At 42.2% G+C, this 57,671-nt stretch carries 42 protein-coding genes, 1 tRNA gene, 1 other RNA gene, 4 pseudogenes and 2 riboswitches; of the genes and pseudogenes, 23 read left to right on the plus strand and 25 right to left on the minus strand.

From position 1 onward, the window contains the following. The first annotated feature begins 425 nt into the window (after positions 1–425). From ureG to ureC, 6 genes are all read left to right on the plus strand, one after another. Positions 426–1,022 (plus strand): urease accessory protein UreG, encoded by a 597-nt coding sequence (gene ureG, locus VB836_RS23700; protein WP_323223145.1) that lies wholly within the window; start codon positions 426–428, stop codon positions 1,020–1,022. Between the two features lie 198 nt (positions 1,023–1,220). Then, on the plus strand, positions 1,221–1,862 hold the full coding sequence (locus VB836_RS23705; protein ID WP_323223147.1) for a hypothetical protein: 642 nt from the start codon (positions 1,221–1,223) through the stop codon (positions 1,860–1,862). 153 nt (positions 1,863–2,015) lie between these two features. After that, a complete protein-coding gene (locus tag VB836_RS23710; protein ID WP_323223149.1) occupies positions 2,016–2,858 on the plus strand; it encodes an urease accessory protein UreD in 843 nt (280 codons plus the stop codon). 24 nt (positions 2,859–2,882) lie between these two features. Further along, a complete protein-coding gene (gene ureA, locus VB836_RS23715; RefSeq protein ID WP_046279137.1) occupies positions 2,883–3,185 on the plus strand; it encodes an urease subunit gamma in 303 nt (100 codons plus the stop codon). A 39-nt stretch (positions 3,186–3,224) separates the two neighbouring features. Continuing rightward, on the plus strand, positions 3,225–3,530 hold the full coding sequence (locus VB836_RS23720; protein WP_323223152.1) for an urease subunit beta: 306 nt from the start codon (positions 3,225–3,227) through the stop codon (positions 3,528–3,530). Between the two features lie 66 nt (positions 3,531–3,596). After that, positions 3,597–5,315: an urease subunit alpha gene (gene ureC, locus VB836_RS23725; protein WP_323223154.1), complete on the plus strand. Its 1,719-nt coding sequence runs from the start codon at positions 3,597–3,599 to the stop codon at positions 5,313–5,315. On the opposite strand, the gene VB836_RS23730 is transcribed toward ureC, so the two are convergent. Further along, positions 5,312–6,895, minus strand: a complete 1,584-nt coding sequence (locus tag VB836_RS23730) for an ABC transporter substrate-binding protein (RefSeq protein ID WP_323223157.1) — start codon at positions 6,893–6,895, stop codon at positions 5,312–5,314. The two genes, ureC and VB836_RS23730, sit on opposite strands and share 4 nt — an antisense overlap. 297 nt (positions 6,896–7,192) lie before the next feature. Between VB836_RS23730 and VB836_RS23735 the strand changes: the two genes are divergently transcribed. Then, positions 7,193–8,869, plus strand: coding sequence for a ShlB/FhaC/HecB family hemolysin secretion/activation protein (locus VB836_RS23735; RefSeq protein ID WP_323223159.1), 1,677 nt, complete (start codon positions 7,193–7,195; stop codon positions 8,867–8,869). Between the two features lie 73 nt (positions 8,870–8,942). Further along, positions 8,943–9,014: transfer RNA gene (locus VB836_RS23740), tRNA-Thr, on the plus strand. Between the two features lie 95 nt (positions 9,015–9,109). Here VB836_RS23740 and dpsA read toward each other — a convergent pair. After that, a complete protein-coding gene (gene dpsA, locus VB836_RS23745; RefSeq protein ID WP_046278317.1) occupies positions 9,110–9,655 on the minus strand; it encodes a DNA starvation/stress protection protein DpsA in 546 nt (181 codons plus the stop codon). A gap of 264 nt (positions 9,656–9,919) precedes the next feature. On the opposite strand from dpsA, the gene VB836_RS23750 reads away from it, so the two are divergent. From VB836_RS23750 to VB836_RS23770, 5 genes are all read left to right on the plus strand, one after another. Next, a complete protein-coding gene (locus tag VB836_RS23750) occupies positions 9,920–10,174 on the plus strand; it encodes an Asr1405/Asl0597 family protein (protein ID WP_046278318.1) in 255 nt (84 codons plus the stop codon). Between the two features lie 108 nt (positions 10,175–10,282). After that, the gene (locus tag VB836_RS23755; protein ID WP_046278323.1) at positions 10,283–10,849 is read left to right on the plus strand and encodes a (2Fe-2S) ferredoxin domain-containing protein; all 567 of its coding nucleotides are present in this window, start codon (positions 10,283–10,285) and stop codon (positions 10,847–10,849) included. A gap of 669 nt (positions 10,850–11,518) precedes the next feature. After that, a complete protein-coding gene (tkt, locus tag VB836_RS23760; protein WP_323223164.1) occupies positions 11,519–13,540 on the plus strand; it encodes a transketolase in 2,022 nt (673 codons plus the stop codon). Between the two features lie 283 nt (positions 13,541–13,823). Continuing rightward, positions 13,824–17,054 (plus strand): type ISP restriction/modification enzyme, encoded by a 3,231-nt coding sequence (locus VB836_RS23765; RefSeq protein WP_323223166.1) that lies wholly within the window; start codon positions 13,824–13,826, stop codon positions 17,052–17,054. A 335-nt stretch (positions 17,055–17,389) separates the two neighbouring features. Then, positions 17,390–17,525: riboswitch (cyclic di-AMP (ydaO/yuaA leader) on the plus strand. A 62-nt stretch (positions 17,526–17,587) separates the two neighbouring features. Then, positions 17,588–18,115: a universal stress protein gene (locus VB836_RS23770; protein ID WP_323223168.1), complete on the plus strand. Its 528-nt coding sequence runs from the start codon at positions 17,588–17,590 to the stop codon at positions 18,113–18,115. Positions 18,116–18,291: 176 nt separating this feature from the next. Here the strand turns inward: VB836_RS23770 and VB836_RS23775 are convergent, their stop codons facing one another. Beyond that, complete coding sequence (locus VB836_RS23775) at positions 18,292–19,605, minus strand: ABC transporter substrate-binding protein (RefSeq protein WP_323223170.1); 1,314 nt, start codon at positions 19,603–19,605, stop codon at positions 18,292–18,294. 142 nt (positions 19,606–19,747) lie between these two features. Here VB836_RS23775 and VB836_RS23780 point away from each other — a divergent pair, with 142 nt between their 5' ends. Next, a complete protein-coding gene (locus tag VB836_RS23780; protein ID WP_323223172.1) occupies positions 19,748–20,479 on the plus strand; it encodes a TIGR04283 family arsenosugar biosynthesis glycosyltransferase in 732 nt (243 codons plus the stop codon). A gap of 101 nt (positions 20,480–20,580) precedes the next feature. Continuing rightward, positions 20,581–22,080, plus strand: a complete 1,500-nt coding sequence (drt5, locus tag VB836_RS23785) for an antiviral reverse transcriptase Drt5 (protein WP_323223174.1) — start codon at positions 20,581–20,583, stop codon at positions 22,078–22,080. A gap of 66 nt (positions 22,081–22,146) precedes the next feature. Here the strand turns inward: drt5 and pyrE are convergent, their stop codons facing one another. Beyond that, positions 22,147–22,770 (minus strand): orotate phosphoribosyltransferase, encoded by a 624-nt coding sequence (gene pyrE, locus VB836_RS23790; protein WP_323223176.1) that lies wholly within the window; start codon positions 22,768–22,770, stop codon positions 22,147–22,149. A 146-nt stretch (positions 22,771–22,916) separates the two neighbouring features. Here pyrE and VB836_RS23795 point away from each other — a divergent pair, with 146 nt between their 5' ends. Together VB836_RS23795 and VB836_RS23800 are read left to right on the plus strand one after the other, a co-directional pair. After that, on the plus strand, positions 22,917–23,357 hold the full coding sequence (locus tag VB836_RS23795; RefSeq protein WP_323223179.1) for a hypothetical protein: 441 nt from the start codon (positions 22,917–22,919) through the stop codon (positions 23,355–23,357). 35 nt (positions 23,358–23,392) lie between these two features. Continuing rightward, positions 23,393–23,581, plus strand: a complete 189-nt coding sequence (locus VB836_RS23800; RefSeq protein ID WP_323223181.1) for a DDE transposase family protein — start codon at positions 23,393–23,395, stop codon at positions 23,579–23,581. Between the two features lie 170 nt (positions 23,582–23,751). Here the strand turns inward: VB836_RS23800 and VB836_RS23805 are convergent. The 7 genes and pseudogenes from VB836_RS23805 to VB836_RS23835 form a co-directional block, all read right to left on the minus strand. Beyond that, positions 23,752–24,934: pseudogene (locus tag VB836_RS23805) on the minus strand (RNA-guided endonuclease InsQ/TnpB family protein). 135 nt (positions 24,935–25,069) lie between these two features. After that, positions 25,070–26,353: a carboxyl-terminal processing protease CtpC gene (gene ctpC / locus VB836_RS23810; RefSeq protein ID WP_323223183.1), complete on the minus strand. Its 1,284-nt coding sequence runs from the start codon at positions 26,351–26,353 to the stop codon at positions 25,070–25,072. 256 nt (positions 26,354–26,609) lie between these two features. Continuing rightward, complete coding sequence (gene ispG, locus VB836_RS23815; RefSeq protein WP_323223185.1) at positions 26,610–27,833, minus strand: (E)-4-hydroxy-3-methylbut-2-enyl-diphosphate synthase; 1,224 nt, start codon at positions 27,831–27,833, stop codon at positions 26,610–26,612. A 189-nt stretch (positions 27,834–28,022) separates the two neighbouring features. After that, positions 28,023–28,589: pseudogene (locus tag VB836_RS23820) on the minus strand (SDR family oxidoreductase); the annotation flags it as partial. Between the two features lie 50 nt (positions 28,590–28,639). After that, positions 28,640–29,827, minus strand: coding sequence for a ribonuclease III (rnc, locus tag VB836_RS23825; RefSeq protein WP_323223187.1), 1,188 nt, complete (start codon positions 29,825–29,827; stop codon positions 28,640–28,642). 562 nt (positions 29,828–30,389) lie between these two features. Beyond that, a complete protein-coding gene (locus tag VB836_RS23830) occupies positions 30,390–33,128 on the minus strand; it encodes a valine--tRNA ligase (protein WP_323223189.1) in 2,739 nt (912 codons plus the stop codon). A gap of 321 nt (positions 33,129–33,449) precedes the next feature. Then, positions 33,450–33,809 (minus strand): hypothetical protein, encoded by a 360-nt coding sequence (locus VB836_RS23835; RefSeq protein ID WP_323223191.1) that lies wholly within the window; start codon positions 33,807–33,809, stop codon positions 33,450–33,452. A 227-nt stretch (positions 33,810–34,036) separates the two neighbouring features. Here VB836_RS23835 and ssrS point away from each other — a divergent pair. Both ssrS and VB836_RS23845 read left to right on the plus strand, forming a co-directional pair. After that, positions 34,037–34,228, plus strand: a non-coding RNA gene (gene ssrS, locus VB836_RS23840) — 6S RNA. A gap of 145 nt (positions 34,229–34,373) precedes the next feature. After that, positions 34,374–35,339: a GDSL-type esterase/lipase family protein gene (locus VB836_RS23845; protein WP_323223193.1), complete on the plus strand. Its 966-nt coding sequence runs from the start codon at positions 34,374–34,376 to the stop codon at positions 35,337–35,339. Between the two features lie 95 nt (positions 35,340–35,434). Here the strand turns inward: VB836_RS23845 and VB836_RS23850 are convergent, their stop codons facing one another. Further along, positions 35,435–35,638: a hypothetical protein gene (locus tag VB836_RS23850; protein WP_323223244.1), complete on the minus strand. Its 204-nt coding sequence runs from the start codon at positions 35,636–35,638 to the stop codon at positions 35,435–35,437. Positions 35,639–36,070: 432 nt separating this feature from the next. Between VB836_RS23850 and VB836_RS23855 the strand changes: the two genes are divergently transcribed. Both VB836_RS23855 and dcm read left to right on the plus strand, forming a co-directional pair. After that, positions 36,071–40,558, plus strand: coding sequence for a Calx-beta domain-containing protein (locus VB836_RS23855; RefSeq protein WP_323223195.1), 4,488 nt, complete (start codon positions 36,071–36,073; stop codon positions 40,556–40,558). 134 nt (positions 40,559–40,692) lie between these two features. Continuing rightward, positions 40,693–41,985: a DNA (cytosine-5-)-methyltransferase gene (gene dcm, locus VB836_RS23860; protein WP_046278251.1), complete on the plus strand. Its 1,293-nt coding sequence runs from the start codon at positions 40,693–40,695 to the stop codon at positions 41,983–41,985. Positions 41,986–42,286: 301 nt separating this feature from the next. Here dcm and surE read toward each other — a convergent pair whose 3' ends face one another. From surE to VB836_RS23885, 5 genes and pseudogenes are all read right to left on the minus strand, one after another. Then, entirely contained in the window at positions 42,287–42,964 is a 678-nt protein-coding gene (surE, locus tag VB836_RS23865; protein ID WP_323223198.1) for a 5'/3'-nucleotidase SurE, read from the minus strand. 145 nt (positions 42,965–43,109) lie between these two features. Beyond that, entirely contained in the window at positions 43,110–44,096 is a 987-nt protein-coding gene (locus tag VB836_RS23870) for a methyltransferase domain-containing protein (protein ID WP_323223200.1), read from the minus strand. A gap of 53 nt (positions 44,097–44,149) precedes the next feature. Beyond that, a complete protein-coding gene (locus VB836_RS23875; RefSeq protein ID WP_323223202.1) occupies positions 44,150–44,563 on the minus strand; it encodes a DUF1636 domain-containing protein in 414 nt (137 codons plus the stop codon). Between the two features lie 431 nt (positions 44,564–44,994). Beyond that, a pseudogene (locus VB836_RS23880) lies at positions 44,995–45,885 on the minus strand (RNA-guided endonuclease InsQ/TnpB family protein); the annotation flags it as partial. 113 nt (positions 45,886–45,998) lie between these two features. After that, a pseudogene (locus VB836_RS23885) lies at positions 45,999–46,241 on the minus strand (RNA-guided endonuclease TnpB family protein); the annotation flags it as partial. 131 nt (positions 46,242–46,372) lie between these two features. Next, positions 46,373–46,520: riboswitch (cobalamin riboswitch) on the minus strand. Between the two features lie 76 nt (positions 46,521–46,596). Between VB836_RS23885 and VB836_RS23890 the strand changes: the two are divergent. Beyond that, entirely contained in the window at positions 46,597–47,289 is a 693-nt protein-coding gene (locus VB836_RS23890) for a Uma2 family endonuclease (RefSeq protein WP_323223204.1), read from the plus strand. Between the two features lie 4 nt (positions 47,290–47,293). Here the strand turns inward: VB836_RS23890 and VB836_RS23895 are convergent, their stop codons facing one another. From VB836_RS23895 to VB836_RS23930, 8 genes are all read right to left on the minus strand, one after another. Continuing rightward, on the minus strand, positions 47,294–47,773 hold the full coding sequence (locus tag VB836_RS23895; RefSeq protein WP_323223206.1) for a GNAT family N-acetyltransferase: 480 nt from the start codon (positions 47,771–47,773) through the stop codon (positions 47,294–47,296). A 2-nt stretch (positions 47,774–47,775) separates the two neighbouring features. Next, a complete protein-coding gene (gene recG, locus VB836_RS23900; RefSeq protein WP_323223209.1) occupies positions 47,776–50,265 on the minus strand; it encodes an ATP-dependent DNA helicase RecG in 2,490 nt (829 codons plus the stop codon). Positions 50,266–50,591: 326 nt separating this feature from the next. Continuing rightward, complete coding sequence (locus VB836_RS23905) at positions 50,592–51,455, minus strand: hypothetical protein (RefSeq protein ID WP_323223211.1); 864 nt, start codon at positions 51,453–51,455, stop codon at positions 50,592–50,594. Between the two features lie 263 nt (positions 51,456–51,718). Further along, on the minus strand, positions 51,719–52,348 hold the full coding sequence (tsf, locus tag VB836_RS23910) for a translation elongation factor Ts (RefSeq protein ID WP_323223213.1): 630 nt from the start codon (positions 52,346–52,348) through the stop codon (positions 51,719–51,721). A 480-nt stretch (positions 52,349–52,828) separates the two neighbouring features. Further along, positions 52,829–53,644 carry a 30S ribosomal protein S2 gene (gene rpsB / locus VB836_RS23915; RefSeq protein ID WP_323223215.1) on the minus strand — a complete coding sequence of 272 codons (816 nt, stop codon included), beginning with the start codon at positions 53,642–53,644 and terminating at the stop codon, positions 52,829–52,831. A gap of 139 nt (positions 53,645–53,783) precedes the next feature. Beyond that, positions 53,784–54,452, minus strand: a complete 669-nt coding sequence (locus VB836_RS23920) for an HAS-barrel domain-containing protein (protein WP_046280055.1) — start codon at positions 54,450–54,452, stop codon at positions 53,784–53,786. 231 nt (positions 54,453–54,683) lie between these two features. Then, positions 54,684–54,884: an NAD(P)H dehydrogenase subunit NdhS gene (locus VB836_RS23925; RefSeq protein WP_046280056.1), complete on the minus strand. Its 201-nt coding sequence runs from the start codon at positions 54,882–54,884 to the stop codon at positions 54,684–54,686. A gap of 110 nt (positions 54,885–54,994) precedes the next feature. Further along, positions 54,995–56,065, minus strand: coding sequence for an Mrp/NBP35 family ATP-binding protein (locus tag VB836_RS23930; RefSeq protein WP_323223217.1), 1,071 nt, complete (start codon positions 56,063–56,065; stop codon positions 54,995–54,997). Between the two features lie 297 nt (positions 56,066–56,362). Here VB836_RS23930 and VB836_RS23935 point away from each other — a divergent pair, with 297 nt between their 5' ends. Further along, entirely contained in the window at positions 56,363–57,661 is a 1,299-nt protein-coding gene (locus VB836_RS23935) for an RNA-guided endonuclease InsQ/TnpB family protein (protein ID WP_323223219.1), read from the plus strand. Positions 57,662–57,671: the final 10 nt, after the last annotated feature.

Raw genomic sequence — 57,671 nt, forward strand, 5'->3', positions numbered from 1 at the left:
GATTCTTCAAACTATTGCAATTAATCTTTTTAGACTTTTAGGCTTTGTGTCAATTACAGAGGGTCAAAGATGGCTTAATAACAGGTGGTCTAGGCTTTGGATTTTGTTAGAATGAAACGGCCCTGCCTTTTTAAGGGGGGATCAAGGGGGGATTGGGGAGGTTGGTGGGGGTGGAGAGGGAAAAGGAAAAAAGTTTTTTATTTGGAAGGAGGAGTAATTAATAGTTTTAGATATTTAGTAATAAAAAAAAGCTCCCCTCGCCTTCCCCCCCCTTTCAAAGGGGGGATCAAGGGGGGATAGAGAGGGGTTGGGGGAGAGGTCAAAATACAATTTGAGTTCGACTTTTAAACGGCCCTGCCAAATCTGGGGGCTTAAATTGATATAATTCAGAAAAAATACCCAATATAATCAGGGAAAAACAAACCATGACAGCCTTTAGAATTGGAATAGCAGGGCCAGTCGGTTCAGGGAAAACCGCCCTTCTGGATGCGTTGTGTAAGTCGATGCGAGATCACTATCAAATTGCTGTTGTTACCAACGATATTTACACCCAAGAAGACGCCCAATTTTTAGTCCGTTCCCAAGCCTTAGAAACAGACAGAATATTAGGCGTAGAAACGGGCGGTTGTCCTCACACGGCTATTCGTGAAGATGCCTCAATAAACCTCGCAGCCATAGAAGATTTAGAGTTAAAATTTGAGAATCTTGATATTGTCTTTCTCGAAAGTGGTGGGGATAATTTAGCCGCAACTTTTAGCCCCGAACTTGTTGATTTAACCCTTTATGTGATCGATGTCGCTGCCGGAGATAAAATCCCCAGAAAAGGCGGCCCTGGTATTACCAAATCGGATTTATTAGTGATTAATAAAATAGACCTCGCCCCGTTTGTTGGGGCAGATTTAAACATTATGGAACGAGATGCTAAAAAAATGCGAGGCGAGAAACCCTTTGTGTTTACAAATTTAAAAACAAAACAAGGTTTAGAAAATGTACAGCAGTTTATTCAAAATAATTTGATTTAATTTTAATTGATATTTTGATAACTCTGTCGGGTTCATCAAATTCGTTAATTTTGTTACACATAACCCTAAAACTTCAGTATTTTCACTGAGAAATTTTTTTTTAAAAGTTCCGTATTTCCACTGTGGCTTTTACAGTTGGCTTCAGGTTAAGCTGAAATCAAATCAACTCAGGCTGAAGAACGCCAAGGACAAACACTCATGTTGAAGCGACTCATTGTAGGGTTAATTAGCGTCACACTTCTATTTCAGAGTTTAGTATTCAGCAGTCCAGTTTATGCGAGTCCAGTCATTACTACTGAAAACTCTCAAGCAGTCTATGAAATTCCCTTCTCAGATACTATACTCTTTTATAAGAAGCTAGATCAAGCCTTGAAGTCACATGAACCAATCGTAATTCAAACTAATTTTAATAGTTATGAAGAGTTTCCAAAAAAGTTGAAAAAGATTGTTAAAATTGATGACCCAAGTGATTCTATGGATACAGTTGCTTCTGCTCCGGGAGGGACAGCAACTACTATCTTAATAAGTAGTGCTGCTGTAGTAGGAGCTGCTACTGGCTTAATTTTACCTCTTATTGGAGTAGCTGGTGCTGCTAGCTTAATTGCATCTGGAGAAATTGATAACCATGCACTAAACTTTATGATCTCCACAGCTACAGGAGCATTAGTGGGAGGTACAATAGGCGCACTTCCCGGCGGTCTTCTTGCTCTCCCGGCTGCTGGGATAGGTGCAGGTACTGGTGCTATGTTCTCATTAGTATCTCAAGCATTCAGCGACTCTACTCGTCAATTTTTTCTAATAGATGGAGTTGATAGAAGAATCCAAATTGTTATTGCGTAAGCAGACTTTGCTTGCTAAACTTCAATAAATTAGAAATAATATTCTAGAGGTAGGTTAAAGCTTTAATCTACCTTATTTATTTTGGGGTTAAAATTTCAAAACTTATCCAACTTCATTTATAATAACGGGGTCGAACCAGAGTTAAATATTCTAATGACCCCTGAAAAATCAACGGGATGGCAAGGAATTCTGCGGTTAAAATACGCCAAAGATAACAATTCAACGAAACTCATAGAAGCCTATAGCCAAGCCCCGCTAAAAATTCAACGTTCATTTTATCCCGAAGGAAAAGAGATTTGTCATAACGTTATTTTACACACAGCCGGAGGAATTGTTGGAGGCGATCGCTTGTTGCAAGACATTCATTTACAACCCAAAACCCAAGCCGTTATTACCACCGCCTCCGCGAGTAAAATTTATCGTAGTAGCGGAAAACAAGCCAAACAAACCGTTAAAATAAAAGTAGATGAAAACGCTTGTTGTGAATATTTACCCCGAGAAACCATTATTTTTAATGGCGCAATTTATCGCCAAGATTTGCAGGTAGAATTAGGACAAAATGCCAGTTGGTTAGGATGGGAAATTACCCGGTTTGGACGCACCGCCAGAGGGGAAAAATATACCCAAGGAGAATGGCGATCTTGTACCGAAATCTGGCAAAATGGAAAGCCATTATGGATAGATCGTCAATGGCTACCTGCGAGTGAAGAAATACTCACCAGTCCTCACGGTTTAGCGGGACAAGCTATTGTTGGAACCTTCGCTTGGGTGGGACATTCGGTTTCTGAAGAAATGTTAAAAGAAATTCGACAATTGTGGAATCACCCCGACACTTTAGGAGAAGTGGGAGTCACCCAACTTTTATCGGGTTTGTTGTGTCGTTATCGCGGAAATACAACCCAAGAGGTGATAAACTGGTTTACAACTGTTTGGCAACTCATCCGCCAAAATCATCAGGGACGAGTCATTACTCAGCCCCGAGTTTGGAAGATTTAACTCAACATAAGGTGTGCAGAAATTATGCAATTAACGCCTCAAGAAAAAGATAAATTATTGATTTTTACGGCCGCATTACTGGCTGAAAGACGCAAAGATAAAGGCTTGAAACTTAACTATCCAGAAGCGGTTGCCTATCTGTCTGCGGCGATTTTAGAAGGGGCGAGAGAAGGGCGAACCGTTGCCGAATTAATGAGTTATGGTAAAACCTTGTTAACCCGTGATGATGTCATGGAGGGTATACCGGAAATGGTGGAAGAAGTGCAAGTCGAAGCCACTTTTCCAGATGGCACCAAGTTAGTGACAATTCATAATCCGATTGTTTAAAATGGTAAGATTATCCCAATATTATCAGATAAACTAATTATGATTCCCGGTGAAATGTTTGTTAAAAAAGGTGAAATTGAATTGAATTCGGGTCGCACAACTCGAAGAATAAAAGTGTCGAATACAGGGGATCGTCCTATTCAAGTCGGTTCTCATTTTCATTTCTACGAGGTGAACACCGCCCTAGAGTTTGAACGAGAACAAACCAAAGGAATGCGATTGAATATTCCCGCCGGAACAGCCGTTCGGTTTGAACCCGGAGACGAACGGGAAATTGAGTTAGTTTCTCTGGCGGGAAGTCGTCAGGTTTACGGCTTGAATGGGAAAATAAACGGTCAACTTTGACGTCAAGTTACAACAAAGTTAGTTTTAAACCTTTGAAATCAAACAACAAGGTGAGGAAAAATTGAGATGAGTTATCGGATGGATCGTCGCGCCTACGCAGAAACTTTTGGCCCAACTGTTGGCGATCGCATTCGCCTCGCCGATACCGAACTAATTATTGAAGTCGAGGAAGATTATACCACCTACGGCGATGAGGTGAAATTTGGGGGCGGAAAAGTCATTCGGGATGGCATGGGACAGTCCCCCATTTCTCGGGAAGAAGGCGCCGTTGATCTGGTGATTACCAATGCTTTAATTATCGATTATTGGGGGATTGTTAAAGCCGATATTGGCATTAAAGACGGCAAAATTTTAAAAATTGGCAAAGCGGGAAATCCTTATATTCAAGACAACGTTAATATTATTATTGGTCCGGCTACCGAAGCCATTGCAGGCGAAGGAATGATCCTCACCGCAGGCGGAATTGATAGCCATATTCACTTTATTTGCCCTCAACAAATCGAAACGGCAATTGCATCAGGAATTACCACCATGATCGGGGGAGGAACTGGCCCCGCTACCGGAACAAACGCCACCACTTGTACACCCGGTTCCTGGAATATTCATCGAATGTTGCAAGCGGCTGATGCTTTCCCGATGAATTTAGGGCTTTTAGGAAAGGGAAATAGCGCCAAACCCGAAGGATTAATTGAACAAATTGTAGCAGGCGCTTTAGGATTAAAATTACACGAAGATTGGGGAACAACGCCCGCAGCCATTGATACTTGTTTAAATGTTGCCGATCAATATGATGTTCAAGTTGCCATTCATACCGATACCTTAAACGAAGCGGGATTTGTAGAAAAAACGATTTCAGCCTTTAAAAATCGAGTCATTCATACTTATCATACTGAAGGCGCTGGCGGTGGACACGCCCCCGATATTATCAAAGTTTGTGGTCAAAAAAATGTCTTACCCTCTTCAACAAACCCCACTCGTCCTTACACTGTTAATACCCTAGAAGAACATCTGGATATGTTGATGGTTTGTCATCATTTAGATCGAAATATTCCCGAAGATGTTGCCTTTGCCGAGTCGAGAATTCGCCGCGAAACCATTGCCGCAGAAGATATTTTACATGATTTAGGCGCATTTAGTATGATTGCTTCAGACTCGCAAGCAATGGGACGAGTTGGAGAAACCATTATTAGAACCTGGCAAACCGCCCATAAAATGAAAGTACAACGAGGGTTACTTCCTTCGCCTGAAAATAGTAAAGAAACCCATGACAATTTCCGGGCAAAACGTTATATTGCTAAGTATACCATTAATCCGGCAATTACGCATGGAATTTCTGATTATGTCGGTTCAATCGAAGAAGGAAAATTAGCCGATTTATGTTTATGGAAACCCGCATTTTTTGGCGTTAAACCGGAAATGGTGATTAAAGGCGGATTAATTGCTTGGTCACAAATGGGCGATCCAAATGCCAGTATTCCTACGCCTCAACCTGTACATATGCGCCCGATGTTTGGCAGTTTTGGCGGGGCGATGACGGCTACTTCTTTTACCTTTGTTTCTCAAGCGGCAGTCGAAGCAGGAATCAAGGAAAGAATTGGTTTACAAAAGCCTATCGTTGCCGTAACGAATACCCGTAATTTAAGTAAAGCGGATATGAAATTAAATGATGCGTTACCCCTGATGGAAGTCGATCCTGAAACCTACGAAGTTCGCGCTGATGGAGAACTTTTAATCTGTGAACCTGCCAAAGTTTTACCGATGGCACAACGTTATTTTTTGTTTTAATTACACTCTACTCTTAAGCTTTGACAATAAGCTTTACGCTGACTCTCACGCCCTAATTCATCAGTCTTTTTTTCCCAACCAGACTCAATTTTTATCATGGTTTCAGACACCGAAATTTCCTGGTTTAAGAAATCGATTAAAATCGGATGGAGAATGTCCTGTTTATAAACTTCATACTGGGGAATTGATAAATCGACAACAATATTCTGACTCTCAAAATTGCTATAAATCGCATTGAGATATTGACGCGCAACCTGGGGGTTCATTCCCGCCTCTATCCAAACTTGACTATTTGTTAACTGAGATATTCGGTAGGGATTGAACTCTGTTTTTGAGAACATCACATCAATATTTGATTGTTTGGGTTGACTAATATAGGAGAGAAAAGCATAGGCTGCCGCCTGAGTTTTTTTGTCTAAAGCGGCATTCACAGTCCCCACCCAACCGCTTTGGGCCGCATAGGGCGCATGATTAACGCCGTCATCACTATAGGGACAAATCGACGAATCACAACTCACTAACTGACCCGTTTCTCGGTCTAAAACTTGCGAACTTCCCGGTAAAATTGCAGTTCCCACGAGATGTTTAATCGGAGAATTCGACTCAACGGCTAAGGTTGCCAAATTTCCCCAGTCAATCGTGAAGGCGCAACGACCCGAGAGAAACAGTGATCGCATTTCTGTTACCGAAAGATTTTCATCCCCTTTCTGGGCTGGCCCGTAGGCAATTGCTTCTTGATAAATCGCCAACGCCTCAGCAAAAGCTGCGTTATTCACCAGGGGTTTCATCGTCTCCCGGTCAAAAAAAGCCCCTTGTTGAGTTCCCTGACTTTGCAGAAACGAACTCGCAACCGCCCACAACATCCTGGGGTTGGTTTGGGGAGTTCTCACAAGACAAGAACCGTAGTCCGCCTCTCCATCATTATTCAGGTCTTGGTTGTGAACCCGTCGGGCTAATTCCAAGTATTCATTCCAGGTTCGCGGCGGGGTAATTCCCTCCCGTTCCAAGATATCGCTACGATAGTACAAGGTGAGTATATCTCCATCAAGTGGAATCGCATAAATTCCACCGTCGTAGGTTGCGCTGTATTCTCGAAAAAATAGGGAAATATCTTCCCATTCAATTGCAGAGTCCGCTTTCACCCATTCTGTTAAATTCAGCAAATATCCCTGTCGAACATAATCCATCTTCCACTGTGAAGGAACAATCACCACATGGTAATTATGAAGCCCTTTCCTGAAATCATTCAAGATTTCTTGATAGAGTAGGTCAAATGGAGCGGTGATAATTTTGATTTGAACACCTGTGAGGGCTTCAAAATAGGCCGCATGATTGATAATTGGCTCAGTGATTCCATTACCCGGTGTCAGACTCAATACTGTCAGGGTGACTCCTTGAAAGTTGGGCTTCGGTGCAGTTTCGTTTTCCACCAGCGAAGAGGAATCACTCAGGGTTTGATCGGCTGATATTCCGCTACAAGCGGCGATCGCCAAACTCAGACTCAAGAGGAGCCATCGAGCTAGTAATCGAGGGATTAGGAATTGTCTAGGTTTAAGTAGACAATCATGGGTCAGCATCATTAATATTATTCCTCCAGCAATTCAGAATACTGAATTGATCTCCCTAAATCAGTCTGACTCTAACAAACCATAATCTTTTAGATAGTCCAATCGAGTCTCATCAGTTGAAACAAATTGGGCCGAGCAATCAGGTTTTTCAGAGGTTTGTGAAATCTCTATTCGTAAGATAACATTTTTCTTCCTTGAGTGCAGAAACTCAATATCCTAACTCAATATTAGATAGAGGACATGGGTCATCCCTTGAGTCACAATAAATGTGATTTTTTGATAGTAATTTTTTCTTTTTCGATCACTTGGATGTCGCTGTCTGTTGCTTCTCCATTAATCGCTCAATCTCTCCCACTTGCTCAAAATTATTATCCCCAACCTGTTCCTCCTGATGCTACAATTGATGAACCAACATTCCCTCAAACTCTCCCCCCTCCCGAGGAACTTCTTCCAACTCCTACTCCAACCTCTCCTCTAACAGAACCCCCTCCGAATACTTCGGAAACGCTGATCATTAAACGATTTACTTTTGAAGGCAATACGGCTTTTACTGACGAAGAATTAGCCGCCCTGACTCAAGATTTTCTAAATATTCCAATTACTTTTGCCGAACTTTTACAAGCTCGTTCGGCGATTACCAACTTTTATATTAGCCAGGGTTTTATTACGTCGGGAGCTTTTATTCCGCCGCAAACCTTACAAGAAGGAACGGTAATGATTCAAATTGTAGAAGGCGAAATTTCTGAACTGAATGTAACCGGAACCGGAAGATTGAATTCAAATTATGTTCGCTCTCGCTTACAACGCGCAATCACGAAACCCCTCAATCAAAATCGTCTTTTACAAGCTCTCCAACTATTACAACTCAATCCCGTTATTGAAACAATTTCAGCCGAATTATCAGCCGGAATTCGTCCCGGTGAAAGCATTCTCAATGTCGAATTTACCACCTCAGACACCTTTAATATTAGCCTGATTAGTGATAATAGCCGTCCGCCTAGTGTGGGAACCTTTCGCCGAGGGGTGGAAGTCAGCGAAGCCAATTTATTCGGACAAGGTGATCGCCTTGATGTGTTTTATAGCAATACAGACGGGAGTAATATTGTTGATATTAGTTATGATTTTCCGATTAATTCTCGCAATGGAACGGTGGGATTTTATTTCAACAATACCGATAGTCAAGTGATTGAAAAACCTTTTGAAGATCTCGATATTGAAGCCAATAGTTCGACCTATGAACTGCGTTACCGTCAACCGATTATTCAGACTCCCCAACAAGAACTAACTTTGGGTTTAGCCCTCGCCCGTCGAGAAACGGATACCTCAATTTTAGGCGTGGGTTTTCCCCTTTCACGAGGGGCGGAAAATGACGGAGAAACTCGTCTATCGATTATTCGTTTTTATCAAGAATACGTGAATCGAGATGCCAAACAAGTGTTAGCCGCGCGATCGCAATTTAGTTTAGGCGTTGGGGCGTTAGATGCCACGATTAATAATAACGACGAACCCGATAGTCGATATTTAGCATGGCGAGGACAGGCGCAATGGTTGCGTTTATTGGCACCAGATACGGTATTATTAATACGGTCAGATATTCAACTTTCTAATCAAGAATTGATTCCCCTCGAACAAGTTGGGCTAGGGGGATTTGAAACCGTGCGAGGATATCGTCAGGATTTGTTACTGCGAGATAATGCGGTGTTTGCTTCGGTTGAGTTGCGTTATCCTGTGCTGCGAACCTCCAATGGAGAAGGGGTTTTACAACTCACTCCTTTTGCAGATATGGGTCGGGCTTGGAATTCTAACCCCGAGTTGGATGTAGACCCGAGAACTTTGTTTTCCATCGGTTTAGGCTTGCGTTGGCAATATCGCGATCGCATGACGCTACGATTTGACTGGGGGATTCCCCTGACTGATGTTGACTCACAACAACGCAGTTTACAAGAGAATGGAATTTACTTTTCCATTGATTGGAGTCTATTTTAATATCTTTGAATTTCAGAGAATTTTCTCAAAAACCCTTGAACATCAACAAAAATTTGCTATAATTAAAAATAGTGCCGATGTGGCTCAGGGGTAGAGCGGCGCACTCGTAATGCGTAGGTCGGGGGTTCAAATCCCCCCATCGGCTTTAAATTCATAAACCCGAAAAATAGAAAAGCCAGGAATATAAGGAATTCCCGACTTTATCTCGTAAACGTTCTTCAATTTAAGCTAAGTAACTTGTTATTTGGAACCATTCATCTGAACTAAAGTATCGTTTGCTAAGAAATGTTCGATATGGTAAGCACGCTCTTCTGTTTCTAACAGAATTTTCTCGTATAGATAACGAGTCGCGCGATCGCCAAGGCTTTCAGCTTGTCCAGCTTGACGACGTAACATTTGCAAAATTGCTTGTTCAGCAGCTAAGTCATGTTCGAGCATTTGGCGGGATAGGTAATATCCATCGGGTTCAGGCTCAAAGCAGCACATTTCCGCCAATTTGCTAAAGCTGGCTACTGGAATACCACCCAAACCGTTAAGACGTTCACCGAGATCGTGAACGTGTTCTTGAACTTCTTCGTAACTATCTTGGAAAAACTGATGTATGGAGTAGAACTCCGCTCCCTCTACCACAAAATGATGTTTTTGATATTGGATGTAAAGTGCCTGAAAGCTTGCTAACAAGGCATTCATACCTTCGCAAATCGGCCCTGTAACAGAATGGTCTAATAAAATTGGGTTGTCACCCATTTCGCCCAACTGACGCACCGGACTTTGAATCTCAGTCATGCCTTGATTTCCTCGCAGTAAGTACCGTTATTGCCAATAGACTTAGTTTATAGAATTGTGAACTGACTTGTCAATCTACCTTAAAGCCTGATTCTGCCTATATTAGAAGGAATTTCGAGCTATTGACTTTTTTCACCCAGCCTATTGAGAAATATTTTTATTTAAGATATGCTAGAGATTAAAGACTCAATCGGAAAAACTTTGACGAAGTTCCCGATATCAGGGTCAGGACTAAGTAGAAATTAGTTGCAGTTGGTACAAGTAATGAATTCATCACAGTTACAGCCCGAAAATAGCGAAGTCATCGAGGTTAACTGCTGGGCCGATCGGTGGCAAGTCTACAGACGCTTACAAGAGCTAGGAATCCCTTGTTCGTGCGAGGTAGAGCAACCCCTGCGGGTACAGATCAATAACCCAAACCAAGCCGTTCAACTCTCCAGCGTTCTCAAACAGTTCACCGCCTCTCGTGGAGAATTAGTCCAGAGTTTAGAACGCTCTTGGAATACAGAGTGCGACTAATTGCGATCGCAGGGTGTCGATCAACTCCTCAATCAATCAGGGCGTTCCCTCTCAGAACGTCTTTACCCGGACAAAAAACCCACACAACTTACAACTACTCTGAAACCAATGTCCAAAACTGACACACAAATCACGGAATTCAATTTTGATGGTCAAGTGACCTATGTATTCTTCGATGGCAGCAAACCCAAATATCTACAATTGATGACATCTGAAGGGCTGCATCTGATCAAACTCTCCAAGGAATCTCGTTCAGTGTGTGAACGTTTATTGATTCCCGGTCGGCAAGTTCAAGTCAGTGGGATGAAAAAATATGATCCCAAAAGCGGTAAAATTAAACTCCAAGCTGAACAAGTGATGGCTCTAAACGCTACAGGTCAGCCCAACAGTTCACCTTGTGCATCTCAAAAAGAAGCGAAAAAAACCTGTCCAGGTAAAGCCCAAATCCTTATCTGTGACAAGTCTGACTGTCGCAAAAAAGGTGGAAACCATCTGTGTTCTGCCTTAGAAACCGTCGTTAAAGAACGAGGACTCGAAGAACAAGTCACCATTAAAAAAACAGGCTGTCTCAAACGTTGTAAAGCAGGCCCTAATGTGGTGATGATGCCCGACAAAACCCGCTACAGTCGGGTTAACCCCAAAGAAGTTCCTGAGTTAATCGCCAAGCATTTCTAAAAAAATCAAGGACAATTTTTGATTAAAATGCCTCCATCTGGGTAGAGACGTTCCATTGGAACGTCTTCGCGTTTATTTAAGGGTTCCGGGGGAGGTGGGGTGGTTGACTCCCTCAAGCCACATGAGATCTAGGCTTCCCCCTGTTCCCTGTTGCCTGTTCCCTGTTGCCTCTAAAAGCATGAGATCTAGGCTTCCCCCTGTTCCCTGTTGCCTGTTCCCTGTTGCCTCTAAAAGCATGAGATCTAGGCTTCCCCCTGTTCCCTGTTGCCTGTTCCCTGTTGCCTCTAAAAGATAGCTTGCTTGTAACACCCTCAGATGAGAAGATTTAATCTGTGGCCCCAAGATAATTCTCAGCATTGTTGAGGAAACTCTAAACCCTAGCTTAGGAACAGACAAACTGTTAAATCTAGGCGGGATCGCATTCGATCAGGTGTGCGGGGAGTGAGAACGGGCAGCCAACGGCGATCGCTCTAGGCAAAAAAGTACCTGTTTCCACGCTCGATGCAACCCAGACCGGAAAGCCACCGAACAGTCACCAGTAGGGGCGGGTTCGGCTCAGATCGATCGTCTCTGCGAAACAACCTCAATCAACCCGCCCTCACACCTCACCCGTGTTTACGGTTGGCTGTTCACGCTCACACGTTCATAAAGTATATAGAAACGATAACTATGGCTGTTGCAACCCAATCACTCGAAGAACTCTGCATTAACTCCATCCGCTTTTTAGCGATTGATGCAGTACAAAAAGCCAACTCTGGCCACCCCGGATTGCCGATGGGCGCTGCACCAATGGCCTTTGTGTTGTGGGATCGCTTTATGCGGTTTAACCCCAAAAACCCCAAATGGTTTAACCGCGATCGCTTCGTCTTGTCGGCGGGTCATGGTTGTATGTTGCTGTATTCTCTCCTACACCTGACAGGTTTTGACAGTGTTCCCCTCGATGAAATTAAACAATTTCGTCAGTGGGGTTCCAAAACTCCTGGACACCCAGAAAACCACGTTACCGAGGGTATTGAAGTCACCACAGGGCCGTTAGGACAAGGGATTGCCAATGCAGTGGGACTCGCTTTAGCTGAAGCCCATCTCGCCGCTACCTTCAACAAACCAGACTGTCAGCTTGTTGATCACTATACCTATGTGATCATGGGTGATGGCTGCAACATGGAAGGAATTTCCGGTGAAGCCTGTTCTCTAGCAGGACACTGGGGCTTAGGTAAATTAATCGCTTTCTACGATGACAATCATATTTCGATTGATGGTCATACTGACATCTCCTTTACCGAAGATGTATCCAAACGCTTTGAAGCCTACGGTTGGCACGTTCAACACGTTGCCGATGGTAATACTGACTTAGAAGGGATAGCCGCAGCCATTCAAAAAGCGAAAGAAGTCACCGATAAACCATCGCTGATCAAAGTTACGACAATTATTGGTTACGGTTCTCCCAACAAAGCCGATACTCACGATGTTCACGGCGCTGCTTTGGGTAAAGATGAAGTCAAAGCCACTCGTGAACATTTGGGCTGGGAATACCCGGAATTTGAAATTCCTGAAGATGCCCTCAACCACTTCCGCAAAGCCATTGATAAGGGTGCAACTGCTGAACAGGAATGGAACCAAATCTTGGATCAATATAAATCCAAGTATCCCGAAGAAGCGGCAACTTTTGAACGGATGTTGAGTGGTAAACTCCCCGAAGGTTGGGCCGATGCACTGCCAAAATATACCCCCGAAACCAAAGCGGATGCAACTCGGAACCAGTCGGGTGCCACATTAAATGCGATCGCTAGCGTCTTACCGGAATTAATCGGGGGTTCCGCAGATTTAGCCCCCTCCAACAAAACTCTACTCAAAGGGTTGGGTGACTTCCAAAAAGGTCAATACCAAAACCGTAACGTTCGCTTCGGTGTGCGTGAACATGGCATGGGCGCGATTTGTAATGGCATTGCCCGTCATGGTTCAGGGTTAATTCCCTACGGTGCAACCTTCCTGGTGTTCACTGATTATATGCGGAACTCCATCCGTCTGTCGGCCTTGGCAGAAACGGGTGTCATTTGGGTAATGACTCACGACTCCATCGCCTTGGGTGAAGATGGCCCAACCCACCAACCCGTTGAACATATTACCTCTCTGCGGGCTATTCCTCAACTGATTGTGATTCGTCCGGCGGATGGAAATGAAACCTCTGGGGCCTATAAAGTCGCCGTAGAGAAGGCAAAAGCGGCACATCCGATGTCAACGTTGTTAGCCTTTTCTCGTCAGAATTTGCCCAATTTAGAAGGCAGTTCGATTGATATTGTTGCCAAGGGTGCGTATATCCTTAGCGATAACAGCGATGGCACGCCGGATATTATCTTGATTGGTACAGGCGGCGAAACTTACCAATGTGTGGAGGCAGCCGTTAAACTCCGCGAAGAAGGCAAGAAAGTTCGGGTGGTTTCCATGCCTAGTTGGGAGTTATTTGAAGAACAGGATGCAGCTTACAAAGAGTCTGTTTTCCCGAAAGCCGTTAAGAAGCGTTTAGCGGTGGAAGCGGGTATTAGCTTAGGTTGGAGCCGTTATGTAACCGATGAAGGTGCAACCATCAGCGTTGATACCTTTGGGGCGTCTGCTCCCGGTGAAGTGGTTCTGGAGAAGTTCGGCTTCACGGTTGAGAATATTATCGCTCAGGCGAAGGCGTTGTTAGGTTAGAATCCCTCTAAATCCCCCTTAAAAAGGGTTAGATCCCCCTAAATCCCCCTTAAAAAGGGTTAGATCCCCCTAAATCCCCCTTAAAAAGGGTTAGATCCCCCTAAATCCCCCTTAAAAAGGGGGACTTTTAACCTACACTCAACCTCCCTAACCTCCCTAACCTCCCTTTTTAAGGGAGGTGCCGCAGGGGTCGGGATCTAAAACTTATAAAAATGCGTCGCAAATATTTATGTATTTCAGATAAGCTAAATAAAATAGCCGCGCTCTATAGGGAATCATAACGATGAGCCTGTATATTCAATATATTCGAGAGATCGAAGCTGCTATGCAATCAGGAAATGCAACAGAACACACTCATCGTCCCGCACTCAAGAATTTAATTGAATCTTTTCGTTCTGGAATTGTCGCCACAAATGAGCCAAAACGAATTAACTGCGGTGCGCCAGATTTTGTGATTTCTCAAGGACAGTTTATTAAAGGATATATAGAAGCCAAAGACGTTGGCGTTTCTCTCGATAAAACTCAAACAACGCCTCAACTCAAGCGATATTTTAATGCTTTGGGTAATTTAGTTTTAACAGATTATCTAGAATTTCGCTGGTATGTTCGGGGAGAACTTCGCTTAAAAACCCAAATTGCAAAAGTTAGCAAAAATAATCGCAAGCTAGAGCCAGATCACGAAGGAATTGAACAACTTGATCAACTTTTAACTCAATTTCTAGAAGTTAGTACACCTCAACTGAATACACCCAAAGAATTAGCGCAACGCATGGCAAATTTAGCGCAATTAATTCGAGATGCGATCGCAACGGCTCTATCCGATCAGGATAAAGGAGGAATGCTCAGAGAGCAACTGGAGTCGTTTAAAAAGGTATTAATTAAAGATTTAAACCAAAATCAATTTGCAGATATGTACGCCCAAACGATTTGTTATGGGTTATTTGCAGCCCGATGTAATACCGAGAGTCCTGAGAATTTTTCACGGGAAACTGCGGCGTTTAAACTTCCGAAAACTAATCCTTTTCTTCGCAGTATTTTTAGTCAAGTTGCGGGGCCAGATTTAGATGATAGAATTGTTTGGGCGGTGGATGATTTAGTAACAATATTGCGTCAGACAGATATGGCAGAAATTCTCAAAAATTTTGGGAAAAGAACCCGTCAAGAAGACCCGGTTGTGCATTTTTATGAAACATTTCTGGCGGAATATGACCCTAAAATGCGAGCATCAAGAGGGGTTTACTATACGCCCGAACCTGTAGTTTCTTATATTGTCCGTAGTGTTGACTCTATTCTGAAAAATAAGTTTGGAATTTCTAAAGGGTTAGCTGATGCAAAAAAAATACAGGTTCCTAACCAAAATGGTGAGGGAACTCTAGAAACCCATAAAGTATTAATTCTCGATCCAGCAGTGGGAACGGGAACTTTTATGTACGGTGTAATTGACCATATTTATGATAGTTTTAAAAATCAAAAAGGGATGTGGTCAAGTTATGTCAGTCAACATCTACTTCCCCGTTTATTTGGATTTGAATTATTGATGGCTCCCTACACCGTTGCACACATGAAGTTGGGGTTACAGCTTCAAGAGTTGGGATATGATTTTAGTTCAGATGAACGGTTAAGAATTTATTTAACAAATACTTTACAAGAAGCTTTTCAAATTCCGCCAGCAGATGGATTTTTAAATCGAATTCGAGATGAAGCAGAAGCAGCAAAAGAAGTCAAGCAAGATATTCCTGTGATGGTTGTATTAGGAAATCCGCCTTATTCAGCAGTTTCTATGAATACCGATCCTTGGATTGTTGGATTGGTCAGAGATTACTATCAAGTTGATGGTCAACCTTTAAAAGAACATAACTCACAAAATTTATTGGATGATTATGTTAAATTTATTCGTTTTGCTCAACATCGAGTTCGTTTAACAGGTGATGGAATTGTTGCATTAATCACAAATCATGGTTATTTAGATAACCCAACGTTTAGAGGAATGCGTCAAAATTTGATGCAAACCTTTGATGAAATTTATGTTTTAGATTTGCATGGAAATAGCAAAAAGAAAGAGGTCTGTTCAGATGGTTCACCCGATCAGAATGTGTTTGATATTCAGCAGGGTGTCGCGATTGGAATTTTTGTTAAGTATCCTGAAAGCAGTCAAAAGCTTGCTACAGTTTATCATGCTGATTTATGGGGAGTACGGGAGTTATATGAAAATCAGTCTAAAGAAAAAAAACTGATAAGCGGAAAATATCATTGGTTAGCTGAAAATGATGTGAGTTCAACAGATTGGGAAATATTAAAACCAGAATCATCTTTTTATCTATTCAAACCTCAAGATAAAAGACTACTACCAGAGTATCAAGCCTATTGGAAAATAGCTGACATTTTATCTTCAAACTTAACTGGCGTAAAAACTAATCGAGATAAACTATTAATTGATTTTGATTTAGAAAGTCTTAATCAAAGAATAGAAACTTTGCAAAGCGATCAATATACTGATATTCAAATTAAAGAAACATATAGTTTGTCAGATGATCGCTACTGGAATACTTACAGAGAAAGGAATAAAATTAGAGCTACAGATTGGCGGAAAAATATTATTCCATATCTTTATAGACCTTTTGATCAGAGGTATTTACTATATCAAATTAATCTCATTCAAATTGGACGTGGAGGTGCTGGATATAATATAATGCAACATATGATTTATGGTGATAATTTGGGATTAATAACATCTCGTCAACAATCACAACAAAGAGAGTGGACTTTAGTAGGAATTACAAAATTTGTTACAGATAACTGTTCTATATCTAGTAATACAAAAGAGAGAAGTTATCTTTTTCCTCTCTATCTTTACCCCACTGATAACCCCACATTATTTGATTTACAACCCACTAACGCACCTGGAGGTCGCCGCCCTAACCTTTCATCGGAATTTATTCAAGACTTCTCAACTCGCCTAGAATTAGAATTTATTGCAGATGGAAAAGGCGACAAACACCAAACTTTTGGCCCCGAAGATATTTTTAATTACATTTACGCCATCTTTCATTCTCCCACCTACCGCCAACGTTATGCAGAATTTCTCAAAATAGACTTTCCTCGGGTTCCCCTAACATCCAACTCTGAATTATTTTGGTGTTTGTGTGAAAAAGGCGATCGCCTCGTTAACCTGCATCTGATGAAAGTTACCGCAACAGAAATGACCAGTTATCCCGAAGACGGAGATAATAAAGTTGAAAAAGTTCGTTATGTTGAACCGAAGCAAAATCAACCCGGACGAGTTTATATTAACAAAACCCAATACTTTGAAGGAGTTCCGTTAGAGGTTTGGAATTTTTATGTGGGAGGATATCAAGTCTGTCAAAAATGGTTAAAAGATCGAAAAGACAGAGTGTTAGACTTTGACGATTTAGAACATTATCAAAATATTGTTACAGCCTTAAACGAAACAATGATATTGATGCAGCAAATTGATGATATAATTAATCAATATGGCGGTTTTCCAATCGAATAAAAAACTCACCAAAAACTCACCCCTCTTTTTAAGTGGGCAGGGGGGATCAACTATGACCAATCTAAACGATAGCGACTTTGATCTTCCCTATAACCCGGCTTTAATTGCTAGGGCAGAACTCCGCTTAAGTTTGAGATTTTGAGAGAGATTCGTTACTCAATCCCCACGTTACAATTCTTCAAAAACTGTTAACTGAAAAAACTGTAATCCGGACTCTATTTATCCGGGACGAGTCGCCCCTTTTATATCTTTAGACAGAGTAGACATTTTTCATTCAATGCTATAATAGTTCAGAAAGAATAGCAAGCCAGCCTAATTCGAGCAGAATTTCTCAACTTCTACAAGAGCAGAGAAACTTTGTGAGAAACGGAGGAACCAAAAATCGGGGCGAATCTCGCGCAATGTAACCGAGAGAGGCACCTTCCAGCCTTAGCCCGTCAGCTAACTTCGTAGGCATTGGAAGGAGAACCCAATTGCAACATTGGATCTCCTTAACACTCGCTAAATCACCACACAGATAAGGAGACAACTTCATGCGGAAACCGATGTTGATGCGTTTACAGAGCGTACTTGGCTGCGATGACTTGACACAGCAAATGGTGCTATTACCTCAAAACAAAATCTCTCCACGTCGAACAGAATCCTCTAACCTCACCCTGAATATTGTCGTGGGTTATACCGGATCAGATCAGAGTCAAGCGGCGCTGGATATGGCACTTTGGATCGCGCATCAAACCCGTTTAGTCAAGCAAAATCCCGTCTTAGTTCATATTGTTTATGTCATTGATCAGGTTCAACCCGCAACGATAGAAAAAGCCGATCATATTCTTTGGCAAGCACGCTGTTTAGCCAGTGAATGGCGGGGTTCTCTGGATGCTCATTTACGAATTGGTAATGTTGCGACTGAACTCAGTAAAACAGCCCAAGAAATGGATGCTGAGGTGATGTTACTCGGATGTCGAACCTTAAAACATCCGTTGGTTAAGCAATTAGCAAATCAAACGCCCTGCCCCATTTTAGGATTATTACCAAAAGAGTTGAGCGTTGTCTCTTCCGATTAATTTGTCATCATGCCTATCGCTGGAATGCAGATGTTATTATCATCGGTAATAGCGATCAGCAGACTCCAAAAGCCACCAAAGTGCAATCACTCCAGCAAAGCCTGCAAGCGGCAATAAAAAGCGTTAAACTATCATTACGATCATCCATCTTAGGATAGATTTGACCGATAGGATTATCACCGTTGATTCCAAGCATTTTCTGCATCTAAAAGCGCTTGTTCGACGGTTTTTTCGTTTAACATTGCGGCTTGTAAGTTATCATAAATAATCTTTTGCAGTCTTTTGATATCTTTTAAGGGGGGGAGTAAAGTATCGGTTTCATCCATTTGTTTTGCACTAATAATTCGGGCTTGATCTTCTTGGGTATTTCGTCCTTGAACGGGTCTAAAATGACTATCTTTTAAGGCTTCAACCGTCGAAGGTAATACATTTGCGACTTTTGCAAAAGCGAGTTGATTGGTAGAATTGGTGACAAACAAGGCAAATTTTAACGCATTTTCAGGATTAGGCGTTTCTCTCGGAATCACTAAATTCATCACCGCAACGCTTTTTTTCCCGGTTTCTCCGGTAATTTGTGGGGCGGGAGTCGAAACTTTAGCAATAGTGGGAGCGTTTTCTGCAATGGCTTTAAAAAACTGTGGCCCTGATATTAAAATAGCGATTTCTCCCGCTTGATAAAGTTCAATTGCGCGTCGATGTCCTTGAGTTAAAACTTCTTGAGGAAGCAGGTTATTTTGATATAAATCTACCCAATATTGAAAGGCGGCTTTTCCTTCAGGACTGTTAAAGGCTGCTTTTCTTTGTTCATCAACTAACTGCACCCCCATTTGAACTAAAGATTGTAAAACCTGAGAAGAATCTTCGGGAACAAAGGATACAAACAAGGCATATTTACCTGTTTTTTCTTTAATCGTTTGAGCGAATTCGGCGAGTTCTGTATAAGTTGTAGGTGCGGTTTTTAATCCTGCTTTTTGAAATAACTCTTGATTATAGATCGTAATTTGTGTTGTTAAATACCAAGGAACTCCATAATTTTCTAAGCGGCAATTATTTTCTTTACATCTTTCAATACTATTGGCTTTTAAAATATTCGGTAAATATTGCGATCGCACCTCTTCTGGTACTTGTTCATTTAAGTTTAACCAAGCATTTCGTCCGGCGAGTAAAGCGGCAAAATCGGGGTTTAAATTCACCACATCCGGCGCTGTTTTTGCCGAAACAGAAGCTAAAATTCGACTTTCCATCGCTGACCAAGGCACATCGACCCAACGAATTTTTAACTCAGGATTTTCCGCTTCAAAATTCGCAATTAATTGGTTAAAATAATCAGTAAACTGCGGTTGAAGTTGCATCGTCCAGAATTCGACTTCCTGACGATTATCACTGGCATTATTATCAGAACTAACCGTTGCACAACTGACAACAAAACTCAGCAATAAACCAACTAAAGCAAAAATTCCAAAGCGTTTCCAGGGGTTCAGACGTTTCATGGCTTGGGGGGATGTTGACTCGCAAGATAGGACGAAAATTGAGGATATTTGTTTCTCGAGATAAATGTGCCGGGTGACAACTAATAACTATACTGCTAAGAGCAGAAATTTTTTGCTGTCATTCACCCTATTATCAGCAGTAATGTTGCGTGTTTCCATTATTATCCCAACCTTAAATGAGGCGAGTTCCCTAAACCGCACCCTGAATACTTTGCGTTTACTCACTCCCCCAGCTTGGGAAATGATTGTCGTAGACGGGAACAGCGAAGATGAAACGGCTTTGATCGCTAAGTCTGCGGGAGTTCAGGTGATTTCTTCTCCGATACGCAGACGTTCAACCCAAATGAACTTAGGCGCGAAACTGGCAACCGGAGAAGTTCTCTGTTTTCTGCACGCCGATACTTTAGTTCCCGATGACCTCGTGACTATTATTGCACAAACCTTATCGGATGCAAATATTGTTGCAGGGGGGTTTATTTCGCTGATGGCGGGTTCTCAAACGACTCGTTGGGGAATTTCCCTTCACAACTACTTGAAGACCTATTATGCGCCATTATTGTTTCGTCCCCATTTATTTTTTCGGGGACTGCGGTTACTCTTTGGAGATCAGGTAATATTTTGTCGGAGTCAGGCGTTTTGGGACTGTGACGGCTTTGATGAACATTTACCCATTATGGAAGATGCGGATTTATGTCGTAAACTGGTTTATATTGGACGGATTCGCTTAGTCAACCGGATTGTCCAAACCAGCGATCGCCGTGTTGCCCGTTGGGGTTCGTTCAAAGCTACGTTAATTTATCTTTATATTGGTTTTCTTTGGGGAATGGGTGTTTCCGCGAACTATTTGCAAAAGTTTTATCAAGATATTCGTTAACGAGAAATAGAATATACAAAAATTATGCTAATGTGAAGTAAGCACTACTTTAAAAATAGATTTCGCACTCTAAACTCAAGTCAGGGAGAGATGAACAGCAGATGTCAAGCTATAGTTCTGTGCAATACTTCTTAGAAGATTACCCGAGAACATTATTTCCCTTAGCTACTACTCAGATTCTTATTCAGAATCATGCAGACGAAATTTTGAAGTATATTTATGAAAAAGTATTAAATAAAGAAAAAGATTATTCATTTTTACCCCAACTCCATTGTTATGCCTCTAAAACAGGTTTTCACCTTCGGCGAACAGTTAAGTTAGATCCTGTTGCAGAATTATTTATTTATGATCTGGTTTATAAAAACAGAAAAACTTTTCGCCCGGATTTTTGTGAGGATAGAAAAAGCTTTGGTTATAGATTTGAAGATGGAAAACCCATTCCTCAAACTAAGAGTTATGCAGCATTTAAGTCATCTATTGCACAGGCGAAGAAACTTTATCGGTTCAGTGCAAAGTTTGATATAGGTTCCTATTTTAACTCAATTTATCACCACGATCTTGTATCTTGGTTTGGTGAAGGAGGTCGAAGTTTAAAGGACGCGGAATATTTGGGGCAATTTCTACGAGAAATAAATGCTGGTAGGTCTGTCGATTGTTTGCCACAAGGATTGCATCCATGTAAGGTTATAGGTGCAGAGTTTTTAAAATTTATTGATAATTCGATTCGGATAAGAAGTCAGCTTATGCTCCGTTTTATGGACGATTATTATCTTTTTGATAATGATGAGAGTATAATGAATTCAGATTTTCTGAAAATTCAGAGAATGTTGGGAGAAAAAAATCTTTTTTTAAATTCTGCAAAAACCAAAATAGGTCAAGTAGATGAAATTAATATTGGAAAAAACGTTGATGCTATTAAAGCAGAATTACTACAAGTTCGGCGGCATATTATTGAAGTTTCTGGTATCGATTTCGAGTTTGAGGAGGAGGAGGAAGAGGAGGAATATGAGAGCTTGAGTGATGAAAAAATCGATTATTTGCTACATCTTTTAAAAGATCCAGATATTAATGAGGAAGATGCTGAACTGGTTTTGATTCTACTCCGAGATTATGGAAGTGATGTTTTAGAGCGAATGAGAAGTTTTCTAGAACGTTTCCCAAGCCTTAGCAAAACTGTTTATACTTACTGCCGATATTTAGATGACAAAACAGAGCTATCTAACCTCGTTAAAGACTTTCTTAAAACCTCCAAAAATACAACAGAAAATCAATTGTTTTGGCTTGCTAAAATAACAGAAGATTATCTAATGAATTCTCATAACTATGCAGAAATAATCTATATGTTGTATGCTCATAGCAATGCAACAAGCTTGACAAAAGCAAAAATACTTGAGATTCCAGAGCATCGATTTGGATTACCCGAACTCCGATCTGAATACCTTCGTACTGGACAGTCAGATTGGTTATCTTGGTCAGCAGCAGTAGGTTGTCGTAAACAGGATAAAATCAGTAGGAATTATGTTCTAGGATACTTCTCTAATGCTAGCCCCATGAACAAACTGATATTTGATTGCATTTCAAAATTAGATAACACTGTATAACAATTCTGGCGCAGTGGACTGAAGAAGTAAGATAATATTCGATGAACTTCTATCACCCGTTCCCCGTTAACTGTTCCCTTTTTTCAATTGAGATGTACGGGTTTTTAAGTCTTCAATGGTAAACAAGGCTTCAAAGGTTAACCCCTTTTCCGCGTAAAGTTCGGCGCCCCCTTGTTGACGATCAACTAATGAAATAATCTGTTCAACGTGATATCCTGCATCTTGGAGTCGGGTAACAGCTTTTAAAGCGGACTGTCCGGTTGTCACCACATCTTCTAAGACTACAACATTCGCCCCACTGGGTAATTGTGGCCCTTCAATATAAGCCATTGTGCCATATCCTTTGGCTTCTTTTCGGATAATTAACCCATAAACAGGCTTATTTTCATAGGCAGAAACCACACTCACGGCCGATACAATCGGATCAGCGCCTAATGTTAACCCCGCAACCGCATCAGTATCAGATGGTAACATCGCACAAAGAAGCCGACCAATCGCTAAAGCCCCATGAGGATGCAACGTCACCTGTTTACCGTTAATATAATAGGAGCTTTGCTGTCCTGATGAAAGCACAAAGTCTCCTTCTTGATAGGCAAGCTGACAAAACAGATCCAGCAGCCAGTTCCGCACAGTATCCAGGGAAGCGGTTATCAGATCATCAGATTGAATTTGAAGTAGAGATTGATCCATAATGGCAGTAAAATATTTAAGAGGTTTCGGAAGTGTATGATTTTTTCTTCCCTGACTAACCTGAAAGTCTTGAAAAATAATAAGCTAATCTTTATCCTAATTGAAAATCGAGTTAATATTTAAACAAGATATCGAGGATAAGCATAATGGGTCTAACTTCAAAGTTCCTCAGTGGTGTGGTGGTCTTATCGGCAGTTTCAACGGTTTGGGCGACTCCGACATTGGCTCAAGTCGAAGTTCCAGTTCCTCCAAGAACGACATTGAACCCCGTTGCTGATGATTTTAACAGAGCGGCGTCTCGCAGTTCGGGAGATGTGTTTAAAGCGCAGTCTCTTATGGGACAAGTTCAGTTTATCTTTGGGGTGGGTTTCCCTTGGCCGAGTGGGGGAACGGGCGCATTTCCTGAACAAGCATTAGCAGCCGATACGCGAGACTTAATACTGTTGTACCGTGATGCTTTCCTCAAGCAATATGCCAGTGATCCGGTGATTCGAGTGGTTGATCTGCCCAATCCCTACAATACCTCAATTTTGACTCAACCTCTCTACAGCGAATTTAATCAGCCGACAGCCATTCCGTCTCGATAACCTCAACTTGTTCAAGGCACATCTCAGAGGGTCTGATGGTTGATGCACAAAAGTTTTATATTGTCAAGCGTCCGGCGGGAAATTGTGAAATCGTTTCGGATGAGTCTGTCAAACCGAGTCAGGAATCAGAAATCATCCAACAGTGGGGGCCGTTTGAGTCCTCCGATGAAGCGATCGCCCGTCGGGTCGGTTTAATTCGGGCGGGAAAATGTCAACCCCGATAAGGAGACATGAGGGGAAAGTGGATCAAATCGTAATTGATGAAAGCTGGTACCAACCGCAACCGGGGTTAACAACGTCTATTTCTGCGGGGGGTGTTGTCATCCGTCAAGCGAGAATTGATTGCAGCCTGCTTTATAAAACTGATATAACGCGGTACAAACCGTGTTAATGTTTACTTCCTGTCTTGCAAAGTTCCTTCTCGAGCGGTTTCCGCCGAGATCGGACTTTGCGCTGCATCACCCCGGACTGTCGGCTTCCCCCGGTCAGACAGGCTTTTTACCGAGAAGCCCTCGGCATAATGTAATAAATTCAGACTCGCATTATAGTCACGATCTTTGACTTCACCGCAAGCCTGACAGTTGAAAACCCGTTCTTTAAGCGGCATTTCTTGAACGTGACCACAGATTGAACAGGTCTTAGTTGACGGATAGAATCTATGAGCAAAAACTACAACTGAGCCGTACCACTCGGACTTATACTCAACTTGGCGGCGAATTTCATAAAAAGCAGAATCAGCAATAGCACCCGCTAACTTATGATTTTTTAACATCCCAGAAACATTCAAATCTTCTAACCCGATGACTGCGTGGTTTTTGCATAGCCATGAGGTTAATTTGTGAATTGTATCTTTTCGGATGTTAGCCACTCTTTTATGTGCTTTTGCGAGTTTCAATCTAGCTTTGTTCCTGTTACTGGAACCCTTCTGTTTTCTTGAGAGTTCGCGTTGAAGTCTGGCTAGATTTTTTTGAGCTTTTTTGTAGGCTCTGGGGTTAACAAAAACAGTACCATCTGAACAGGTCGCTAATACCTTAACCCCAACATCAACACCCAGGTATTCTCTTGATTTTACAGTCTGTTCAGGCTCAAATTCGTAAGCGACAGACAAATACCAAGAATCAGCGCTCCTGCTTATTGTGACTCGTTTGGTTTGAATTTCAGGAAGGGCTTCGTAAGTGTTAACCCATCCAATGAAAGGAAGCTTCAATCTCTTCCCCGAAAACCTCATTACCTTGCCACAGTTATCAATCGTAAAGCTATCGTTTCTGCCTTTTTTCTTGAATTTAGGATGTTCAGCAATGCCTTGAAAAAATCGGCTAAATGCTTCTCCCAAGTGCATGAAGGCAAATTGATAAACTCTAGAACTTAGCGTTGACTGCCAGGAGTATTGAGGTTTAATGTGATTGGTGTATAATTTTTTAAGCTTGTTTGTTGAAGGTTTTAGTCCTTCTTTATAAGCCTCGTTCCACATCGCTAAGGCCCAATTCCAGACCCATCTAGAATATCCTGCGTGTCGCAGCCCTTAAAGTCTTCTGTTTGTTGTTCAATTTTAACTTGGTATGATAGGCTCGTTGCATAGATATATTATCTGATCTTACGGATAGTACCGTGTTGTACTTGATCCGTCAGTCGGGGCGGGTTGAGAAAAGTGATTGATGAGAAACCCAGATCGAAGTGGAGGAGCGCCCCTACAGTGTTTCACCCATAAAAACTTACTTGGTTTTAGCTTGAGTCTTTTGAGCGGCAGCAATTTCTTGAGAGAGAACTTCGAGCGCTTTTGCAAATTGAGGATCGTCTAAAGTCCCAATCTTAGTCCGTTCTTTACGCAGTTGTTCCCGTTGGGCGTCGGTTAGATCAACTTTAACATCCGGTTGAATGCCTTCGTGGTTGATATCTCGACCGTCGGGAGTAAAATATTTAGCAATGGTCACAGCCAGTCCTGAACCATTTCCCACACCGCGAACCGACTGAACTAAACCTTTACCAAAACTCTTGCTTCCGACCAATAAAGCCCGTTCGTTGTCTTGTAAAGCCCCAGAGAGAATTTCACTCGCACTCGCCGAACCGCCATCAATCAGAACAACCATCGGTTTATCGGTTAAAGCCCGATTATTGGCTTTTTGACGGTCAAGTTCGCCCCGACGATCTACGGTAGAAACGATATCCCCTTCATTCATCAACATCCGAGCAATTTCAATACTCGCGTAGAGCAAGCCACCGGGATTGGAACGCAGATCTAGAATATATCCTGTGACATTTTGTTTCTCAAGCTCTGTGATCGCTTCTCGCATTTCATCGGCGGCGTTGGCACTAAACGTATTGAGACGAATATAGCCGACCGTTCCCGTTGAACTATTTTGAGTCGAGTAGCGTACCGGATGAATTTCGATTTTCGCTCGTTTAATGGGAACTACCATTTCTTCGGAACCCCGCAGAATGGTCAGTGTGACCTCGGTTCCAACGGGGCCACGGATCAACTTCACCGCCTCGTTGATATCCATGCCCTCTGTGCTTTGGCCATCAATTTTCAGAACAATGTCCTGAGCTTGAACACCTGCATCAAAAGCCGGAGAATCTTCAATCGGAGAGATGACAATCAGCTTTTTCGAGTCTTCATCTTGAGTCAATTGAATCCCTACACCTGTGAGTTCTCCAGAGGTATCAATCTGCATATTCTTGAACTCTTCCGGGTCCATGAAGCGCGTGTAGGGGTCCTTTAGCTTCTCTAGCATCTCCCGGATGGCTTCATAAGCCTGTTCATCACTGGTATAGTTCCGGTTCAGATATTCAGTCCGAACGGCTTTCCAATCAACTTGATTAAATGTTCCATCAACATAATTTTTTTCAATAATTTGCCAAACTTCGTCAATCAGTTCTTTAGGACTTTCTCGAAACGATGCTTGACTGGAGAGATGTATTCCTGCACCTGCAACGGCAACTGCTGCTAACATAACTGCCGTTGCACTGACAACAAGCCCACTTTTTGATACAACCATCTGTCTTATGAACCGGAGGAAAGGACTGCAATTTTATTATGCCCAATTTAGCACAGGCAATGCTAACTCATGTACTTCCAGTATACATATCTACAACCAGAAGGGGATATCAGGATAGCCTTGAAAGAGACAAGCCAACAATAATATCAATTCTGACAGCCTTTCAAATTTACCGCTTGTTTGAGGGCAATCTGTATAACGGACAACTTGAGTACAATGGGTAATCATCGTTGGATCTTGTCTCTTTTAGATTTACCTATGGATCAATCCAGCGTCCATCTGCTTTGATTAAATTAATTAATTCTTCAACTCCTTTGTCTTCTGGCACCTTTTTCACTTCTTCTCGTCCGCGATATAACGAGATTTGACCCGGTTGTTTACCGACATAACCGTAGTCTGCATCTGCCATTTCCCCAGGGCCATTGACAATACAACCCATCACCGCAATATCTAAACCGGTTAAATGTTTGGTGGCTTCTCGGACTTGATGCAGCACATTTTCGAGGTTAAACAAAGTCCGACCACAGGAAGGACAAGCTACATATTCAACCATCGTTTTTCGCAGTCCCAACGCTTGCAAAATACTATAGCAAACGGGAATTTCTTTTTCCGGTGCCTCGGTGAGAGAAACGCGAATCGTGTCACCAATTCCATCGGCTAATAACGTACCAATCCCTGCGGTAGATTTTATTCGACCATATTCACCATCTCCGGCTTCTGTGACGCCTAAATGCAGGGGATATTCCATTCCCAATTCATCCATGCGTTTCGCCATTAATCGATAGGCCGCTAACATCACGGGAACCCGAGACGCTTTCAAAGAAATGACTAAATTTTGGAAGTCTAAAGATTCACAAATGCGGATAAATTCTAACGCTGACTCAACCATTCCTTCGGGAGTATCGCCGTAGGTAAACAGCATTCGTTCGGCTAAAGAACCGTGATTAACACCAATTCGCATCGCTTTTCCTTGATCCCGCAAGGAAACCACTAACGGTTCTAAAGTTTCTCGAATTTTTTCGCCAATTTCATCAAATTCAGATTGAGTATATTCGCTGCGATCAGATTTGGGTTTTTCAAATACATATAAACCAGGATTGATGCGAACTTTATCAACGTGTTTTGCAACTTCTAAGGCGATTTTCATGCCATTATGATGAACATCCGCCACGAGGGGAACAGGTTGATAAGTTTGAGCGAGTTTTTGTTTAATTTCTCCGACGGCTTTGGCGTGACCCACACTCGGCACCGTGACTCGCACAATTTCGCAGCCAATTTCATGTAAACGACGAATTGCCGCTACTGAACCGTCGATATCCATTGTATCTTCATTGATCATCGACTGCACGACGACCGGATAACCCCCACCAATGGTAATAGTTCCGACTTGGACGGGACGGGTTTTGCGGCGATGAATCATTGTGTCAACAGGGGGTTGACTAGGGGTTGAATCTTCTGTGGGACGGGGTAGAGTTTGCATAGTGAGTTGTCGATGGCTGTAACAGAGATTTCAAAATATTTTTTCTCCTATTTATTAGGTTGCCATAGAAGGGGCATTTGTGGGAGAGGTGTTTTCAGTGACCAGTTTTACAGTGACCAGTGACCAGTGTTTTCAGTGACCAGTTTTGCAGTGACCAGTGACCCGTTTTTACAGTAGCTTGACTTGATTTTAGATATAAATCATTTTGTGGGTCATTCCACCATCAACAACTACATTGATACCTGTGATAAATGTTGCTTCTTCTGATGCTAAATAAACCACCATTGCGGTAATATCTTTCGGCTGTCCGACTCGTCCGACAGGGTGTTGTTGATGATCTTTTTCGGTCAGTTTAGAGGCTTGATATTCTGAGGTAACAATCCAACCGGGACTCACACAATTAACCCGAATATCCGGCCCTAAACTGTTTGCTAAGGCATGAGTTAAAGCGACTAAACCGCCTTTAGCTGTTGAATAAATTTCTGTATTCGGTTCTGACATTAAGGCGCGTGTTGAAGCAATATTGATAATTGTACCTTGATGTTTTCGCAAATGGGGAACCGCATATTTTGTACAGAGAAAAGCGCCCGTTAAATTAACGGTTAATACTTTATGCCAACTTTCTAAACTCAACTGTTCGATGGGGTCATTTTCAGGATTGGAAATCGCCCCATTATTCACTAAAATATCCAAACGTCTAAATAATTCTATTGTTTGATGGATGGCAGTTTTAACGGATTCTTCGTTAGAAATATTAGTCTGAAAAAATAATCAATTTATCTTGAACGGGTCTATTTTATCCAAGACTATAGCAAATCCCAACGCCTAAGTGCATCGATAGCGGCTTGTTTTTCAGCTTCTTTTTTCTTTTTTCCAGTTCCTTCGCCGTAAAATTCTCCATTAATTATAACTTGAACTTCAAAAGTTTTATCGTGATCGTTCCCCGTTTCATCAACCAGAACATATTCGGGAATGGGTAGATTATTTGTTTGTGCTATATTCTGCAAACGTCCTTTAGGATCGATTAAAGTTTGCTGAGGAATATGACTGTCAACTGTTCCAGTATCAACCGACTCAAAAAACGGTTTTATTAATTCTCGCACCGCTTCAATTCCAGAGTCTAAATAATAAGCGCCGATAACGGCTTCAAATGTGTTACTCAACAGCGAAGATTTTGTTCTACCGCCCTGTAATTCCTCTCCTTTTCCTAACTGTATCCACTCCCCTAAATTGAGTTGAATTGCAAATTGAGCGAATTGAGAATTATCTACAAGGTTAGAACGGCGACGGGTGAGTTCTCCTTCATCACGACGATGGGAATATTGTTCATACAGATAATCCCCCGCTAAAAAGTTTAATACAGAATCTCCCAAAAATTCCAATTGTTCATTATCGCCCTGAGTTTGTGTCGGATTTTCAAAAACATAAGTGCGGTGAGTTAAAGCCCGTTTAAGCAGTCTAGCATCTTGAAAGGGGATTTTTTCCAGAAGTTCTTTTAAACGTTCTCTAACGGATGATTCTTCGCCGGAGATTTGACTTTGATCGGGTCGAGATTGTTCTTTGAGTAACCGTTTTAATATTTCTTGTTTATGCTGATTAATTAACGTTTCCTGTTCTGCCGCACCAATTGTATTTAATAGCCGAGACATACTATCTAAAGCGCGATAGGTATCTTCTGTGGAAAAAGTAACTTGATGCGCCCATTTGTTACGAACGTCAATTAATTCACTGACTAAAGCCCTTTCCACTGAAGATAAATGAGGCTTAAAAACCTTCTCCCATCGCTTATTAATAATATTGAGGATTACAGAAATATCTTCTTTTAAAGTGTCTTCAAATGTTCGTTTTAATGTGGCATCTTTTGAGAGTGCTTTTTCAGCTTGAGAAAGCCATTGACCTCCATAAGCTTCTTTCATACGTTGTTCAAAATAAGGATATAAACCTTGTTTTAACAAGTCTAAGCATCGACCAATTCTGTCACGGTTGTTGATCATAGTAGGTTAGATGAGTTCTAATGGTTCATATGTTAACTACACAATCTTAACAACTTAATTCCAGAAATTATCCTGAAAATCCCCTGAAAATTTTTAGATTGTTTCATCTGTTATATCAGGATAGATAATTTCATCATTTACAATAATACAAAATTTATATGATTTTCACGGGTGTAGGGGCGTGTAGGGGCGTGTAGGGGCGTGTAGGGGCGCAAGGCTTGCGCCCTCTGATGCGCCCTCTGATGCGCCCTTTCATGGTCTGTTTCATTCAATTAAATCTAAATAATGCGTCAATTTTCACAAGCTAATATTGGGGTCGGGCGGGTTTAGTTTAATCTCTGATTTGTATTATAGATCTTGGCTGAACCCGCCCCTACGAGAATTTTATTTTTGAATAAAAACCCGGTTTCTTTGAGAAACCGGGTTTTTGGGGTTAGGGTTTTTAGAGGAATAAAAACCGGGTTTTTGGAGTTAGGGTTTTTAGAGGAATAAAAACCGGGTTTTTGGGGTTAGGGTTTTTAGAGGAATAAAAACCGGGTTTTTGGAGTTAGGGTTTTTGGGGTTAGGAATTGGACTGAAGTTGTTGTAAGCGATCGCGTAAAATCTCGGCTTGTTTTTCGGCTTCTGCTAACGCATCTCTGGCTGTTTGCACAACTTCTGGGTCAGCTTTATCGACAAAATTCCGATTACTTAACCGCCGAGAAATTGATTCGATTTCCTTCTGGACTTTCTCTAATTTTTTCTCGGTTCGTTGTTGTAAACCCGCAAGATCAACCACACCCGCCAACGGTATTAACGCTTGAACCGTACCAATTACACCCGCGATGGTTTGACCTAAATCTTCGGGTAAAGTCTCAGTAATATTCAAGGTTTCAATCTTCACTAAATCTTTGAGATAGTCTTCCCCTTTTGTGAGGATATCCCGTTCTTTTGCATTTTCACTTTGCAGAATTGCGGTAACTTTTACTTTCGGTTTAATATCTGCATCCGCCCGCAGGTTTCTTAACGTCCGAATAGTTCCAAAAATTAACTCGAATTCGGTTTCTAGTTCCTCATTAATTAACCCTGTTTCTAACTGTGGATAAGACTGAACCGCTAAACAATCTTCTTCGCCCGTTTGGGTTAACGTATGCCAAATTTCCTCGGTAATATGAGGCATAAACGGATGCAACAGCTTCAGAATTCCTTCTAAAACGTATGCTAATGTTTGTTGGGCGACTTGTTTTGAGGCTGTATTTTCACCTTGTAAACGGGGTTTAACCAGTTCAATATACCAGTCACAAAAATCACCCCAGATGAACTCATATTGTTCTCGGGCTGCTTCTCCTAAGCCGTAACTTTCCAGATAATCACAGGTTTGTTTAACGGTTTTATGGAAGCGAGACAATATCCATTTATCGCACAATTCTAACTTTTCGTTATCCGGTTGTCCCAACTGTTGAGGGCTTTTTCCCTCTAAATTCATCATCACAAACCGAGACGCATTCCAAATTTTATTGGTAAAGTTGCGGGAGGTTTCAACAGAACCCGATTCATCTTTTTCGCGGTCATATTCTAGACGAATATCCTGACCCGCCCCCATGACTTCTCGAATTAAAGTATATCGAACCGCATCGGTTCCATACTTATTAATCAGCAATAACGGGTCAATACCATTTCCGGCAGTTTTTGACATTTTCTTGCCGTTTTCATCGAGAATTAACCCGTGAATATAAACGGTTTTAAAGGGCATTTTATCCATAAAATATCCCGCCATCATCGTCATCCGGGCGACCCAGAAGAAGATAATATCAAAGCCTGTTGATAGGGTATTTGTCGGGAAATAGGTTGCTAAATCTGCCGTTTCTTCGGGCCATCCTAACGTTGAAAACGGCCATAAACCGGATGAAAACCAAGTATCTAATACATCGGGTTCTTGTTGCAATTTAACGTCTTTGCCAAATTTTTCAGTAGCTTTTTTAACGGCTTCTTCTTCGGTTTTGGCGACAACAAACGGCGTATTGTCGGTAATTTCTCCGTCTGTTTCGCTAACAGCATACCAAGCGGGAATTTGATGTCCCCACCACAGTTGTCGAGAAATACACCAATCTTCTAATTTTACCAACCAATCTCGATAAACTTTCATCCAACGTTCGGGTGCAAAAGCGGGAGAATCTTCGTTATCGAGACAATTTAACGCCTTATCAGCTAACGGTCTAATTTTCACAAACCACTGAGTTGATAATAGCGGTTCGATAGGAACTTTTCCGCGATCGCTATAGGGAACACTATGTTTATAGTCTTCTATTTTAACTAAAAATCCCTCTTTTTCCAACTGTTTAACCACATTTTTTCGGGCGACAAATCGATCTTCTCCTTCAAAGCTTCCCGCATTTTCATTCAACGAACCATTTTTATTTAAAATATTAATCATCGGCAGTTGATGACGTTGACCCATTTGAAAATCGTTCGGGTCGTGGGCGGGTGTTACTTTGACACAACCCGTTCCAAATTCTGGGTCAACAAATTCATCGGCGATAATCGGAATTTCCCGGTTCATAATCGGTAATGTTACCGTTTTTCCGATTAAATGTTTGTAGCGAGGATCATTGGGATTGACTGCAACTGCGGTATCGCCTAACATGGTTTCAGGGCGAGTTGTGGCGACTTCTACATAACCATTCCCTTCAGTTAAAGGATAACGAAAATGCCACAAATTCCCCTGAACTTCTTTATTTTCAACCTCAACATCTGACACCGCAGATTCACTCGCAGGACACCAATTTACCATGTATTGACCGCGATAAATTAGCCCGTCTTCATACAACCGAACAAAGGCTTCAATTACTGCATTGGCTAACCCAACATCGAGGGTAAAACGTTCTCTCGTCCAGTCAGCAGAAATTCCTAAACGTCGCAGTTGTCCTGTAATTGTACCGCTTGATTGTTCTTTCCATTCCCAAGCCCGTTCAAGAAATTTTTCTCGTCCTAAATCAAAGCGAGTTTTTCCTTCTTGTTTGAGTTGTCGTTCAATAACACTATGAACCGCAATACTCGCATGGTCAGTTCCGGGAAGATAAAGCGTATTATAGCCTTTCATCCGATGATAACGAATGAGGGTATCAATCAAGGAATTATTGAAAGCGTGACCCATGTGCAGGCTTCCCGTGACGTTGGGGGGCGGAATCATAATACAATAGGGTGAGCCGGGATGGTTGGGGTCGGCTTTGAAGGTTTGTTTCTCCTCCCAGTAGGTTTGCCATTTGGCTTCGGTGGTAAACGGGTCGTATTTGCTGGGAAGGTTAGGGATAGTTGAGGTCATGGGCGATAATTGCAGACAATGTGAGCGTTTTGATGCTCTTAACATTTTGCCACAAAGCCAGAAGACCTAGAAACTTAATCTCGAACTTCTCAACTTTTACGGAAATTTCTACCAACAAAAAACAAACTCCCTGGGTTAGAGGGAGATAAGCGTTTGATGGGGTTTTGTTTTAATAATCCTCAAGTGGTTTGACAAGCTTTAGAAACGGTTGAAAAAGACGTTAAAATTGTGATTGATCAGTACAAAAGGATTTATATTCCGAGCGATGTTACTAATACTGCAACGTTTGTTCGCTCTGTTTCTCGGTTGTCAAAAATCAGACTACTGCTCATAATATTCGTAAGTGTCGCCATCGCACACACTCACACCGGATTGAATTAAAGCCCCTTCTCCGACTGTTCCCTCGGCATTTGGCCCTAAAACGCCCATGAAGTCGTACAGACAATCTCCGCGACCATCATCAATTACAATAGTGACTGATTCTCCAGGTCCAAGAACGTCACTACCTAAAATATCTTCTTCCCAGTCCTCAACTTGAGGGGGTGAAGCGTAGAACTCTTGTAAATTGCGACTGGTACGATTAACTAAGGTAAAGCTAACACTTTCAGTTTCGGCTTGAGCTTGCGTAGCGAACAGACCTATGATTAAGACTAACCCAAACACTACCCTTGATTTCAACATTGCTATTGCCCTGCTGTGCTTTATTAATTCGAGTCTACTGCTACCCACCCTCAAGTCGCATCAGGACATTTACGGAATTCTGTTGATGTCTCACTGTCTCGAAAATCCGTAATTTCACGTAAATAGATGACAGGTATCGGGAGGTGGGGTTCCGGGGAAGACCTGATGAAGAAATAAGTAAATTTACCTCTCCACAGTTGAACAAGAATAGTTATAATAGTGAACAGGTTCTGCTGCGGCGTTGGTGACTGCCTTTATGTTTTTTTGATCTGTAAATCTCAATATTCGGGAACCAGAGAAACTTTGAGTGGCAGTATACCGGACTTAGCATCCGGAAACTTCAAGCTCAACAAAGGTACCCACTTTAAAAAAGTATATTGAGGTCAAAAACTGGGGTAAAACGGCGCTGCGGTAAGCCTACATCTGAACGATACAAGTGTGTTCTCCAGTTTGTCCTGTGTGAACACCAAGATGTTTGTAGGGTTTTTGAGAATTTTCAAGTTTGGGAGGATTTAAGCCAGTCCGATGCTAAGATTGGCTTAAATTTTTTTACTTTTTAGTCTTATGTCTGTGCCTAAAACGGGTTTAGAAATGTTCCAGCAACGGCTTGTCGCTCTCTATAACAAGCAAATATACACCCGTTTACCAACTCCTGCTTTTACTCCCCTTTCTCGGGACTGGATACAGATTTTTCACGATGAAGCTCAGTTAATGAAACAAGTCATTGCTTCTCAATCTAATTCTACACGTTTGGGGGTTTTATTGGGGGATTCTCTAAGTATGTGGTTTCCCGCTTCTTTGCTTCCTGAAGGAAGATTTTGGCTAAATCAAGGGATTTCTGGAGATACAACCGGAGGAATTTGTAAACGGTTGTTTGCTTTAGATGCGGTTAAACCGGATGCAATTTATATTCTCGCTGGAATTAACGATTTAAAGTTAAAAACGCCGCTCAAGATTATTATAACAAACTATCGCCGCATTTTGCAAGATTTACAACAAAAACATCCGAATTGTCAGCTTTTTGTTCAATCTTTATTTCCGACTGCATTACCCAGTCAGTTTTTATCTTTTACCCTTCCCAATTCTCAAATTCTGCAACTCAACCAAGAACTGAAAATACTCGCTCAACAAGCAGGTGCTATTTATCTCGATTTTCATTCTCGCTTTAGCGATCATTCAGGTAATTTGCAGTCAAAATTCACAACAGATGGATTACATTTAAGTCTGGTTGGTTATCAAGTGTGGCAATTTGCTTTATCTCAAAGCGAATCTCGTTTGGCAAAAAAAAGAGATGAAAAGTATCAGAAATGGCTGCTATCTTCGCCCGAATTTAAGTTAAATGGAAAGTCCTATCGTTGGATTTCCTACAGCGTTAAACCGCGAGATACTTTAAAAACGATTGCTCTGGAAGTCTTTGGAACGGATGAATTTGACTACTGTGATTTGATTGCCATCCGAAATCAGCTCATTTCTGAATCGGTTCAAGACTATCAACGGCTTGAAATTCCTGTGATTCAATCCCCTGATTAAACCGACCAAAAATCTAAATAAGTAAAAGCAGACTCTCTACTGAATGTGAACTTCGAGTTTCTAGTCTGCTTTGATCACAACTTTTAAGGATTAATCTATAGAGACATGGGATTGGCTTGTCGAGAAGCCATTTTTTCAAAATAAGCTTGAGTTTGTTGTAACATTTGCTCGCGACTATCTTTACCTTCTTGAGTCAAAGCGGGAACCAAGTTACGAGCCTGCAACGTCATGTGAAGTTGAAGGTCAGCCACATACTCGCTGACATCGTGATGCAGTGAACAAGACGGATATTGTGTCATCTGTGAATGTGAATTCAAAGTGTTCTCCTGGTGGTAAGTCAACTGCAATCGGTAAACACCTCTAGACAGTATCATGCAGAACAGGCTTTCTCGTCAAACGCTTAACGATCTGTAATCCTGAGTCCCAAAGTCGTTTATACTCTGTTACATTTCACTTGGCGACCCTAAACGAGAACCTGATCAACAGAAGACCTACTGGGAATTGCTTTTGGTTGAAAAAATGTTAATAGCCTAGCCCATAGTGGGTAAGCTAAAACAGATTTGAAACCACCTGATGTGTATTCCCTTAAAGATGCAACAGTCAAGTCCTAGCAAGGGTTTGGGATTCTCCCTTCACCTCCGTTAGACTTCTGCTTGATTGTGTTCATTTTTACAATGATCCTTCACAGTATTCACATTTGAACTGTCCACCTGTTCACGAACACGAGTGTTATGGCTAATATTATCGGTGCTGAAGATCCAGATTTACTTGAGGGAACACTTGAGGCTGACCTCATTCAAGGACTAGCAGGGGATGATACCCTGATTGGTTTCCTGGGTAATGATACGCTACAAGGAAACTCAGACAATGACTCGATTCTCGGAAGTCGAGACGATGATCTATTGCAAGGGGACGAGGGAAACGACTCTCTATTCGGCGAATTTGGGAATGATACCGTTGAAGGCGGCTTAGGAGACGACTTTTTATTCGGTAACGAAGGGGATGACTTCATCAGTGATATTGGCGGAAGCGATACCCTCTATGGCGGTCAAGGCAATGATACGCTTGTTAACTTAGAAGGCAATGACCAACTATTTGGCGATCTCGATAATGATATCCTCTACACAGGCTTAGGCTTAAACACCCTCACCGGAGGAGCGGGAGCAGACTTATTTGTGATTGGTCGCTCACTCAATGGCGGCTTAACAGATATTATTACTGATTTTCGAGCCGGATTTGATTTAATTGCCTTAACAGATGATTTAGAATTTGAAGATTTAGAATTCGTTCAAACCGGAAACGATACAACGATTATTGATCGCGAAAGTCGGGAAGAATTGGCGATTTTACAAGCCACTCAACGCAATACTCTGATTCGCTCGAACTTTACCAAATCCATCTCGACAATTACTTCTGTCGTGGAGTTTAGTGAACAATCCATTCAAATTCGAGAAAATCAAACTTCTGCTTTTGTAGAAATCGGCATTCAACGCACAGGTTCTCCCCTCAACACCGTTGGCGGAAAATTGTTGTTATCAGAAGCGAGTTCTTCGTCCGATGATTTAGACTTGTCCCCTGAAGGAATTGAAGTTATTTTTGCTCCCTTTGAAACCTTCAAACGAGTAACTATTCCTATTAATAACGATGATCAATTTGAAGGAGATGAATCGATTAGTTTGCGGTTAACTGATCCGATTGGCGGCGCCACTATTGGGGAACAGAGCGAATTAGTGGTTAATATTGAAGATGATGAGCGACCCCCTACGCCGACTCCGACACCCACCCCCACACCCGACGACGATACACTGATTATTCCTCCCACTCCGCCGATTACTGCCTCAACGGTTTCGGTTTCCGTATCACCGACAAACGTTCCAGAAGATCAAGGTCAGGGATTAGTTTACACTTTTAGCCGTTCTAGTGGTTCTCTGTTAACAGGGATTATTGTTGATTTTGCGATCGCAGCAAGTGCTGAGTTAGGAACAGATTATACCGTAACGGGAGCCTTAGAATTTTCCGACGGAGAGGGAACTGTTGTTTTTGCACCGAATGAATCTACAACTCAAATAACTCTCACTCCTGTTGCCAATGATATCTTTGAAGCGGATAAAACGATTGAATTAACGATCGCAGAATCGGGAACTTTGTATGAAGCTGATCCAGCACGTCAGTCCGCCACAGCTACGATTGTCAACGACGATGATCCCCCCGATCCCCCTGTTTACGACTTTAGCAAAGCCGAATTTATTGGGGTTGAAGGCGATCCCGACAATCGGCAACAAGTTGAAATTATTGTGAGTCGCTCGGCGGATGTCGATTTAGAGTCACAAGTTGATATTATTTTAACCGATGGAACAGCGATTGAGGGAACTGATTATAACAGTCCGCCTCAGCCCACTCCCCTGATCTTTTTACCTGGAGAAACCGAAAAATCGGTATTCGTTGATCTGATTCCCAATACAGAGGAACAACCCTCAAGAAGCCTAAATCTCAGCTTTGATAACTTCCAAATTATTGCAGATGGTAATCCGATTATCGGTGGACAAGCAGGTGTCAATAACCCAGCCGCCACAATCACAATTAACGACGATGACGGTGCCACAACCTACGAGTTTAACAACTCCTTGTTTACAACCTCCGAAGGCGATGTTTTAAACACTGTTGATGATGTCGTTGAAATCATTCGGACAGGACGCCTTGATCCTTCTTCGGTGACGGTAAACTTGCAGGGAATTAATAACGCTTTACCGGGTGTTGACTTTGCCCCAGGGCCAATTACAGTTGATTTTGCAGCGAATCAAACCATTGCAACAGTTCCCATTGAGATCATCGGAAATGTGATTCCGCAGCCGAATAAAACGGTCAGGTTATCGTTAGCCCCTTCTACCGGACAACAGGTTGGGACGGAAAATCCGACGGCTAATTTAATTATTGTTGATGATGACGATATTCCCACCTACGACTTTACCACCAGTCAGTATACAGCCAGTGAAGATGACGGGATAACAGAAGTCGTAACTGTTCTTCGCAGTGGAAATGCCGAGGCGGCGTCCTCGGTAGATGTGGTTCTGACAACGGCAGCATCAGACGGCGCTATACCTGGAGAAGATATTACACCCGAACGAGTTACCGTGAATTTTGCGATCGGTGAAACCACTCAAACAATACCTCTAGAAATCATAGACGATACGATAGAAGAAGAAGCCGAAGCGGTGAATTTACGCTTTGAAAACTTTGCGCCCCTGGGAAAAACAGGTAACACGTTCCCGACTGCGAATTTATCGATTTTAGATAATGATTCGCCTCCAGTTTACAATTTTTCTTTGGCGAATTTCAGCACCGTTGAAGGTAACAGTATTAATTCAACAACTGTCGTTGAAGTCTCTCGTTCCGGGGAAACCACTAATGCTTCTCGGGTGGATGTGGTTCTGACTCAGCAAACTGCCGAAGCGGGTACTGATTATGTAAACAGCCCGATTACGATTGAGTTTGCTCCGGGTGAAACGAGCCAAATTGTACCGATTCAAATTTTAGGTGATGATCGCGTCGAAAGTGATGAAACGCTGGGATTGAGTTTTGACAATTTCATCATTATTGGTAACAATGGTCAGGCTATTGAGGGCGGACGGGCTGGAACATCGCAACCGCAGTCAGTTTTAACAATAGAAAATGATGATACGGCGACGGTTTCTATTACCGCTATTCAAGCCAATGCAATTGAAGCAGATCCGAGTCGAGAAATAGAGGCTCAAAATGGTACATTTCAAATCAAGCGTACACCAAATCCGGTGGGTGAGTTAACCGTTAATTTGACAGTTTCAGGCAATAAACTGTTATTAACTCAGCTATTAACTCAGCCAGAATTTGAGTTGAAAATTGGTGAGGACACTGTTCCGATAGTAGTTGATGCAGAAACAAATACCGCAACTGCAACGGTAACACTTCCCAATCAAGCGGCGAGTGTGGATATTACGTTAGTTCCGCTTGATGATGATCAAGCAGAAGCTGATGAATCCCTGACGTTAACGATAGCAGAAATCGACGATTCTGAATATGTGATTGATTCGCAAGATAATCAAGCAACGGTTACTCTGTTGGCGAATGATACACAAGTCACCCGTTTAACGGATAGCGATCAAATTGACGATGAACAGGCTTATTTTGATGCGGTTGAGGGTTCGTTGCGACAAGCATTAATTAATGCTGAAAGCTTTGCGGGTGACAATACGATTACGTTTGCTCCTCAAGCTGATGGTGTTAATACGATTGATTTGGTTGCAGCATTACCCAATATTAACAGTGATGGTCTGACTTTAAACGGCAATAATGTACCCGGATTAACTGTTCAACGTAGCGCGGCGGAAGGTACTCCTAATTTCCGGATTTTTACAGTTAATGGTGGCAATTTCACTCTTTCTAACTTAACACTTGCCAACGGAATTGCACCGAGAGCGGACTTAGGAGATACCTCCAGTCCATCTACCCCTGAAAACCGAGGAGGTGCTATCAGTATTTCCGGCGGTACTGTAGATATTTTCAATACGGTTATTGAGGGGAGTCAGGCGAATAATGGTGGAGCAATTGCTAATGCGGGTACCTTGAGGATTTTTAATAGTACAATCCGTGATAATACAGCAATTAACGGGGCTGGTATTGCTATAATTGACGGGGGAGTGAGTGTCACCAACAGTACAATTGCAGACAACGATGCGCTCCGAATTGGTGGAGGTGCTTTTCTCTCTTTTGGTGAATTAACGGTCACAAACAGTACAATTGCTCGCAACACAGCTCTACTGGATGGTGGAGGTGTGGGAGGGAATTTCACTACCGGTCGGCTCAACTTAAAAAATACAATTGTTGCCGCGAATCAAGCTCCCAGCGGTACGGATATTTCACCCGCTCCGGAGACATTTCCGGTCAGCAGTGGGGGCAACAATTTAATTGGAAATGCTACGGATACAGCAGGTTTTAATCCGGCAATTGGTGATATTATTGGTACTATTGATGTTCCAGTTGATGCCTTGCTGGTTCCCGGATTTAACACGCAAGGATTGACTCCAACGATCGCATTATCAATAGGAAGTCCAGCGATTAATGCGGGAGATGGAGATTTTTCAGGAGGATTTACAGATCCCGGAGCGTTTGATCAACGTCAGGTTGAACCTTTTGCTCGAATTGTTAATTTGATTGATATTGGGGCGTTTGAGTTCCAAGGTTAACCCATTTGTAGGGGCGCTCTTGCTTGCGCCCTGATATTGCTATAAACCCGGTTTTGCAAATAAACTGGGTTTTCTATTTACCCGAAAAACTGCTATAATATCTTTCAGAATAGACCGAAATCAATACAGTTGTAGTGCTTAAGTTCATTGACCTATTTGCGGGAATAGGGGGTTTAAGATTAGGGTTTGAAAAGGGAATTGAGTCTATTGGTTTGAGGGGAGAATGTGTGTTAGCTAGTGAAATTGATAGCGACGCCAATCAAGTCTATTCTCAAAATTTTCAGCACATTCCCGCCGGAGATATTCGCCAAATTCAATCTTTACCTGAACATGATGTTTTACTCGCTGGTTTTCCTTGTCAGTCTTTTTCCTATGCGGGAAAAAAACAAGGCTTTGGGGAGATTCGCGGAACACTATTTTTTGAAATAATGCGGCTGATTGACACCCATAAACCCAAAGTGTTAATCTTGGAAAATGTGCGGGGTTTAACCACCCATGATAACGGTAAAACTTTAGCGACCATTGAACATGAAATCCAATTAAGAGGCTACAGTTTTTATAAATTTGTTTTAAATAGTGTTAACTTTGGCTTACCTCAAAATCGGGTTCGCGTTTACATGATTGGGGTATTAAACGCATCTCCTCAATTTAACCTGATTTCAGACGTAGGGCCGAAAGATACTCATGCTTATAATGCAGTTCAGCTTAATTCTTATAGTTTAAACGATTTACCACCAAAAGTCAAAGATATTCTCGAAGAAAATCCAGATTCATCGTTTGATTGTTCACCGGAATTTGTACAAGCCTTAAACAAAGTGGTTCAGGGAGATTTTAACAAATTACATGGAGTTAGATTAATTGACTATCGGGGTGGAAATTCTATTCATTCTTGGGAATTGGGTTTGCGAGGAGAATGTAGCGAAGATGAAATCAATTTAATGAATTTACTGATAACGGAAAGACGCCAGAAAAAATTTGGCAAACATCAAGATGGTAAACCGTTAAATTTTGAACAAATTGCTAGTTTTTTTAAACATCCGAATCTCCCCAAAATATTAGAGTCTCTTGTCAAAAAGCGTTATTTACAAATGACCAACGGACAATATAAACCCGTTTCAGGTAACTTCTCTTTTGAAGTTTATAAATTTCTCGATCCAGAGAAAGTATCTGTCACCTTAGTCGCGAGTGATGCGAATCGAATTGGAGTTTATCACAATAATAGAGTTCGTCGAATTACGCCTAGAGAAGCCGCCCGTTTACAGGGATTTCCCGATAGCTTTCAACTTCATTCTAATCCCAAAAAAGCCTTTTATCAATTGGGAAACTCAGTAAGTATTAATGTAATTACCGCTATTACTCAAGATGTCATATCGATCATCTGGAATAATTCAATGCAGAATATTACCTGTAATATCATGTCCGGTTGAACAGTTATAAATAAACGACAGAGGAGTCAGGAGTCAGGAGTCAGGAGTCAGGAGTCAGGAGGAAATCAAGAAGAAGAAAGAGGAGGATTATGAGAAAGTTTTTTATCACTAATTATCCGGACATGATATAGCAGAAATCAGGAGACAGGAGACAGAATTGAAACCTTTATCATAAAAGGATTTGACAGAAAAACAGTGTCCTAATCAACTCTTTCTCTGCTATATAACACAATTATAACTTGGTTCAGGAGATAAAATTTCTATTGAGCAAAATTCAAACCCTAAAAAACATCCTGATCTATTATAATGTAATTAAAGTCACAGCAATTTTCCCCCCAAAACAAACATCAACATCGGTTTCAGGCGTGCGTTGACGTTCGCTGTAATTCCCAATATAAAAATAATCTTCCCCTTCTACTTTATAATCAATCGGTAACGGTTTTGTAGACGGTTGACAAAAGACTATTTCCGGTTCGGGTGCGTCCGGTTCAAGATAGGGAAAATTCACATTCCAAAAACTTCCGGGTTCTAAAGGACGGTTCAATAAGTCTTTTAAAACAATTTGACTCCAGCTTGTTGTTTGTTCCCAGTTAACAGATCTTCCCCCTTTTCTATATTGAGAAAGCGCAATTCCACGAATTCCATGAAAAGCCGCTTCTCTCACCGCAGCAACCGTACCCGAAATATACACATCTATGCCTAAATTTCCCCCAGAATTAATACCTGAAAGCACCCAATCAATTTGGGGACAAAAATGAGTAATCGCCAGACGAATACAGTCAGCCGGAGTACCCGCAACAGCGTATTCAGTATCACAACGATGTTCAACATGAATGGGTGATCTTGTTGTTACTTTATGACCACAACCGGATACTTCTTGTTGGGGGGCGACAAATATTCCTTGATGGTTAATCGCTTCTGATAATGCGCGAATACCCGGTGCATCAATACCATCATCATTCGTTAGTATAATCGTCATCTTGAATTTCAATGAGTTGATTTGAGGGACAGTAACAGTTTATAGCGGTTTTCAATTAAATGAGAGTGAGAAAACAAATTAAAAACCCGGTTTCTCAAAGATACCGAGTTTTTGGGGTCTACTTCACGGAAAATATTTTTTCTAATTAAACTTGTGCGGTTTCAGTGATTGTAGTATTAGTTAATTGTAGCGGTGAATTTGCCCTGACAGCCCGAAACATTCCAAACCGACAAAGACCCGCCCCAAACGCTAACCGCATCAACAACAAAGTCGGCACTTCTCGCAAAGATTTAATAAAACCCGAGAAACCAAAACTCACTAATCCCTGGGGTCTGGCAATTCCTTGCCAAATCGAATCGAACCAAGAAGGTAGGGTTTGTTTTGTCCAATCTGCGGTGCTTACCTGCCCTTCTACAAGCCCCGTTTCAGCTAATAGTTCGGAAAAGCCTTCTATACTGGAAAAAGCCGGATGTGACCATTGATCGAGGAGTTGACGCATCACAGGTTTTTCCCAAACATTAAGCGGAATTTGCCGATCATCTCGTTGATTCCAGTCAGCCACAACCAACACGCCACCAGGTTTGACGACTCGCAGCAACTCTTTAGCAAAAATCGCTTTATCCGGCATATGGGGGCCTGCCTCAACAGACCATACTACATCAAAACTTTCATCAGGGAAAGACAGCGCCATTGCATCATCGACTTGAAATTTAGCATCAATTTCTGCGGGTGTCAACTCCTGGGCGCGTTTGACTTGTTGGGGGCTAATCGTCACTCCAGTCACAGAAAATCCGTAATCTTTGGCTAAAATACGACTACTTCCGCCTATTCCACAACCCACATCTAACAGCGTTGTTCCTTGGGGTAATTTGTCTAAACCGCCCCAACGCACCATCTCATCTACAAAGTCGATTTTGGCTTGTAAAAAGTCTTTTCGTTGCGGGGGGGAACCATAATGACCGAGGTGGATATGTTCGCCCCAATAGAATTCTAAAATACCATCTTCCGTCCATTGATCGTAGGAATTGGCAACCGAATCAGAGGATTGATAACGGCGAGGGGTAATTAAGTACAAGACAATACCGATGGTCAAGATAATCAGGAAAAGTCCCAGGATGTTAACGAAATTCATTGAAAGAAAGGATTGATATTTTTTGACGATTTGACTCTTAATTTAGCACGAAGTTAGAGTCCTTGAGAACTGAAAGACTGTTGTTCGGGGAAAAACTGAGGAGGAATACAAGCAATAATTCCTTTTCTCAGAAGTTCTGGTCGTTTTTTGTACGCTAACTTCTCCTGGGGAGTCATTGCATAATATTGGTTCGCACAATCTAAAACAGAATCAACTGCATTTTCCGCCGGAAGATCTCCGAAGATATAAGTGGGTTTATTCTCAGCAGAAAAAGCAACAACACAAGCCCGTTTGCAAGCACTCATACAACTCACAGCTTGAATCAAAAATCCTGGCTTTAATTCTCTGATTTCTGAGAATTCAGAGAGTTTTTGCAGCAGTTTTTCGCCGCCACTTTCCCCGACTCGTTTCCCTGATTCCCAGGTACTCGCACAGCTTGTACAGACAAAAATGGTGTGTTTAGTCATTATAATTTTTCAGGTGAACCACAATGGAACACCCGGTTTTTTTGAAGACAATGAACGGTTAGCAATTCAACCTCAAGTCAGTTGATTTGCTGAAAGCAGAAGTGATGCTTCTAAGTAAAAACCTACTGTAGCGGGATATCAAAAGCTAAGTAAGCCGTATTACATCGAGAAAAACGTAACGGATTGAATCTTGACATCCTCTCCGCCGTAAACAACGGAGATTCCAAACATCACTGTTTGGGCTTCCTCTTTCTATGAGTTGACTTACAAGGATTGGGTTTCCCCGCCCAAGCAGAGATCAGTCTCTCGGGAGGCGTTGATTTCCATCTGCCCGACGGTATTTTAAAAACAGATATTAAGCGGAAAAACGGATTAAGCTACGTGTGAGAAGCCTAGATTTATGCGTTTTACAGTCAAGTTAATCCGTTAATCTATTTCTTATCCGTTTCTTGATTTGATAGCTGTTTTAATGCAGATTTTAGAATGTTTTTGGCGGCGTTTTCATCCCGGTCTGCTACATACCCACAGTGAGGACATTTGTGAGTCCGGGTGCTGAGAGTTTTGACAACCTTCTCACCGCAGTTTGAACAATTTTGAGACGTGTATGCAGGTTCAACGGCAATCACCGGAACCCCATAAATTCTCCCAAAATATTCCAACCATTCTCTAAATCTGTACCAAGCAGCATCGTTAATTGACTTGGCTAAATGATGATTTTTAACCATGTTCCGTATCCGTAGATTTTCTATCGCTACCAAGTCGTTAGACTGTATGACGTGTTGGGCCTGTTTACAAACCAAATCATTACGTCTGCGTGAAACTCTTAGATGCGCCCTACCTAACCGATTCCTGGCTTTTTTACGGTTTTGGCTTCCCTTTTTTTTTCGAGATAATCGACGTTGCAGCTTTTTAATTCGTCGCTCATCTTTTCTTAGAAAACGGGGATTCTCTACCTGTTTACCTGTTGAATCAGTGTAGAAATGGTTTAAACCGACATCCAAACCTGTTTGTTTGTTACTGAGTTCTTTGTTTTCCTCCCTTTCATGGTCTATCAAAAATTGAGCATAGTAACCATCGTGCCTTCTAATCACCCTAACCCGTTTAATTTGTTGGAGTTGATAGAAGTGCAAATCTCGACTTCCCCAAAGCTTAAATGTCCCCGCTTGAAACTTGTCGGAAAAGGTTAAATAGCGTCTATCCTCTGAAAGTTTCCAGCCCGAAGTTTTGTACTCAACTGATGCTCGGACTTGGTACTTTTTAAATTGGGGAAAGCCTTTTCGACCTGGTATTTTTTTCCGACAATTTTGATAAAATCGTTCAATTTAAAACAGATAGGATAAGGATTTAACGGATTAAGCTATCTGTGAGATGCCAAGATCTATGCGTTTTACAGTTAAGTTAATCCGTTCTTCCGCTTCTCTATCGGTTTTTAAATGGATGCCCATGCTCTCTCTGCGTGTGCTTGTCGAGCCATAGAATTGAGTTGGTTTACCCAGGGAAAACTCCGATTGTCTGACAACAGTTTGCAGTAGGTATAAGCATCGTTACGACTTTTGATTTGACCGTCTATCCATGCTTTAATGATGCTATTGCGAACGAAACGACCAGTACGAATAGCTTCATCTAACTTTTTGTACTGGGCAACAGTTCCTTGTAGCTTCATTTCATAGACAATCATGTTTATCATTGTCGCTCCACGATAAGTTATTGTAGCATACAATAATCCGTCGTGAACGACGGGGCTTTAAACCTGTTTTTTATTGGTAAAAAGACTAATTCAAACACTATCTGTACCTCGCAGACGCGCAAATTAAACAACAATAATCGGCGGGCATCCTGACTCTGAAACTTAATATAAGCCTCATCACAGTTGCGGGACAGCGACGGATTTGCACCGAACTTTCCCCCTTGCGTCTAATGACTGCTCCCCATTAGAACCGATAAGCTGAATGATATCATAAAAATCCCAAAATGAGATCGAAAGATTGAAAACGATAAAATTGAAGCAACACCCTAGAAAGAGAAGTGTCGTTATGGCGAACCCACTTAAATCCCAAACTATTTTAACCTCTATTCCTCCTTTGGAAAATGGCGATCGCTTAACTCGCCCCGAATTTGAACGACGTTACAATCAAATGCCCAATATTAAAGCCGAATTAATTGAAGGAGTCGTATATATGGCATCCCCTTTGCGACATAAACAGCAGGTCAAACCCCACAGTCAAATTATCACTTGGTTAGGCGTTTATCAAGCGGCTACTGCGGGTATTGATTTAAGTATTGAACCAACAGTTCGTTTAGATTTAGAGAATGAACCCCAACCCGATGGAGTGTTATTAATTGAAGCTGAAAAAGGCGGAAAAACTCAAATCACTGAGGAGGGTTATCTTGTCGGTTCACCCGAATTAATAGTAGAAATTGCCGCCAGTAGTGTATCTATTGATTTAGGAGATAAAAAACGAGTTTATCGACGCAATGGAGTACAAGAATATCTCGTTTGGCAATCCTATGAAAATCAATTCAATTGGTTTGTGTTAGAAAACGGAGAATATATTCAGTTGCAACCTGATGATGCAGGTATTATTCGCAGTCGTGTTTTTCCGGGGTTATGGTTAGCAGTGAATGAGTTATTAGCCGGGAACATGAAACAAGTTTTACAAGTATTGCAAAGGGGGTTAGAAAGCGTTGAACATCAAGCCTTTGTTGAACAGTTAGCACAGCGTTAATTTTTCAGACTTTAGAGAATGGAACCCATTTCAAAAAACATCGATTTCCCTGTTTTTCCGTAATTTCAGCACCCAAACGTTGATAAAAATTCAATCCGCGAATATTTCGACTATCTGCATTCCAGGCCAGATGAGTACAATCATTTTCTATCGCAATTTCAGCCAGATGATTCATTAACATTAACCCCGCACCCTGACTCCTGCTATCTTCGTCAATATACAAATCATCTAACCAAATACTCGGCTGACCCATATAGGAGGAATATCTAAAAGCATACAACGCAAAGCCGATTTCCCGTTCAAAGTTCTCGACAAATACAACGTAAGAAAAAGGAATTTTCCCAAATAGGGTTTTGCGAATTTTGTCTTCAGAAACTTTCAACACACCCGAAAACCCCCCAATATTACGATCAAACTCTGACTTCTTCTGAATAAACGAAAAAATCAGCGAAACATCCTCTACAGTAGCCGATCTAATATTCATATTTAAGTCAAAATAGAACCCCCTAACATTCGTTGATACCGTCGGTTTAACTCCTGCTGCATTAACGGCCAACGGTTTAACGTTTCATCCTTTTCTATCACTTTTTGCGCCGCATCTCTTGCCAATTCTAACACCTCCCGATCTTCAACTAAACTCGCTAAGACAAAATCCGGTAATCCTGACTGACGAGATCCCAAAACTTGACCTGGCCCCCGCAACTGCATATCCATTTCAGCGATAAAAAATCCATCTTGAGACTCTGCAAGAACCTCTAGCCTTTCTCTGGCTTCTGGCGTTGAACTTCCTGCCATTAATAGACAAAAAGATTTGTGTTTACCCCGTCCAACTCGTCCCCGTAATTGATGCAATTGAGATAACCCAAATCGTTCCGCATTTTCGATTAACATCACCGTTGCATTCGGAACATCCACCCCCACTTCTACCACCGTTGTAGAAACCAGAATTTGCGTCTTTTGATCGCGAAATTGACTAATCGCTTCATCTTTTTCCGCACTACTCAGACGACCATGTAATAAACCAATTTGAAATTCTGGGAAAATTTTCGTTTGCAGTTTTTGATGTTCCTCCACTGCTGAACGGACATCTAACTTTTCCGATTCTTCAACTAACGGCAACACCACATAAACCTGTCTTCCCTGCACAATTTCTCGTCGGATTAAATCATAGGCTTCATTGCGTTGTTTCCCCATCAAAATAGTCGTTTGAATCGGTTGACGCCCCGGCGGAAGTTCATCCAATTGACTGACATCTAAATCCCCATGTAACGTTAACGCTAATGTACGCGGAATGGGCGTCGCTGTCATCGTTAAAACATGAGGAGATTCACCTTTTTGTTGCAATTTAGCCCGTTGTTGCACCCCAAACCGATGCTGTTCATCAATCACCACTAACCCCAACCGATGAAAATTTACCGTATCTTGAATCAGCGCATGAGTTCCCACTAAAACAGGTAATTCTCCCGTTTCTAATTGGCTGTGAATTTGGCGACGTTTCGCTGTTTTAGTTGAACCCGTTAACAGTTCAACGCTTAAGTGCATTAAGTTAAACCAACTGACTAATTTTCGATAATGTTGTTCAGCTAAAACTTCCGTTGGCGCCATCAATGCCGTTTGATATCCGGCTTGAATAGCCGCTAACATTGCCACAACTGCGACTACTGTTTTTCCTGCCCCTACATCCCCTTGAACCAACCGATTCATCGGTTCAGAAGATTGTAAATCAATCAGAATTTCTTTGATGACTCGTTGTTGAGCATTCGTTAATTTAAACGGTAAAATTTCATCAAACTGTTGAATCAGTTTTCCCGTCGGAGCAAGAACAGCGCTAGTTGCCGCTTTTTTTTGAGATTGACGTCGTTGTAACAGTCCTAATTGTAGATAGAAAAACTCATCAAATACCAAACGGCGACGGGCTGCGGCTAAACAGTCTCTATCTGGGGGAAAGTGAATATTTTGAATCGCATCTTGTACTCCAATCAGTTGATAAATATCCAATAAACCTTGAGGTAACGTATCTTGCAACTGGCTCGTTGTTGGTAAAACCGATAAAACCGATTTTCTAATTAAGTCAGCACCCACCCCTTCACTCAGGGGATAAACAGGCACCACCCGACCAATTTTCATCGAGTCAATTTGCCCCCCTTCTTGGTCTAAAACTTCCAATTCAGGATTATCTAAAGTAATTCCATATTTATTACTTTTCACTAACCCCGAAGCCGCGACAATCGTACCCTGTGGGTAGTTATATTTTTGCTTATTTTGCCATCCCGCATTACTATATCTCGGCCCTGCGAAAAAACGACTAATTTTGAGTTGTCCGGTACTATCCGTTAAGATTAAATCTAAAATCGTTAATTTCTTATTTCTAGGACTGCTAAAACAGTTACACCGTTTAACCTTAGCAATCAGTGTTACTGTTTCTCCCGGAACTAAATCTCGAATCGCAACTTGACGAGCATAATCAATATGATCTCGCGGATAATAGTATAATAAATCATAAACCGTATACAAGCCCAGTTTCGCTAAACGATATGCATTTCTAGGCCCGACGACGTTCTCTAAAGGTTGTTCTAAAGAAGAAGCAGCATTCGGTGATTTCTCAACAATTGGTAGGGTTTGAATCAGGGAATTTGTCGGAATAGATGCCGGAATTTGTTGACTTCTTTCAGTGATTTCTTCGACTTTTTCACGACAGTCAAGACTTCGCTGCATTTGCAACAAAAACCGCCTTGTATCATCCAGAAGGTTTTCTCTATCTTGCAGACTTTTTTCTGAATAATTCGCAAACGCATCTACCATTTGTTGACAGCGATTTTTAGAGTCTCCGGGAACAAGGTTAAAAAGTTCGTTTAAGCTAATATACAAAAACTCGTGAAATTGGTGATGCTTTCCCTGAACATTATTAAATCCCCTTTCGGCTTCAACTGCAATTGCTTTTTGTAAACGCTCCCAGTCTGGTTGGTTACTTTTCATTGTTCCAGTTGAGTAAAAAATAGAAGTTTATCTGATTTTATTAATCCAATTAAACGGACTCCAAGTCATTGAAAACTAAAAAATCAAAACATTGGCTTGTCTATCCTTTATAGGGTAACAGCATGAAGCTGTCTTCCTCTAAAAGTATAGAAGTTTTTAACTTGAAAAATCAAGAAAATTCACTTTTATTTGACATTTTAGGAAATTTTCGCTAAGATAATAGCATAGGCTAGTCTGGGGTTGTTCGCCCCTACACTTGAACTATAAATCAACACCAGAAAATAGCCCGTTAACCCTTCGCCTCTTAGCTTCTACGGCTTCAGTGTTTAAGCGTTCTGCTCAAACCAACTGGCTCGCCAAGCCGCCTCAGCTTCTAACACAGCCCGTTCTCGTTGTTTCTTCTGATAATTGCGTCCCAGCTTGTTCAACTGAGCAGAGAGATTGCGAATCTGATGACGTTTTGACATCACGGCTGTATCTGCAAATTCAACTTCAGACAGACGCAGATGCACAGCCATCACACGAGTCACATTAGAAATCTCCTCGTCCTCGATGTCTTCGGTTTCAATCATCAAGTTCAGGAGGTTAGGCGGACTCGCAACAGTTTGTGCCGAAGTTTCCGCTAGATAAGCCGCTTCTAAAAGGGCTTCTGGTAATTTTTGGGGGAAAATCTCGGATTTTTGTAAGCATCGGTTGGTATCGCGAGACAGGGTTTTCAAAAAAGCATGAATTGATTTTTCCAGCTTTTCTTGCCACAAAGCCAACCGTTCAGGAGAACTCAAGGGCTGCGGAAGAGCCTGTTGAATCAAAAAATCACTAGAGACTTCAACAGATTCATCTTCGGGGGTGAAATCTTCTTCTAAAGAATCATCGTCCTCTGGTTGTTCCTTCAAAGCTTGAGAGGCGGAGGAAAGTTGCACCAGAGACAGCAACGTTTTTTGAGCGTTTGTAGCTAACGTTTGCAAATTTTGTTGAAATTTCTGCCGTTGTGAAAAGGAAAGCTTCAGAAAAGATTCTGGATAGCCCTGAGTACATAAATGATAACTCGCCAGAATCAACTGTTGGCGAACTGCTTTTCCTAAAGCCGTGAGATAATTTTCATAGGCGTGATCAAATTCATGAGCTAACTTGGCGATTGCCTCTTCTAAAGAAGCGAGATCCTCCTCTATGGCTTTAAGCGATCCTGTCATTTCTGCAATTTGATGGAGAAAGCGTCAATATTAAACCGTAAAAACTAATCCGTTAGTAGGGTTCAGGTGTCAATTCTTAGCTAGAACAATATTCGGAAAAACTGCCGAATCATTCATTTTCCCAATTCTCAATCCAATTTCCGGTCTTCTACCTTGAGTCACTGAAATAGCTTAGATTTAAAAGCCCCAATCGCCTCTAATGATAATTTGAATCGGGGCTAATCAAACTTTTTTCAAGGTTATTTCTGTCCAAAAAACGGTGCTTATTCAGCCGTCTCTTCCTCTGCATCAACCCCCTCGCCCAGAATAAAGCGAGAAAAGCGACGCACTTTAATATTTTCTCCGAGAAGGGCAATGGTTTGTTTAACCAACTCTTCAACCGTAATATTTTGATCGCGAATATAAGGTTGATCCATCAACGCCAATTCTTTCAGACGCTTATCGATCCGACCTTGAACGATCTTTTCTTTAATATTATCGGGCTTTCCACCGAGATCATCGCGCTTCATCTCAATCGATTTTTCCTTCTCAACGATATCGCTGGGAATATTATCAACCGCAACATACTCCACATTCGGACAAGCGGCAATTTGCATGGCTACATTTCGCACCAGCGTTTGAAACTCTTCGCGACGCGCAACAAAGTCAGTCTCGCAGTTGACTTCAACGAGAACCCCAACGCGACCCCCAGTATGAATATAGCTGCCAACCAGTCCTTCACTGGCCGCACGACCCGCTTTTTTATCGGCCGAGGTAATGCCCTTTTGTCGCAGCCACTCGATAGCTTTGGTCATATCGCCATCTGTTTCTTTGAGTGCTTTTTTGCAGTCCATCATACCTGCGCCTGTTTTTTCACGCAGTTCTTTGACTACTTTTGCTGATATGTCGGCCATTTTTTCCTCTATTCCTTCTCTTGAATTTTTTTGAGTCGCCCTGAGACGAATGGTAAATGACCTACACCCAATTTTTGGGTTTGAGTCGAAAAAAGATTAAGTTTCTGGGTTCGGCACTATGCGCGAGTCCATCGGTTTTTCAATAGATCCGCACAGACCTGATGTTGCTACTATCGCTTTACGTGCTTCGTGTTAAGTGTTGGTACGCACGAATCCCAACTCTAGTAGACCAACATTTTTATGATTTTACCTCAATTTGAGGTCAACCGTCCTCAAACCGGGCTTGTATCCCGCTTAATTTCGGTCATCAACCCTGTATATAGTAGCACTTTCTACTGATTCAATTTTCGCTCTATTTCTCTTGCGTCCCCGAACGGGATCAGCATTGTTTGTTACAGGGCGCAAGCCCGAACCCAATTGGCTTAAATAGGTATTTTGCGCCCTTTTATCCCTCAGAACATTGAGACTGCTGAGTTTATTTTAATCCTCTTTATCGGGATCTTCTTCGTCTTCAATATATTCTTCGTAATCTTCACCTTCTTCGCCGAAGTCTTCCTCTGCACCATCGTAGTCGTCAGCAAATTCTTCAGCCAGATCTGGATCACCCTCCAGTTGACCGTGACGCCCTTCATAAATGGCATCGGACAGCTTCCCAACGATTAATTTAATCGCTCGAATGGCGTCATCGTTGGCGGGAATATGGATGTCAGCCAAGTCGGGATCACAGTTCGTATCCAACATCGCAATAATTGGAATTCCCAACTTTTTACACTCCATAACAGCGTTATGTTCCCGTCGCTGATCGATCATCACCACCGCATCAGGAGTGCGACGCATTTGTTTAATACCACCCAGGTATTTTTGCAGCTTCTCCAGTTCCCGTCGTAACACAGAAGCTTCTTTTTTGGGCAGATAATCAAGTTGACCGCTATCTTGGCGATATTCTAGCTCTTTGAGTCGGTCTACCCGAGTTTTGATGGTCGTCCAGTTGGTCAGCATTCCCCCTAACCAACGTTGGTTTACATAATAGGCTCCACAGCGTAGAGCTTCTTGAGCAATGATACCCGCCGCTTGACGTTTCGTACCCACAAACAGAAATTTCTTGCCTTGTTCAGAAGAAGTTCTAATATATTCATAGGCTTCTTCCATCAGTTGGGCGGTTTGCAACAAGTCAATGATATGAACTCCGTTCCGTTCTGTATAGATATACGGAGCCATTTTCGGATTCCAACGACGAGTCTGATGTCCGAAGTGAACTCCAGACTCTAACATTTCAGCGAGACTAATAACTGCCATTTTAAATTTAACTCCTTTCGGGTTAATCCTCCATCCCAGGGTTGATCTCTGACTTGGATTTGTCAAAAACACCCGAAACCCAGGATGTGTGAATTTTAGACAACCTCTCTATACTAGCAAAATAAGGTCATGTTTAACCCTATGGATGAATTTGTTTGAGAATCACCCGCAGGCGATCATAGTCATCTCGGAGTAAAATACTTAACGTGCGCCCCGCTTCAACCAGCCAAGAGCGATCGCAATTTCGCAGTTGATAAATGTGGCGAATTGCTGCTGCTGTTAGCGACTCAACAGGCGCTTGACTGACTTGCAGCAAAGTTCTTAGAAAGTCAAATTCCGTGCTGAAATGAATAATATCCGCAGGTTCGCAATGATAAACCGCCTGATGAATTTGCGGGGGACGAGGCGGAATATATTGATAAACAGTACCTCTGGGCGGTTCAATGCCATTCGTTCCTCTAGCCGGAGTCTCAAACCCAATAATCGCCGCTCTAAACTCCGTTTTCAACATTGCAAAAATCTGCGGTTGTTCTTCCCGCAACTCTTGCAAAGATAATCCCAACGCTCTAGCCCGATGTACCGAATCAATCGGACAGGTTGTTACATGATACACGATCGCATAAACTTGATTACCCGACTCCTCATCACTCGATTTGACCCAACTGCCAAACGGCGGCATTATCGGGAACGTCAGATCTTCCGGTTCGAGACATTGGGCTAAAAATTCGCAAGTTGTCGTCTCAATCACCTCTCCAATATGACGGTGATCACGAGTCGTTGTACTAAATTGAGGAAAGGGAAGACGCATAAGCAAACTTTTACAGTGACCAGCTTTTACAGTTATCAGTTATCAGTTTACAGTGACCAGCTTTTACAGTGACCAGTAAACAGTTATCAGTGACCAGCTTTTACAGTGACCAGTAAACAGTTATTAGTTGTCACTGTTGTCTGTTCACTGGTTACTGTAAACTGGTTACTGTTCACTGCTCACTGGTCACTGGTCACTGTTTACTGGTCACTGATTTGCACCTGCCGAATTTTATTTTGCTTTGGCTTTTCGGCCGGCTGTCGCATCAACGGGTTCAATTTCTGAAAGTCGAAACGTAACTAATTTATCCCAGTTTCCCCCTTCAAACAAAACAGCAACTTTACCATCGCTAATCCGTTGCACTTGTCCCTGAAAGCCGTAGTAAGTATCACCAGGGTTGATCACACGAACTGCTGAACCGGGGAGAATCATGGCTAATTCCTTAATTGATCTCTACATTCATTCAGTCTACAGAATATTCGAGAATTCGGAACGGAATATAATGCGATCGCTATTTTTGGGATTTTTGATAGATCCGGTTGTCACGTCAAAGCCGCTACAGAGACTTTCGCCGCAATCTGTTGAGCGATCGCTGTTAACGCTTTCGCCGCCGCCGAGTCGGGGTGAGAGATCACCACAGGGACTCCGTTATCGCCACCTTCTCGCACAGGCATTTCTAGGGGAATACCCCCTAAGAGGGGGACACCGAGTTCTTGAGCGGTTTTCTCGCCTCCCCCAGAACCAAAGATGTCGTATTTTTTCTCAGGCAGATCGGGCGGGATAAAATAGCTCATATTTTCAACAATCCCCAAAATAGAGACTCCCAGTTGTTGGAACATCCGTAAACCTTTACGAGAGTCCAGTAAAGAAACCGTTTGCGGAGTGGTGACAATCACAACCCCCGACATCGGTACCGCCTGAATCAGAGTCAGTTGAGCATCTCCGGTTCCCGGTGGCATATCTACAATTAAATAATCCAGTTCACCCCATTCGACTTGGTAGAGAAACTGACGAATAATCCCGTTGAGCATCGGGCCACGCCAGATTACAGGTTGATCGTGATCGATCAAAAACGCCATCGAAACCAACTTCACGCCGTAATTAAAGGCAGGTTCTAAGACTTCACCTTGTTTTCCTTGACGAACCATCACTTGGTAATCTGTCAGTCCCATCATCGTCGGATCGTTCGGGCCATAGATATCTGCATCGATCAGCCCGACTTTTGCCCCCGTTTGGGCCAGAGCAACCGCAACGTTAACGGCGACGGTACTTTTGCCGACACCGCCTTTACCACTGGAGATGGCGAGGATATTTTTAACGCCTTCTATGCCTTGGCGATCGGGTATCGATTTTTGTTGAGGAGTTTCGGCGGTGACATCAACCGTGACTCGTTGGACTCCTGGAAGTTGCTGCACTGCTTTTTGGCAATCTTCGACGATGAACTCTCGCAACGGACAGGCAGGAGTGGTGAGAACGAGAGTAAAGCTGACTTCACCCTGGTTGATTTTGACATTGCGGATCATATTGAGATCGACCAAACTCTTTTGAAGTTCAGGATCTTGTACAGGTCGCAGGATTTCTAAAACAGAACTGACATTCAGGGAATTTGACATCTTGTTGGTGATTGCAGCTAGTGAGTGGAGGAAGGCGATCGCATCGGTTGCGATTTCTGCCCTACTCTATTTTTGGACAGGAGTGAAATAATTAAGTTTTTTTGACAATATTTTAACTTGTGAGGGGTTCGGGGAGCTATAAGTCCCGCGCTTTACCAGTAGGGTCAGCGTCGGGATACATGGACACAAGAGCGTCGATTGAGGGGTACCGGTACGCGGAGCTTGCTACGATGCCCCGAAAATTGACACACTATCTATCGGTTCTAACAGAAAATATAAATCCGTTAGAATATAGCTATGTTGAACTTGACCTACAGCTACCGAATCTATCCAAGTCTTGACCAGGAAGGGCAAATGCTTGACTGGTTGGAGCAATGCCGTCGCGTGTATAACTACGCATTGGCAGAACGTAAGGACTGGATAAACTCGCGTAAATGCCCGGTCAATGCTTGCAGTATCAGGCAGGAATACATCATCCCTGCTGAGACACCCTATCCTGACTACTACAAACAGCAGAATGCGCTGACCAAAGCCAAAGAGGAGATTCCAGTCCTCAAGGCAGTTCACTCTCAGGTTTTGCAAGATGCTTTGAAGCGACTGGATAAGTCGTTCAAGTTCATGCAAGAGAGAGGGTTTGGGTTTCCCCGATTCAAGAAATTTGGTCAGTACCGCTCTTTTGTCTTTCCGCAGTTCAAATCTAATCCGGTCAACGGATTTGAAACGGCAGTCGCTACAACGCGGGTTCCCCGCACAACGCGCTGCCTCATCAAGCTGCCAAAAATTGGAGCTATGCCCATCAACCTGCATCGTCCCATTCCAGAAGGGTTTGGAGTCAAACAGGTGCGGGTAGTGTTCAAGCCGTCTGGATGGTACGCTCAACTGATTCTGCAAGCCGATGTTTCCGTTCCCAATGTCATGCCGCATGGTGAACCCATTGGCATTGATTTGGGACTGGAGAAGTTCTTGGCGGTATCGACAGGTGAATTGGTAGGACGCCCTCGCTTTTTCGTGGATTTGCAAAGCAAGCTTCGATGGCTGCAACGTAAATTGAGGAACAAGAAAAAAGGTTCTGCGAATTACCGGAAGATTCAAGCCAAGATTCGCAAACTGCATGAACACATCTACAACGTCCGCCGTGAGTTCCATTTCCTGACAGCCCACAAGCTTTGCAACAATGTCGGAATGATTTTTGCTGAGGACTTGAACCTCAAAGCGACCAGTCGCGGGATGTTAGCAAAGCATTGTTTGGATGCTGCATGGGGTAGCTTTCTGGAAATTCTCAAGTGGGTGTGCTGGAAGCGGGGAGTCTACTTCGCCAAAGTAGATCCCAATGGAACCAGTCAGACTTGCCCTCAGTGTGGAGCGCATACTGGGAAAAAGGAACTCAGTGAACGAGTGCATCATTGCAGTGAATGTGGATATACAACCGACCGAGATGTTGCTGCCGCTCAAGTGGTGATGCAACGCGGTCTGATACTTGTAGCCGATGGACAGTCGGTGATACTGCCTGCTGAGGAAGGTTGCGTGCGTACCCCGATGAAGCAGGAAGCCCCAACCGTGAGGAAGGGAAGCCCGCGCTCTACCCGCGATTGGTGAGCGTCGGGAT

Origin of the sequence: Limnoraphis robusta BA-68 BA1 (assembly GCF_034932365.1) — a bacterium.
GTDB lineage: Bacteria > Cyanobacteriota > Cyanobacteriia > Cyanobacteriales > Microcoleaceae > Capilliphycus > Capilliphycus robustus.

Bases quoted from the DNA above. Each gene is read 5' to 3' on its own strand.
- VB836_RS23875 (WP_323223202.1), bottom strand. From the start codon at position 44,563: ATGACTAAACACACCATTTTTGTCTGTACAAGCTGTGCGAGTACCTGG.
- VB836_RS23835 (WP_323223191.1), bottom strand. From the start codon at position 33,809: ATGTTGAAATCAAGGGTAGTGTTTGGGTTAGTCTTAATCATAGGTCTG.
- VB836_RS23845 (WP_323223193.1), top strand. From the start codon at position 34,374: ATGTCTGTGCCTAAAACGGGTTTAGAAATGTTCCAGCAACGGCTTGTC.
- VB836_RS23935 (WP_323223219.1), top strand. From the start codon at position 56,363: ATGTTGAACTTGACCTACAGCTACCGAATCTATCCAAGTCTTGACCAG.
- recG (WP_323223209.1), bottom strand. From the start codon at position 50,265: ATGAAAAGTAACCAACCAGACTGGGAGCGTTTACAAAAAGCAATTGCA.
- VB836_RS23750 (WP_046278318.1), top strand. From the start codon at position 9,920: ATGAATTCATCACAGTTACAGCCCGAAAATAGCGAAGTCATCGAGGTT.
- drt5 (WP_323223174.1), top strand. From the start codon at position 20,581: ATGTCAAGCTATAGTTCTGTGCAATACTTCTTAGAAGATTACCCGAGA.
- VB836_RS23920 (WP_046280055.1), bottom strand. From the start codon at position 54,452: ATGCGTCTTCCCTTTCCTCAATTTAGTACAACGACTCGTGATCACCGT.
- VB836_RS23905 (WP_323223211.1), bottom strand. From the start codon at position 51,455: ATGACAGGATCGCTTAAAGCCATAGAGGAGGATCTCGCTTCTTTAGAA.
- VB836_RS23780 (WP_323223172.1), top strand. From the start codon at position 19,748: ATGTTGCGTGTTTCCATTATTATCCCAACCTTAAATGAGGCGAGTTCC.
- VB836_RS23870 (WP_323223200.1), bottom strand. From the start codon at position 44,096: ATGAATTTCGTTAACATCCTGGGACTTTTCCTGATTATCTTGACCATC.
- ispG (WP_323223185.1), bottom strand. From the start codon at position 27,833: ATGCAAACTCTACCCCGTCCCACAGAAGATTCAACCCCTAGTCAACCC.
- dpsA (WP_046278317.1), bottom strand. From the start codon at position 9,655: ATGACTGAGATTCAAAGTCCGGTGCGTCAGTTGGGCGAAATGGGTGAC.
- VB836_RS23775 (WP_323223170.1), bottom strand. From the start codon at position 19,605: ATGAAACGTCTGAACCCCTGGAAACGCTTTGGAATTTTTGCTTTAGTT.
- VB836_RS23730 (WP_323223157.1), bottom strand. From the start codon at position 6,895: ATGATGCTGACCCATGATTGTCTACTTAAACCTAGACAATTCCTAATC.
- surE (WP_323223198.1), bottom strand. From the start codon at position 42,964: ATGACGATTATACTAACGAATGATGATGGTATTGATGCACCGGGTATT.
- VB836_RS23770 (WP_323223168.1), top strand. From the start codon at position 17,588: ATGCGGAAACCGATGTTGATGCGTTTACAGAGCGTACTTGGCTGCGAT.
- VB836_RS23830 (WP_323223189.1), bottom strand. From the start codon at position 33,128: ATGACCTCAACTATCCCTAACCTTCCCAGCAAATACGACCCGTTTACC.
- tkt (WP_323223164.1), top strand. From the start codon at position 11,519: ATGGCTGTTGCAACCCAATCACTCGAAGAACTCTGCATTAACTCCATC.
- tsf (WP_323223213.1), bottom strand. From the start codon at position 52,348: ATGGCCGACATATCAGCAAAAGTAGTCAAAGAACTGCGTGAAAAAACA.
- ureA (WP_046279137.1), top strand. From the start codon at position 2,883: ATGCAATTAACGCCTCAAGAAAAAGATAAATTATTGATTTTTACGGCC.
- ureG (WP_323223145.1), top strand. From the start codon at position 426: ATGACAGCCTTTAGAATTGGAATAGCAGGGCCAGTCGGTTCAGGGAAA.
- ctpC (WP_323223183.1), bottom strand. From the start codon at position 26,353: ATGGTTGTATCAAAAAGTGGGCTTGTTGTCAGTGCAACGGCAGTTATG.
- VB836_RS23850 (WP_323223244.1), bottom strand. From the start codon at position 35,638: ATGACACAATATCCGTCTTGTTCACTGCATCACGATGTCAGCGAGTAT.
- VB836_RS23720 (WP_323223152.1), top strand. From the start codon at position 3,225: ATGATTCCCGGTGAAATGTTTGTTAAAAAAGGTGAAATTGAATTGAAT.
- rpsB (WP_323223215.1), bottom strand. From the start codon at position 53,644: ATGGCAGTTATTAGTCTCGCTGAAATGTTAGAGTCTGGAGTTCACTTC.
- VB836_RS23895 (WP_323223206.1), bottom strand. From the start codon at position 47,773: ATGAATATTAGATCGGCTACTGTAGAGGATGTTTCGCTGATTTTTTCG.
- VB836_RS23710 (WP_323223149.1), top strand. From the start codon at position 2,016: ATGACCCCTGAAAAATCAACGGGATGGCAAGGAATTCTGCGGTTAAAA.
- VB836_RS23930 (WP_323223217.1), bottom strand. From the start codon at position 56,065: ATGTCAAATTCCCTGAATGTCAGTTCTGTTTTAGAAATCCTGCGACCT.
- VB836_RS23755 (WP_046278323.1), top strand. From the start codon at position 10,283: ATGTCCAAAACTGACACACAAATCACGGAATTCAATTTTGATGGTCAA.
- VB836_RS23925 (WP_046280056.1), bottom strand. From the start codon at position 54,884: ATGATTCTCCCCGGTTCAGCAGTTCGTGTGATCAACCCTGGTGATACT.
- VB836_RS23890 (WP_323223204.1), top strand. From the start codon at position 46,597: ATGGCGAACCCACTTAAATCCCAAACTATTTTAACCTCTATTCCTCCT.
- VB836_RS23800 (WP_323223181.1), top strand. From the start codon at position 23,393: ATGGTTGATGCACAAAAGTTTTATATTGTCAAGCGTCCGGCGGGAAAT.
- ureC (WP_323223154.1), top strand. From the start codon at position 3,597: ATGAGTTATCGGATGGATCGTCGCGCCTACGCAGAAACTTTTGGCCCA.
- VB836_RS23855 (WP_323223195.1), top strand. From the start codon at position 36,071: ATGGCTAATATTATCGGTGCTGAAGATCCAGATTTACTTGAGGGAACA.
- rnc (WP_323223187.1), bottom strand. From the start codon at position 29,827: ATGATCAACAACCGTGACAGAATTGGTCGATGCTTAGACTTGTTAAAA.
- VB836_RS23765 (WP_323223166.1), top strand. From the start codon at position 13,824: ATGAGCCTGTATATTCAATATATTCGAGAGATCGAAGCTGCTATGCAA.
- VB836_RS23795 (WP_323223179.1), top strand. From the start codon at position 22,917: ATGGGTCTAACTTCAAAGTTCCTCAGTGGTGTGGTGGTCTTATCGGCA.
- pyrE (WP_323223176.1), bottom strand. From the start codon at position 22,770: ATGGATCAATCTCTACTTCAAATTCAATCTGATGATCTGATAACCGCT.
- VB836_RS23705 (WP_323223147.1), top strand. From the start codon at position 1,221: ATGTTGAAGCGACTCATTGTAGGGTTAATTAGCGTCACACTTCTATTT.
- VB836_RS23735 (WP_323223159.1), top strand. From the start codon at position 7,193: ATGTCGCTGTCTGTTGCTTCTCCATTAATCGCTCAATCTCTCCCACTT.